The following is a 41,043-nucleotide window of genomic DNA, read 5'->3' as shown; positions in this document are numbered from 1 at the left end:
AGCAAAAAAATCAAGACGCTCCAAACTCGCTGAACGCTCGAACAGTGGAGCGTCGAAAAGAGCACCTGGCCAGCGTGATCTGTTTCATTGCTGGTGGGGCAAGTTAGTCTTGCTATACCTGCAAGTGGTCTGCGACAGAAACGACAAAACTTATACCTGTAAAATGGCAGTTCCAGATTCCCCGCCTTAGATAAGGAGGGGTAAGGGGTGGTTGGACCCGGTATTGTTAAGAATGTTGCCACGAAGTATCTACATGTAAATCAAAAGCGGCAGAAAAGGCCACCTTCGAAGGAGGCAGGGGGTTGTAAATCGTGCACGAGAATCCTGTCAATCCTTTAATCCTGAAAATCAAGATTCAGACACAAAAAAGCCCGGTACCAATCAGTACCGGGCTTTCTGTCTTAATTAGCTTTCTTATCCAGCGTTTCATCCAACCACTTGAAGAACTCACGCTGCCAAACAATGGCGTTCTGCGGCTGCAGTACCCAATGGTTTTCGTCTGGCAGGTATAGGAGGCGGCTCTTGATGCCTTTGAGCTGGGCCAGTTGGAAGGCCTGCAGTCCTTGCTCTATACCTACCCGGAAATCCTGTCCGCCCTGCACGATCAAAATAGGGGTGTCCCATTTGTTGGCGTGCTCGATCGGGTTAAACTCCTTGTAGCTTTGCGGTGACTTGGTTTCCCAGTAAGGGCCTTTCAGCTCGTTGTTGGCAAAGAACATTTCTTCGGTGGTGCCATACCAGCTGCGCATGTCAAACAGGCCGTCGTGGGCAATGAAGGTTTTGAAACGTCCTTCGTGCAGACCAGCCAGCATGAACACCGAGTAGCCGCCGTAGCTGGCGCCAATCGCACCCAACCGGTCTTTATCCACATAAGACTCTTTGGCCACGTCATCGATGGCAGACAGGTAGTCGCGGATAGGCTGACCACCCCAGTCGCCGCTGATCTGGCGGTTCCACTCTTCGCCATGGCCCGGCATGCCGCGGCGGTTAGGTGCCACCACAATGTAGCCCTGTGCCGCGATCAGCTGCATATTCCAGCGCATCGAATAAAACTGCGTGAGCGCCGACTGCGGACCGCCCTGGCAGTACAGGAGCGTTGGGTATTTCTTATTCGGATCGAAGTCTGGCGGATATATTACCCAAGAGAACAGATCCTTGCCATCGCTAGCTTTGGTGATGCGCGGCTCTACTTTGCTCTTGGCCAGCTTGCCGTATACCTCGTCGTTCACTTTGGTGAGCTGCGTCAGCTGGCCAGACTTAGTGTCCAGGCGGTATAGCTCCGGCGCATGGTTCATGTCGTTGCGCGACACGATCAGGTTGTTGCCAGCCTGGCCTACGATGCCATTCACGTCGAACTGCCCTTTGGTTACCTGGCGTATACCTTTGGCAGTGAACTTGTCGAGGTTTTTCGGAAGCGTGACCTCGTATACCTGTATCGTGCCTTTGGTTGGGGCTACAAACCAGATTTTGCTGCCGTCGTTGCTCCACTCAAACCCGTTAATGGTCTCGTCCCAGTCTTTGGTCAGGTTGTGTTTTTTGCCCGATTTTGTGTCCAGTACGATCAGCTCGTTCTGGTCGGCCTCGTTGCCGTCTTCGTCCATGGCCAGCCAGGCCAGTTTAGAGCCATCGGCGCTGTATGTCGGATGAGTGTCGTAGCCAGGGTTGCCCTCGGTGAGGTTGGTGGTTTTGCCGCTGGCAATGTCGTAGCGGTAGATGTCGGTGTTGGTGCTCACAGCGTAGTCCTTGCCGAACTTCTTCTTGCTCACATAGAGGATGGCTTTGCTGTCCGGGCTCCAGATGGCGTCTTCCTTGCCACCGAAGGGCATTTGCGGCGCATCGAATGGTTCGCCCTTCATCAGGTCCACCGGTGTGCCCAGCTGCCCGTTGTTGTAGCTGGCAAAGAAGATATGCTGAAATTTACCATCTTCCCAGGTATCCCAGTGGCGGTAGTTCAGATCGTCATACACATAGGCGTTGGATTTTTTCAACTCCGGGTAGAGGTCGGTGCTGTGCATCTTTTTCACTTCCACTTCGCGGGAGAACAGCAAATGTTTTCCGTCCGGAGAGAAGCGTACATTGCTTAGGTCGCCCTCCACATTAGTCAGTTGCTTCGGCTCGCCTTTGCCACCCGCCAACTGCCACAGCTGACCCTTGTGCAGGTATACGATGTCGCCAGTAGCCTTGTCGATATGCACCACGCTCTCGCCGCCCTTGGTGGAGGTCAGCTGCGTTGCTTGTCCGCCCGCAACAGGTATAGCGTATAGGTTGCGCTCGCTGTTGTTTTCCTCCACATTGGGGTAGCTCACGCCATAGATCACGGATTTACCGTCGGGTGTTATAGTCTCGGCAGAAACCCGGCCCAGCTTCCAGAGCAGTTCCGGGGTCATGCGCTGTTGTGCCTGCGCCATTGTCACGGCAAACACACCAGCCAGTATCATTATCTTTTTCATGGTCCAAAAATAACGGAATTGAACGGAATCAAAAACCTGAGGGGCAGGAATGAAGACGCTTCTGCTGTTTAGCATAGAAAGTGGTATGCTTTACACGCCGTAGCCGTACACAGGAAGGAAAAGAAGAAAAAAATTAGAACTGTGAGACCAAACCTGGCAGATGCTGACATAAACGACCTGAGCCACCAGCACCCCAGCGACATCGCTGAGCACATCGGTGGCCTGAACGAGCAGGAGCGTACCTTGGCCTTTCTGCTGTTGCCGGGTGAACAGAAGTCGGCCGTGTTCACCTACTTTCCTTATGCCTTGCAGGAAGATCTGCTCAAGCAGTTGGCCTCGGCCGATACAGCCGAAATGCTCGAGAACATGGCGCCCGACGACAGGACCGAGATCTTTGAGAATTTTCCTGATCTGCTCATCAAAGAGTCCATCAACCTGCTTTCGCCGGAAGAGAAGCGCATTGCCCTGAACCTGCTGGGCTACCCCGAAAAAAGCATTGCCCGCATCATGACGCCCTATTACCTGCAGGTAAAAAAGGGATGGACGGTGCGGCAGGCGCTGGACCATATTAAGAAATATGGAAAGAAAGCCGAGACCATGAATCATGTGTATGTGGTCGACAAAAACAACAAGCTGGTAGATGATATCCGGATCGGCAGACTGCTGATGGCGGAGGATGACCAAACCATCGAATCGCTGAGGGACTACCAGTTTGTCAGCCTGGTTACCACCATGAGCCGGGAGGAGGCCATTGAGAAGTTCGATAAATACGACCGTTCTGTGATGCCGGTCGTTTCGGAAAGCGGTGTGCTGGTGGGTATCGTCACGCACGACGATATCTTTGATGAGGTCGAGCGTCGGGATACGGAGGATATTCAGAAGTTAGGTGGTCTGGAGGCCTTGGCACTTTCTTATACCGATACGCCACTGTTCACGCTTGTTCGCAAGCGGGCCAGTGTTCTGACCATTCTTTTTCTGGGCGAGATGCTGACGGCCTCTGCCATGGCATTGTTTGAGGAGGAACTGGCGCAGGCCGTCGTGCTGGCGCTCTTTATCCCGCTCATTATCTCTAGCGGCGGTAATTCGGGTTCGCAGGCCGCTACCCTGGTCGTGCGTGCCATGGCCATCAAGGAGCTTGACCTGAAGGATTGGTGGTACGTGATGCGGAAGGAAGTGCTGTCGGGCCTGATGCTCGGCTGCCTGCTGGGGGCAATTGGTTTTCTGCGGATCATGGTCTGGCAACAGGCCGGCTTCTACAACTACGGCGACCATACCGTCCTGATCGGTCTGACGGTAGGGCTCTCGCTGGTCGGGATTGTTTTGTGGGGAACTTTGTCGGGTTCCATGACCCCTTTCCTGCTGCAACGCTTCAGACTGGACCCTGCCACTTCCTCGGCTCCCTTTGTGGCTACGTTGGTGGATGTGACGGGTTTGGTGATCTATTTCACGATTGCGGCCAGTATTCTGAAGGGCACGCTGCTGTAAGGTATAGGAGCCAGCGAAATTTTTAAGGCCAGTCTGTAATATTTTTAACCGGATGTGCTATCTTTGCATCAATGAAAGGCACAATGGCACATCTGCACCATCATCATGCACGAAACAATAGTTTCGGAGCCGTTAGCCTATGGATTTGATTTAGTTTAACTAAGCTATATTTTCCAAAAGCCTGACTCCGTCCAGAGTCAGGCTTTTTTTGTTTTTCTGAATCTTGATATAGGGCCCCTGCCCCAAGAATATACAGGATTTAAGGATTGACAGGATTAGAGTTGCTTAAAACTATTAAGAGGTCTCTCTGTTTCGCTTTGCGGACCTTTCTGAAACGTAAACTGAATCAACCCTAAGGTTGCAGGCACTTTAATTACGTTGTCCTTTAACCATTATTCATTAGTCACTACTCATTAGTCATTTATAAAATGAACCTCGTTATAGTTGATTACAAAGCCGGTAATGTGCAGTCGGTGCTCTTTGCGCTGGAGCGGTTGGGGGTGCAGGCCACGCTAAGCTGCGATTTTGAGACGATCAAAGCGGCAGATAAGGTGATTTTCCCGGGCGTAGGAGAGGCCTCGTCGGCCATGGCGCAGTTGCGGTCCCGTAATTTAGACAAGCTGCTGCCAACGCTTGAACAGCCTTTTTTCGGTGTTTGCCTGGGCATGCAGTTGCTCTGCGAACACTCTGAGGAGGGCGATACGGAGATGCTGGGGATCATCCCTCTGCCTGTGAAACGTTTCGAGACTGACCTGAAAGTGCCGCACATGGGCTGGAACCAGCTCGAGAAGCTAACTTCGCCTTTGTTTGAAGGTATAGCCGAGGGGGAATATGCCTATTACGTGCACAGCTATTATGTGCCGCTGAGTGCGTACACCATTGCGCAGACTTCCTATCCGGAGCCCTTCTCAGCCGCTCTGCAATATAAAAACTTCTACGCCGCGCAGTTTCACCCCGAGAAAAGCAGTGCTGCCGGCTCACAGATCCTTAAAAATTTTCTGACCCTATGATGGAAATAATCCCAGCCATTGACCTGATCGGCGGGCAATGCGTCCGCCTGACCGAGGGCGACTTCTCCCAGCAAACCACCTACGACAGCAACCCTTTGGAAGTGGCCAAACGCTTCGAAGCTAACGGTATTAAGCGGCTGCACCTGGTGGACCTTGACGGTGCCCGCGCCCGCAAACCGGTGAACCTGAACGTGCTCGAAAGCATTGCCGCCAACACCAGCCTCACCATCGACTTTGGCGGTGGACTGCAGTCCGACGAAGCCGTGCAGCAGGCTTTTGATGCGGGTGCAGCCCAGATCACGGCCGGTAGCGTTGCGGTGCGCGAACCCGAGAAAGTGAAGAACTGGCTATTGCAGTATGGCGCCGACAGGATCATCATCGGGGCAGATTTTAAGGGCACCAACATTGCCATCAGCGCCTGGACCGAGGAGAGCAAATATCCATTGCAGGATTTTATGTCAGGCTACCTTAAAACCGGGGCCAAACTTTTCATCTGCACCGATGTGAGCAAGGACGGCAAGCTGCAGGGACCATCCACCAACACCTACCGTCACCTGAAACTCACCTTGCCAGAAGCCCAGGTAATTGCCAGTGGTGGCGTCACGACGGTGCAGGATCTGGAGGAACTGCAGGAGATCGGCGTGAAAGGGGCAATTATCGGTAAAGCGATCTATGAAGGAACGATTTCATTAAAGGATTTAGCGCGATTTTTATGTTAACTAAACGCATTATACCTTGTCTGGATATCAAGAACGGCCGCACCGTAAAGGGGGTTCGTTTTGAGAATATCCGGGATGCCGGCGATCCGGTGGAATTGGCCAAATGGTATGCCGGGCAGGGCGCCGACGAGCTGGTTTTCCTGGACATCACGGCCACCAACGAGGAGCGCAAGACCTTTGCCGAACTCGTGCGTGACATCGCCCGACACATCGACATACCCTTCACGGTGGGCGGCGGCATCAGCGCTGTTGCCGATGTGGAGGTGCTTCTGCAAGCCGGGGCTGATAAAGTGTCGATCAACTCCGCTGCGATACGTAACCCACAGTTGGTAGAGGATTTGGCAAAACGCTTCGGCAGTCAGTGCGTGACCGTAGCCATCGATACCAAGTATACCGACGCCACCGGCTGGAAGGTATACGCCCGCGCTGGAACCGTGGAGACTGAACATGCCACTGTGGATTGGGCCAGACAAGTGATAGACTTAGGAGCGGGCGAGATCCTGCTCACCAGCATGAACAATGACGGTACCAAAGCGGGATTCGCGCTCGACATTACGAAAGCAGTGTCGGAGGCTGTTTCCGTTCCGGTGGTCGCCTCGGGCGGTGCCGGTACCATGCAGCACTTTGCAGACGCTTTCCAGGTGGCTCATGCGGACGCCGCCCTCGCCGCCAGTCTCTTTCACTTCCGCGAACTATCCATACCTGACCTGAAGCAGTTCCTGAAGGCAGAAGGTATAGCGGTGAGGGTGTGATTTTTGAATGAGTGGTGGAGTGATTGAGTGAATGGTTAAATGGCTGAATTGTTAAATGGTTAAATTGTTGATTTTTTTTTATGCACGATTCGGGCAGGTCACGAACCGTCCTTCGTGCACTGATAATCAAGCAGTGGAACCTATCCTAATCGTGCACCAGGCAACAATTTAACCATCAACAATTTAACAATTTTTAAACTGATCCTATGTTAGATTTTGATAAAATGGGCGGGCTTATACCTGCTGTCATACAGGATGCTGATACGAGTCAGGTGCTGATGCTGGGCTACATGAACCAGGAAGCATTGGACAAAACGCAAAAAGAGGGGCTGGTGACTTTTTTCTCCCGCTCTAAAAAGCGACTCTGGACCAAGGGCGAAACTTCGGGCCATACCTTGCAGGTTGTCAATATTGCCGAAGACTGTGATAATGATTCGCTCCTGATCAAGGTAAAGCCCAACGGACCTACCTGCCATACCGGCGATACCAGTTGCTTTGGGGAAGATGCGGCCGCAAAGCGTATGGCCGCTATTCAGTTTATTGCCAGATTGGAAGAGGTCATTCAGCAGCGCAAGGCAAACCCGACGGAAGCTTCCTATACCAATTTCCTGTTCGACAAGGGCGTAAACAAGATCGCCCAGAAAGTAGGCGAAGAGGCTGTGGAAACCGTGATCGATGCGGTAGCCGGCAAACTGGACACCATGAAAGGAGAGGCGGCCGATCTGCTCTACCACTTACTGGTGCTGCTGGCAGCTACCGGACTGGAACTGGCCGATGTAGTGGCTGTGCTGCAGGAACGTCATAAAAAATAAAGACCAGTCGCGGTTGCGGCTGGTCTTTACCTTATACTTAACCAGATGGGCTAGTGAGCGCTTATCAGTTTCAGGTTATTGAAGCTACCTTTTAAGGTAATGTTACACTTGCGGGGTTTAGTCGGGTTACTCTCGTAAGAAGTTGGATCCGTCACATTGCTGATCATCACTTCAAAACTGCCGCTGGCCAGGCCGGTCGTGGCATTATAAGCCTTGATCTCAATCATACCTTCCATCCGGTTGCCGCTGCTAAACAAAGCGCTCTTGCTTGTCTTGTTGTAGTAGTGGTAGTAGGTAATATCGGCGCGTCCCTTTTTGTTGTTGGAAAGCGAACGGATCGGATAGGTACCGATATAGCCATTCAAAAGATCCGCTTGCCTGATGCTAAACACCACGGCATCATTTCCAGTTGGACGGGAAGGCGCAAAATCTATCTGCAGTTTTTCTTCATCCGACAGGAGTTGCATTTCCTTCAGGCTAAGGCTGTAGACCGCCTTTTCCTCCTCCTCAGATTCCAGATAGTTAAAAGACCTCTCCATGGTAGCCTCCACTTTCGGTACGATCGTGGTGCTCTCATCGTCCTGTTTATCGCAAGAAAATGCAAAAAAAGAAATGACTAAAAGCCATGTAGAAGGTATGATCTTTTTCATAGTTTTAATTTGACTATAAAGGTATGAAAAAGATTACTTTAACTGCAATAAATATTACATATTCTTTATATAAATTGTTTAATACTATCAGCGATTCCTCCTCCTTTTTCCTCCTGTACAAAATGACCGGCCTCAAAACGCTTTACCTCCGCTTCCGGAAAGGTTTGCTGCCATTTGTCAAGCAGGTGCAATGGTAGCAGCTTGTCTTTTTCTCCCCAAAGTATGAGTTTAGGCATAGCCCGAAGTTTTGCACGTTGCTCCCAGAGACTGGCAAACCAAGGGCCTGCTTCCTTTAGCGCCACTGCAAAGTGCCAGGTGCCTACCCGGTTGCGGCTGTTGTTGAGCGGCTTCAGATAATGCTGATGCACGTCTTTGCTGAGGTGCCGTTTATGGTGGTAGCCTTTAGGCAGCAGCATGCGGGCTGAAAAACCCAGGTTCAGGTATAGGAACCGCCCAACACCGCCATTGAGAAACCCACTGATCTTCATCATCTGCGCTTCCTCATCGAGCGACCACATCCAGGTATTCAAAATAACCAGCCGCTTCACATTCTCCGGGTGCTTCAGGGCATAGCTCAAGCCAATAGGGCCGCCAAAATCGTGCACCACCAGCGTGATGTCTTTCAGCTGAAGGCGCTCGATGAGTTGCTCCAGGTTATGTGCGTGCGCTTCAGGCGTATAGGAAAAGTCAACCGGCTTGTCGGAAAGGCCAAAGCCCAGGTGGTCGGGTGCAATGCAGCGGTGGGTGCGGCTGAGGGCCTTGATCTGCTGCCGCCAGACGAAAGACCAGGTAGGCGTACCGTGCACAAACACGATGGGCTCGCCCTGCCCCTCATCCACATAATGCATCTGACCGGTTTGCAGCTGCACCGTATGGTGTGCAAAGGGGTACAGAATACGGTCAAGCCAGTTAGGTGATTTCATCTTATTTTTTTAAACAATCAACAATCAACAATCAACAATCAACAATCAACAATCACTTCTTATACTTCATGATGAGGAGAGAGGCCACGTCATCGATGGGGTAATTGTCGTAGAGCAGAAAATGGCTTGCCATACCGTCGATGGAGGCGAAGAGGAGTTTAGCTTCGAGGTCGGGGAAGGGGATGCCTGCCTCTATCAGGTTTTGCCGGATACGGTCTTCGATGTAGGCTGTCTGCTCTTGCATGCCGTTCATCAACTGCCTGACCACTTCTGATTGTATCCGGATGCCGTGTAGCAATTTCCAGAAATCCTGTTTCTCTTTCAGCAGCTTAACCGTTTGTCTTATGTGCTGCTCTATACCTGAGCCACCTTGTTCGGGCGATTGCACAAAGGAGGCATGTATGTCTTCCACGCTGCGGCGAAAGATCTCTTCCAGTAACTCGTCTTTGCTTTTGAAATAATTGTACAGCAGCCCGAGCGATATACCCGCTTCGCGGGCAATGTTGCGGATCGAGGTGGCTTCGTAGCCCTTTGATGCGAATAGCCGCAGGGCTACTTCAACCAACTTATTGATACTGAGCTCTCTCTTTTCCTGAAACCGGGGCATAGCATGATGAACGTTTGTTCAAATATACTATGATTGAACGTTCGTTCATAACTTAAGTTGGTCTTCCGCTCATTTTTTTAAATGTGAGAACTGGTACGGTATGGTGATTCTGTGCCTGAGGTATGCGTTGCGCTGACTCAATTTTTCTAACGACTGCTCCTGCTATCAGCGTATACCTGGGTCACCATTTAACATCCCGGCTATCTAAAATCGGAGCAGATTAAAACAAGAGTTGCCAGGAGCCTATAAACACATCGTGTTGGTGTTCGTATTCAACTGAAACAAATCCGAAACGTGGAAATAAAAACGCTCTTCCAGAAGTGGTGGGTATGGCTACTCCTCATTCTTGCACTACTCGTCATCCTCATAGGCTTTCTCACATCCCTGTATTTTAACCCCTGGCTAAAAGAAAAACTGGAGTCGCGGGTAAAAACAGATTCAAACTCGCTCTATACCTTAAACCTGCACGGCTTTGACGCATCGTTACTAAGCGGGCGCATTACAGCAGACTCCATCCACCTGGTGCCTGACTTTGAGGTATGGGATCAGAACCACAAAGCACATCAGCGCGACACAACGGCAGTGAAAGCGCCCCGCACCCTGATCGATCTCAAAACAAACAAATTGGTGCTGGCAGGTATAAATTTCCTCGGTATTTTGCGTAGTAAACCGCTTAATCTGAGCAAACTTCAGGTAAAACAGCCCACTATCCTGATCACGGAAATGCGCCAGGACTCGACCGAGAGTCATGAGCCACTGCACGAATCTGTAGATGGAATTCTGAAAGGCCTGCAGATCGGGAGCATCGAGGTAGAGGAGGCCACCCTGCGAATCAGGGAAGGGCAGAAGGCGAAGGCAGACCGGATTGCGCTGAAGGATTTCACGATCTCGGTGAAAGATTTTCAGCTCGACAGCACCGCCTTTCAGGATGAAGAACGCGCCTATTACGCCCGCCGCATGGCCTTGGAATCGGGTATTGCCGAATTCAGGTTGCCGGACGGCACTTACAAGCTGCACGCGACTGCCCTTAAAGCCAACACCGAAGACGGCACCCTCAACATCGGCAATCTGAAACTGATCCCGCTTCTGGACAACGCAGCGCTTGCCCGGTTACAGGGTAAAGCTGTGACGACCATGCGGCTGGAGGTGCCGGAAATAAATCTGAGTGGAGTCGATTACAAAGTGCATTCCCGATATAATAACCTGGCAGCCCGCCATGTGATGATCAAAAATCCCTCTTTGAGTGCTTTTATGGATCGGAAAAACTTCGGTGCGAAAGGAAACAAACCATTGCCGCACGATTTCATCCAGGAGCTAAAAACAGGCCTGACCATACAGAAAATAGAGGTGCAGGGCATGCACATCCGCTACGAGGAATTGGCAGAAGAGGCCACCGAAAAAGGCATGATCACCTTCGGAAACCTGAATGCAACGATCAGCAACGTGACCAACGACAAAAACCGCATGTCCACTAAAAAACCGGCTGTGATCGATGCCAGGGCAGCCTTATATGGAAAGGCGCCGCTCGCTGTCACCATCAGGCTGAACCTGCTGGACCCCGATGGCCACCACACCCTACAGGGTAAAGTTGGACCCACAGATCCGGCCATCCTCAACCCAATCCTGGAGCCGACCGCCTTTATCAGCGTGAAAGATGGCAGTCTGCAGGAAAGTGATTTTAACATAGAGCTGTATCGTAACCAGGCCAGTGGCAACCTGAACGTGCGGTATCAGAATTTTAAAGTGGATTTGCTGACCAAGGACGAAGGCAAACGCCAGTCCACTGGCAAGAAGATCCTCTCTAAGGTGGCGAACCAATGGGTGATCGAATCTGACAATCCAAAAGAAGGAGAAGCGCTCCGGGCTGGTGCTATTGAGGTGGTGCGCGCCAAAAGACGCTCTTTCTTCAACTACTGGAAAGATTGCTTGGTGAGCGGGTTCCGTACCGCTGCCAGTGTAGAAGGCATCGGCGCTGATCTGCAGGACCCCAATAGGTAAAAGAAGGGTCGATAGGGTTTACAATAATATTGTTTTAATACTGCAGGCCAGAAAACCCTGTCCGGAAAAGTATAATCGCTGGTCGCTTCAAAAAAAAATAACACTGGAAATCTAACCTGTAGGGCCGTTTTCTAGTTATTATATTGGTTAAGACCGAACCAGAATCAATACAATAAAGACCTATGCACCACGAGCCTGACAAAAGTGGAAACCTGATACTGAGAGACCTGCGCGGCCATTTCCATGTCATTGGAGATGTGCACGGCTGTTTTGATGAATTACGGGCACTGCTCCAAAAGCTTGGATATGAGGTAAATGATGACAAAGCAGCAGGCAGGTACCGCGTGACGCCGCCCGAAGGTTGCATGGCCGTATTTGTAGGCGATCTGGTGGACCGCGGACCGAACTCACCGGAAGTGCTGCGCCTGGTCATGGACATGGTAGAGCAGGATGTGGCCCTCTGCGTAAGCGGCAACCACGATGACAAGCTTTACCGCAAGCTGATGGGGCGTAACGTGCAGGTTCGCCATGGGCTGGAGCTGACCATGGCCCAGCTCGAACATTACGATCAGGCTTTTCTCTTAAGAGTGCGGGATTTTTTGGGCCATCTGCCGCATCACATTATCCTGGATGAAGGTCGCCTGGTCGTGGCGCATGCCGGTCTGGAAGAGCGCCTGCACGGACGACACAGCAAATCGGTGCGCGACCTCTGCCTGTATGGGCCAACCACCGGGGAAGTGGATGCCCACGGTCTGCCGGTTCGCCTAGACTGGGCCGCAGAATACTCCGGCGTGGCGGTGGTGGTATACGGGCACACGCCTGTCCGGGAGCCGCGCTGGAAAAACAATACCATCAACATCGACACAGGCTGCGTTTTCGGAGGCAAACTCACCGCCCTGACGTATCCTGACCACATTCTGACCACCGTTGAGGCCTTCGACACCTACGCCGACTCCATCCGGCCCTTTTTACATCATCCCACGCATTAACTAATCCTGTTATACCTGCTGCTAAAGATGCTTGTTGTCCCGCTCGTGGTCGCGGTGTGTGCTGTGCTCTTTTCGCAGGTAGTCCTTAAACTCCTCCAGGTCGGTTCGCTCCCAAAACGGAATCTTGTTGCGCACAGCCGTACGCCCGATCACGTGTGCGGCCACCGGGGCGGTCAGGAACGTAAATCCGATGATCAGCAACACTTTCAACAGTATATCGGGCTCGTTAAAGTAGGTTCCCATACCTGTCAAAATGAGACCGAGCCCCAGTGTCGACCCCTTCGTGATGGCTGACATTCGGATGTAGAAGTCCGGGAAGCGCAAAAGCCCGATAGCGGCGATCAGCATGAAGACGACCCCCATGATGATGAGCACCGAACTGATGATTTCGCGGATGAGCAGAAAGTTGATGTTTTCGAACATAGGCTATCGGGTTGATTTCATGAGATAATAGGCAAAAGAGATCGAGCCAAGGAAACCGAACAGGGACAGAATAATGGCCACATCAATAAAGTCGTGGTTGCCGGTGAGCTCAGTGTAGATGGCCACAATACCGATGATGTTGGACACGAACATGTCAAAACAAGTGATGCGGTCCGGCAGCGTAGGGCCCATCGCAAACCGTATACCAATCAACACCACGCAAATGCTGAGGGCAGCCATGGCGAATATGAGAGTGAAGGAGAAGAGGCTCATCGTGTCAGGTTCATTATGCGTCGTTCAAATCCGTCTTTGACGTCCTGCTTTGCGGACTCCACATCATTGTCCTTTACATAAAGCGTGTGCATGTAGATAAACTTGCGGTCAGCGCTTACGTCGATCATCAGCGAGCCCGGAGTCATGGTGATCATGGTGGCGAGCATCGTAATTTCCAGGTCGGTCGTGACAGACAGCGGAACGGCCAGCACAGCAGGCTTCATGCGGTAATTGGGCGTCAGGATGTCGTAGGCCACCCGGAAGTTGGCCACCACGAGTTCTCTCAGAAAGTAAATAAACAGGCTGATGGCCCTGGGCAGTTTGTGAAAGTAGGCGCGGTGGTAGAAAGGGGTGGTCAGCCAGAGCATAAACATGATGAAGGATGCCACGAACACTGCCCAGACCGCATTGTAAGGCAAAAACGGATCACCATACTTGAAGTAAACGTAGCTGCCAATAAAGGCGATCAGAAAATGGACGATGAATGTTTTCATGCTATCTTTTCAATACGGCGTTGATGTATAATTCGCTGTTCAGAAGCTGCTCGGCCGCCAATTGTGCCATCGCCACCACCGGCTCGGCATAAAGCCCGATAAAGAGAATGAACACCGTCATGATAACGACTGGCAGGTGCAGCAGTCGGTTATGGCGCTGCTCCTGTTCCGTCATCACTTCCAGCAAAGGGTCCACCACCGGTTTCTTTTTCCAGAATACCTCATTCCAGATCTTGGTCATCGAGAAAATCGTCATCAGGCTGACGGCCAGCGAAACAAGGACGATGACAAAACTGTCGATTTCAAAACCGGCCTTGGCCAGCATAAACTTGCCCCAGAATCCGGAGAAAGGCGGTATACCTGCCAGCGAAAAAGCCGAGATGAAGAACAACACAGACAGCAAGGGCTGCTGCAGGTATAGGCCGCCAAGTTTTTTAAGCGCGAAGGTGCCATGGCGGTGCGCCACTACACCACTGATCAGGAAGAGATTGGTCTTGACCATGATGTTGTGGATGATGAAGTAAATGCTCCCTGCAATGGCCAGGGGGGTGAACAGCGCCAGCCCCATGAGCATGTACCCGATCTGGCTGACAATGTGGAAAGACAGGATCTTGCGGAAATCGTTCTGTGAAGCGGCCCCGAGCACCCCGATTACCATGGTAAAGCCCGCCAGCACCGTGAAAAGCGGAATGGTCAGATCCTGGTCGGTCACAAAGACCAGCGTGAAAAGGCGGATGAGCGCGTACATGCCCACCTTGGTGATGATGCCAGCTATAAAAGCCGAGATGGCAATTGGCGGGGTATGGTAAGAGGCCGGAAGCCAGAAAAACAGTGGGAAAATGGCGGCCTTTATACCGAATGCGATCAGGAAAAACATGCCCGCCATGTTGATGAGGGCCGGGTGCGCTGCCGGTGTGCGTACAAGCACCGCCAGCTCAGCCAGATTGAGCGAACCCAGCGTGCCGTACACCACCCCTATACCCACAAGCAGAAAATTGGTAGCCAGAAAATTGATGGTGACATACTTTATCGCTCCCTCCAGCTGCGGTTTGGTGCCGCCCAGCGCAATCAGCACAAAGCAGCAGATCAGGAGCACTTCGAACCAAACAAATAGGTTGAACAAGTCGCCCGTCAGGCAGGCACCCGACACGCCCAGCTGCAGGACAAGGAGCACCGGGTAGTAGCCGAACGTCTGCCGTGCCTTGTCCAGCCCCTTGATGGAAAAAAGGTAGACGGCCATGCCGGTAATGGAACCAGTGATCACGATCATGGCACTGAATAAGTCTGCCACCAGCGTGATGCCAAAGGGAGCGGGCCAGCTTCCGACCTGGGTGGTGCGGATGCCGTTTTCATTTATATCGAAGAGCAGCATAAAGGAAGCTATCAGCAGACAGACCTGTGCCAGGATGCCGATAACCTGTTGCGCGCGCACAGACCGCCAGAAGAAGAGGCTCAGGATAGCCCCATACAGCGGAATGAGTATTGGCAACATGATGAGCAGGTGGTTCATAGAGGGCGCTTAGTGGTTTTCTTCTATCTGGTCGGTGGTGTTCATGTCGTCGAGGTCGGTGGTGCCGAACGACTGGTATACCCGCTTGATGAGCACAATGGTAAAGGACTGAATGCCGAAACCGATTACAATGGCAGTGAGCAGCAGCGCCTGCGGCACCGGGTCGGCGAAAGGCTCCACGGCTACATTTTCATCCGGCTCGATAATGGCCGATCCTCCGCGTGTCAGACGGCCGATGACGAACAGAAAGAGGTTGGTTGCCAGACCGAAGAGGATCAGACCCAGTATAAGCTTGAAGAAGTGCCGGTGCAGGATCAGATAGAGGCTCGCAGAAAAAAGAATTCCGATAATAAAAGGCAGTATGAGTTCCATGGGTTTATTCTTCTGACATCACAAAGGTTATTTTGAGCACCACCCCGATGACCAGCAGGTATACGCCTAGATCAAACAGGATCGGCGTACCCGGTTTACCCAGCACAGGTATGTAAAAATCAGTCCAGTAGGCGTGCATGAAAGGCTGACCGGAGAGCAAGCCTAACACACCGCTGGTGACGGCCAGAAACAGACCCGTGGCGATAATGTAGACAGACTCGATGCGGACCATATGGTGCTTCATGTCCGGATGACGGGCCATTTTCCTGCGGCGCCACACATTCACGCGCATCATCCGCATCAGGTAGAGCGAGCGGCTCTGGTTAGGCTGTCGCGGGTAGCCATAGAGGTTGAGTTTCAGGAAGGTGTCCACGGTGTGCTGCGGGCCGTGCGTCATGGTATGGAACACGAAAGCGATGGACCCGATCAGTCCCCCGATAAAGCCCCCGCCCGGGTGGTTGTGGCCCCGAAACAAGGTATAGACCGAGAAGATGATGAAGAGTGGGATGAGGATGCGAATGGCGGTCGCGAGTACAATGGTTTTCATGGTTTGTCTCCTTTCTGCATACGTAGTTTCAGCATGGCCATGATCCCGATGGCTGCCACGGCCAGCACCACAATCTCGCCGAGCGTGTCGAAGGCCCTGAAATCTACCAGGATTACGTTGACGATGTTTCGCCCATGCGCGAGCAGGTAGCTGTTTAGGCCGTAATAGGCTTTCAGCTCAGAGTCGAGCGGGTATTGCTTGACGATTAGGATTACGTACGTCATCACGGCTCCGAAAGTGAGCGAGAGCAACACGTACTTGTAGCGCTCCGAGGCGTGCGACAGGTATTTGAAAGCAGGGAGCTTGTGCAGGATCAGCACAAAGATCACGACCGTAAGCGTTTCGATGAGCAGCTGTGTGGCGGCTACGTCGGGGGCTCCAAACAAGATGTAAAGGAGCGCTGCCGAGTAACCGACTATACCCATAATGGCAATAGAAGTGAGGCGGGACTGCGACTTAAACAGGAAGATCAGCGCCGACACGACCATGAGCAGCAGCACCACCTCGTACAGGCGAAGCTGTGAGAGTTCATGCAGACGGTTGCCTAATTCCAGGCGGGGTCCGCCGTCCCAAAGCGCGAGGATAACCAGAGAGATCTGTGCCGTGACGATGGCCACGATGTAGCTGCGCAGATAGCCGTTCTGTATTGTAGCGGTAATCTTGGTAGCGCCGATCAGAAAGCCCTTGAGTGTGAGTTGGTACAGGTTGGCCGGCCCAAAAAGGTACAGCCTGTTGAAGCGGCTGGCGTAGCTCAGCAGTCGGTTCGCGTAACGGTACACCACATACCCCAGCAGAACGGTCAGCACGCTGAGGCCAAGTGCCAGCGTAAAGCCGTGCCACAAGGCCAGTTCAAACACCTGCTCCACACCCAGCATGGATTCTGCTGCGCGGCGCAGTAGCGGCGTCACAAAAAAACCCGGCAACAAGCCAAACACCAGTCCTGCGCTGGCCAGCACAACAGGTGGCAGGTATAGCAGGGGCTTGTCGGGGTGTTGCAGGGGAGTGGGGCTCGTACTGCGACGCCAGAAGACACCATAGCTTAAAGCGATCGCCACGGCCACAAACACCATCCCGGAAAAGAAACTTACCGCAAAGAGCATCCACCGGAAGGGGCTTTCCTGGAGCGAAGCTTCGTAGAGCAGCTCTTTGCCGATGAAGCCGAAAAAAGGCAGGATGCCGGCCATGGACATGCCAGCCAGCAGCGCCGCAACAGCGGTGTAGCGCATGGAGCCTGATAAGCCTGTCAGCTGTGTCAGGTCTCGGGTGCCGGTGGCGTGGTCCACGTTGCCGGCCACCAGAAACAGGGTGCCTTTGTAGAGGGCGTGCGCCAGCAGGAAAACCACCATCGCCTCCATGGCCGGCGCGGTTCCGATGCCCGTCATGGTCACCAGCAGACCCAGCGCGCTGATGGTGGTATAGGCCAGTATGGCTTTCAGATCAACGTGCTGCGTGGCCAGCAGTGCACCCAGTACGGTTGTGATGCCGCCCACCATCATCAGGGTATACTGCCATTCGTCGGTGCCGCCCATCACGGGGGTGAGCCGGGCCAGCAGGTATACGCCTGCCTTCACCATGGTAGCCGAGTGCAGGTAGGCGCTGACAGGCGTCGGCGCCTCCATGGCGTTGGGCAGCCAGAAGTGAAAGGGAAACTGCGCCGACTTGGTAAAAGCACCCAGCAGGAGGAGCACCAGCGCAGGCAGGTAGAGCCCATGGTTTCTCACGACATCGCCCCGTTCCAGCAGCTCGCTCAGGGTATAACTACCGCCTGCCATGCCCAGCAGAATCAGGCCGCCCATCAGGGCCATGCCGCCGAGCCCGGTCACGAGCAGTGCCTGCAGGGCTGAGTTGCGTGATTTTTCCTTATCCTGGTTAAAGCCGATGAGCAGGTATGAGCTGATGCTGGTAAGCTCCCAGAATACAAATATGGAGATGATGTTGCCTGCCAGCACGAGTCCCAGCATGGCTGTCATAAACAGCGTCAGGTATAGGTAGAATCGCCCCAGCAACGGGTGGCCTTTGAGGTAGCCGCCCGCGTACAGCATAATGAGGGTGCCAAAACCCGTGATGAGCAAAGCAAAGAGCAGGCTGAGTCCGTCCAGGAAAAAGTGCAGGTTAATGTTGAGAGAGGGAGCCCAGGCATGCAGTTCGCCTAACTTGTCGCCGCCAAGCACAGCGGGGCTAAGGGTGAGCAGGTATACAAAGATGGAAAGAGGCAGCAATGCCATAGGCACTAACACCCATTTGCCGAGCCAGCGGTGGAGCAGAGGCGCAGCAAATGCCAACAGGAAACCTGCGAGTATAGCTAAAAACATCAAAAATGCTTAGTTTGTAAATGTATCCTTGTTAAATTCGTAGCTGATTTACATTTAGTACCAATCTGCGCTTTTAATGTTACGTCAGGAACGAAATAGAGGGGGTGAGCAGGAAAAAGACCAGCGCAGCATACGTTAACCCATAAACCAAAACACTGTCATGAACACGCTGAAACGTATTATGGTGGGGCTCGACCTGACGGAGATGGATGACACACTGATCCGCTATACGGCTTTTCTATGCTCCATTTCTGAAATAGAGCATGTGTACTTCATCCATGCCGAAAAAAGCCTGGATGTACCTGACGAGGTGCTCGAAAGCATGCCAAACGGGATGCCGGCCGACGAAAAACTGCGCACGGCGCTTGTCGAGAAAGTAGAAAGCCATTTCGGGTCCGATAGTCGGGTGCAGATTGATGTGCAGGTAGTAGAAGGCACGCCTCTCAAAGAACTGCTGCACTGGTCTAAGGTGAAGCATATCGACCTTGTTGTCGTAGGACGTAAATTCCGTATGCGCGGAAGTGGCGTGCTGGCCCAGAAAATTCTGCGAAACGGCCGTGTGAGTGTCTTGTTTGTGCCTGAGAATGAGGGTACTATCTTAAACCACATCATGGTCAGCGTTGATTTCTCTGATTATTCCCTGATGGCGCTTGAGCGTATGCTGAATTCATCGCTCCTGAGACCTGATGTGCGCATCACCTGCCTGCACGTTTACCAGGTGCCTACCGGTTACATCACACTGGGCATACACTACGAGGACTTTGATAAACGCATGCAAGGCTTCGCCCGCAACAAGTTTGAGCAAGTGCTCGCTCGATTCCCTGCGTTGAAAGACCGTGCCACGCTCCGGCTTGTGAAACAGGAAAACGAGGATGATGTGGGCGAACTAATCATGGTGGAGTGCAAGCGCGCCAAAGCAGACATGCTCGTGATCGGAGCCAAGGGCAAATCGGCTGCCGCGCTGTTTGTGCTGGGAAGCGTGACCGAGAAGATCCTGCGCTTCAACGACGACATCCCGATGATCGTGTACAAGAAAAAGGATGAAGAGATCGGTTTCCTGGACGCCCTCTTGGGCAACGACTAATGAATAATAAGTAATGAGTACTCTCTAGTCATTATTAAAAAGACCTGCTATACCTGCGTGTGTGGCAGGTCTTTTGTTTTGCCCGCCACTGCCAGCACCAGCAGACCAAGCAAGCCGGCCACGGCAGAGGCTGCGTAAATGCTGATCTTCACGAGAGTTAGTTGCTCCGTGGCAGAAAACACCTGCTGCCCCTGAAACAGCGACAGCATAAAACCGGCACCCATGAGCAGTGTGCCGCCCGTCAGCTGTCCCCAATGCACAGAAGCAGGTATACGCACTATGCCTGTCAGCGAGGCCAGCCAGGCGAACAGCAGCATACCCAGTGGCTTGCCGAGTACTAGCGATACAAATATGCCCATTGGCACAGGGCCGAGCAGGTCACGCCAGGCGAAGCTGTTGTAGGCAAAGGGCACATAAGCCAATGCGAAAAGGGGCAGGGACAGATAGGCCGCCCAGGGCAAAAGCTTTCGCTGCAAGCGCCTCAGCGGGGACAGTGACTCAGTGCAATTGACCCGCAGCGTATGGGCAGCAGCCTGAAAATCCTCTTCTATTTCTTCGCCGGGTTCCGGGCGTTTCATCATGCGCAGGGCGTGGAGCTGTCCCATTATGGTATCAGTGGTCGTCACAAAGTCTTCCTCCAGCACCCGCGAGTGGATCGGGATGACGAGCGCCAGCAGTACACCTGCCACCGCACCCTGCACGCCGGCCAGTAGAAAGCTCACCAACATCACCAGCCCCAGTAGCAGGTATAGCCACATGGAGCGGTTGCGCAGCGCCCGCAACACCACCAGCAAACCAAACACACCGGTGGCAACAGAGAGTGCCAGCAGGTTTTGGATAGAGGTATAGAGAATCACGCTGAGCAACAGGCTAGCTATACCTTGCATAATGGCGGTGGAGGACAAAAACACCCGTAGCGAGAGGGACAGGGAATTGCTGGCCAGGGCCAGCAGCGCGAGCACTGCCGCCGCTTCAGCGGTAGCTACCACACTCCAGCCCGCCTGTGCAGCAGCCGGTGCCAGGTATAAGTAGAGCGCCGCAGGTATAAGCATACCGCCCAGAGCAGCGGCTATGGCAAACAGCATGTCGGGTCTTTCCTTCAGCTCACCCACGCGCAGCACCCGTTTCAGTTCGAGTCCCAATGCCAGGTAGAAGAGCGCCAGCAAAACCTGCTGCACCCAGAAGCCGATCGGCTTGGCGATGCTGAATTTTCCGAACGTAATAGTCAGGGGATTTTCCCAGAGGTATAGCCACGACGCTGCCCAAGGCGAATTGAGCCACGACAGGGCCAGCAAAGCGACGACAATGGTAAGCGTGCCTCCACGCGCCAACACCTGCTCAAACAGCTCGAAGGAGTAGACAATGCGGTTGGTCAAAGTCGGTTTAGCAGCCAAGGTATAAAGAGATAGCCATATTCAGATACACCATAGAGACGTAGCAAGCTCCGAAAAGTTGTGACCTGGCTATACCTTATGGCCAAAAAAACTGTGAAGCAGCAGCGCCTTTAGAAATGCGTTCAAGACAAGATGACCGTCTATAGGGATAGGTCTCAACCTGTCCGGATCGTGCAGGTATAATCATGATCAAAACCAATTGCTCTTCCGGACATCCATGTTCAAAAGAACGCTAATGCAGATCGCTACCTATCTGAATCGTGCATCTCTAGACCTTTCTAAATCATACACCGTCGTAAATACCCTAATCGTGCAGGAAAATCCCCTCCTTGGAGGGGCGGGGGTGGGTTAATCGTGCTCCCAACAATTTAACCATTAACAATTCAACCATCAACAATTTAACCATTCAGCTCACCACCTCTTTAGCGATATACCTGGAGTTCATGATGCTGAGCGCACCCATGTACCGTAGATTGAAACTGAGCACATCGCCCACTTTGTAGTTTTGCGCGTTCTCACCCAGCTCCACCACCAGCATGTCGGAACTGGCACCCACTACGCTCAGGTCTTTGTCTTTGGGGATCAGGTATTTGGGGTTGATGTCGAGCAGACCGACGTCCAGAATGGCGCGGTGCGATGTTTTGCCGTAGAGGCTCTCGTCGATTTCGAAGCTCTCGCCACTGGGATTCTCGGCCAGCGTTCCGATCGGGATCATGGGCTTTTGGTTCAGCTCAATGATCTCGGCACAGAATTCGAACACATCGTCGTGCATGCCCTCAAATGTCTCGCCGGTGAACAGGTTAAGCCCGAAAAATAGCGCCTCGCCAATCCGGAAATGGTTGACGCCCCGCGGCATCTGGTGGTTGAAGAGCAGCGGTATCGTGACAGACGTGCCACCTGACACCCAGGGGATCTCGATGTTGAACTTGGCGTCGATGATCTGTTTGTACAGGCTGAGCTGTATCAGTTTGTCCTGTGTGGGCATCACGCCATGCAGGCAGTTGAAGTTGGCGCCGAGGCCGATCACGGAGATGCCGGGCAGCTTGAAGATCTGAGCATAGAAGTCCACCAAGTCGTCGCCCATCACGCCTTCCCGCAGGTCGCCCATTTCGATCATGATGATGATCTTATGGATTCTGTTTTGCCTGACGGCCTCATCTGACAAAAGCCTAATGATGTCGAGCTCGGTTTCGAAGCTGACATCGGCGTAGCGGATGATGTCCGGTATACTTTGTTTCGGGGCGGGTTTGATGTAGACGGTTTGCACATCGGGCGCCATTTTCTTGATGGCGATCAGGTTCGAGACGCGGGAGTCGTGCACCTCCTTGACACCGAGGTCGAGCACTTCCTTGAGGAAGGTTTCTTCGCCGCAAAGCAGTTTGGTGACAATGCCCCAGTCGATGCCCTTTTCGCGGAAAATCCGATCGAGGTGGTTATAGTTGTTTCTGAGTTTCGTGCGGCACAGTTTTAAGACGGCCATGCTGTTATCGGATAAGTCTGTATTCTAAATATTTGTTCGTGAAGCCCATTTTCTCGTACAGGTGGCGGGCCGGGTTGTCGGGTTCTACGTGCAGGGCGATGCTGCCTTCGCTTGTCTCAGTGGCCAGTTGCACAAGCTTTTTGCCAACGCCCTTGCCGCGCTGGCTGTTGTGAACGGCTACGTATACGAGTATGTTCTCCGGTATGTACCCGCTCATGCCGGTATTGTTGAGGATCAGTGCGCCCACTACTTTGCTCTCTTCACGGGCCACGATCACCGATCCGCCCTTACCCTCTGCATCTGACAGCGCATAGTCCAGGCATTTGCCAATGTCCTCGCGGGCGTCGCCATACTGGTCCAGGTGTAGGAACAGGAAGTCAACCACTTCGTCGCGGTTGAGTTGCCGGTGGTTGGTAGGGGTATGTATCTCGTAGTGGACCGGTTTGTTTTCTGTCATTTCTCTTTGTCAGTTTTGTTAGGGTCAGTTATAGTTTCAGTTATAGTTAACGTAATCACAGTGCTTCAGGTCGGCAAAGTTTTACTTAGGCTTAGTCAACCATGAGTGTCCTTGATGTGACGCAGTGCTCATTTGTATTTGTTAGAAAAGTATAAAAATCATTTTCCGATATCAGTATCACCAATTTTGAATATACTTAAAATCTGGCTGTAAACCCGGTTTTGCTAGAGAAAATAGGCTGTCGGGTTCCTAATTAGCAGATATGAAGTGTGCTTTTATACAAATTCGGCAAAGATTTTCTAAGGCAGGCAACAGGTTTGAAAACAGGGCAGGAGGGAGCGTTTTGTTAGGATAATAGTATTTCGACCAGGCTACCCAATTATGAAGTAGAGCAGGACATACTGGCATTAAATGAAAGTTGTATTGGATTTATTTAGTAGGATCATGGGATTGGAATTTAGAGAATTGCTTATATTGGGTGAGTGCTATATAGCGGCATAGTAGTTGGTGAGAAAAGCTAAAGGAAAAGCAGCTGACTACTGTGCAGCAAGTAGGTATAAATATTCTATCAGCAGGCATTGTTTCGAACCATCTGGACAAAACAGCAATCAACATGAAGACAGAAACCCATTCTATTAACGATACTTTAATAGCCGAAGTGATTTCGGGAGAAACGATCATCAATAGCACGGAAGACGGCTTAGACTTATTAGGGAGCCTTTACTTTCAGGGATTTGATAGAATCGTAATGCACGAAAAGCACATCACGCCTGCTTTCTTTGATCTGAAAAACGGCATGGCAGGCGAAATACTTCAGAAGTTTTCCAATTACCGTGTCCGTTTGGCGATCGTTGGCGATTTCTCGAAATATACCCGCAAGAGCGTGCAAGACTTCCTATATGAAAGCAACAACGGGAACCAGGTCAATTTTGTGGGCTCTCTGGAAGAAGGGCTAAAAAGGCTCTCCCGATAGTTGAAAATAAAGAAAGTATAACGATAGTCGAAATGAAAGGAAATTTAACCCCACTGCTTTCTCTTATACCTGTTGGCATACTTTCTTATTTCTATAGCCTGACAAGTTTCCTGTTGCTGGCGATCATTGCCTTTTGTCTGGCGGCTTTGCTCTTGGTAGGTATAGTAAAAGCCTTTCGCCCAAACCTTCCTCAAAAGTGGGTGAGGGCGCCTTTTCTGGTAGCAGTTGTTTGCGTTTTAGGCGTGCTGATTGGCATGTTGCGTCCCTTAGATCCCGCTGTGGTAAACTCAGGTGGTGTGAGTGATAAGTTAGCCTACGCTTATAAAACGGACCAGGCAGACCGGATGACTGTCGGCGCGTATCTCGGCCTGTTCCAAAACAACATGGCGAAGCGTGACAGCATCAGGCTCGCGCAGGTCAAACAACTCTACCTGGATGAACAGATCCGTTTGCCGATCGATAAGTTTCATGCCGCATTCGTGTTCCATCACAGCAAAAAAAGTGAATTTTTTGAAATAGCACAGAAGCTGGCGGGTGAAGCTGCCGCTGTCCGCGAATTGAAAGGCGACTACGTGGTGCAGTGGCTGGCCCGGGCAACATACGACAGATGGATGGTCTCTTTAGGGAAACCAGAGAAGTATGGCACGCAAGACAAGTTTAGCATTAGTGTTGAGTAACTAATTTAAATCCAAAGAGATTATTATGATAAATACGAACAAACTTAATTCAGCACAAACTGAAGAACTCCTCCAGACCCTGAAAACCCGCTTTGAGAAAAACACGCACCGTCACATAGGTATAGCGTGGGCGGATGTACAAACCAGACTGGAGGCGAGCCCTGCCAAACTGTGGTCGCTGCTTGAGATGGAGCGCACAGAAGGGGAGCCAGACGTGGTGGGGCTGGATCCGGAAACGGGTGAATACATTTTTATGGATTGCGCAGCCGAAAGTCCCAAGGGGCGCCGGAGCGTTTGTTACGACCGTGAAGGACTCGAGTCCAGGAAAGAGCACCGGCCAGAAAACAATGCGCTGGATTTGGCTGCTGCTATGGGTATTGAGCTTTTATCGGAGGAAGAGTACCGGGGGCTGCAAAAACTCGACAAATTCGACCAGAAAACCTCGAGCTGGATCAAAACGCCAGCCGACATCCGAAAGCTGGGTGGAGCGCTGTTTGCCGATTTTCGCTACGGCCATGTGTTCGTGTACCACAACGGTGCGCAATCCTACTACAGCAACCGGGCATTCCGGGGCTCGCTGAGGGTCTGAGTAACTTTAGGCAATTCGCTATACCTGGCATTCAGTCCTGTCCATTTCAATTTGATCTCCCAAAACAATCTTATACCTACATGAAAAAACTTTTTACCCTTTTGCTTTTAGCTGTTTCCGGATACACGGCGCAGGCGCAGGTCGTGGATGTGTCGGCAGCAGAACGTTACTTTGAGTTGGTGGACACCCTGAAATCGGGGAAGCGACTGCACGATGCTACCTGGAAGCAATTTTTGGCGATGGAAGGCAACCAGCAGTACATCGAAAACCAGAATTACAAGGAAGCTTACCTGAACACATTCCGCAAGACCATGGAAGTGGTCTACCTGCCCCAGCATGACAGTATCCTGCAAGTCCGCTTACAGGACAACCAGGCAAATTACCTGACCTACAGTATCCACGTGTACAAAGCGCATGAAGTAGAACTGCGCCAATACCTGGCGCAGTTAAAAGCCGATAAAGAGGAATATGTGAACACGATGTACAAAACCTGCTACAGCATGCTGCCGAAGCGCATGCATGGCATAAGTCCTGATGCAAGTATATATTTGATCGCATTGAGCAACGATGCGGTAGCTCATAATGGAAACATGGTGCTGAACCTGTGGTCCGAGTATAAGTTCAACCAGGTGAAGCCCGGTGCGGTGGGTGGTCATGAGCTGCACCATTTGCTTAACAAACAGAAACAATACGAAGTGGCTGAAAAAGACAAAAGTCTTTTGCTGATGCTGCAAATGTTGATGAACGAGGGCGTTCCTGATCTGATTGACAAGAAATATGCGGTTGCACCCAACATGCCGGGCGACATGCAGTGGGGAACCTATTTGCTGGATCTGGGTAAACAGAACCTTCCCAGAGTAGAGGCCGCCATCAAGGACATAGCCTCCGGCGAAAAGCAGTATACCAGCAAAGAGATCAGAAACCAGGTGATCGGGATGAGTGGGCACGTGCCCGGCTTTTACATGGCCGATGTGATTGAGCGAAATGGTTTGAAAAAGAAGCTGGTGTCGAACCTGGACAACCCGTTCCAGATCATTTACCTCTACAACAAAGCCGCCAGGAAGGACAAGTTGAAGCCCTTTGTTTTCTCTGACGAAGCCATCGCTTACCTCAAGAAAGTAGAGTCTGAGACCAAAATTTTAAACTAAAGCTATACCTGTTTGCTTCTTCATTAGGGGTAGCTTTTACGATATCAAAACATGAAAAACTTTTCACTCGCCTCCATCAGCCTTTTATCGGCTGTCTTCCTGGGCAGTTGCACGACAGATGTCACTCAAAACACCGCGACCGCTTCCAGTGAAGTACAGGTGGTGGGCGCGATGCGCAACGTCATGTGGAAGGGCGAGCTGGGCGGAACGATCGATCTGGACACCCTCTCCAACAAACAGCACCTCTACGGATTGGGGCCGTTGGAGTACCTGTCGGGCGAGCTCATGATCCTGGATGGCAAGTCCTATAAATCGGTGGTGACCAGCGACACAACCATGCGGATAGAGGAGACCTTTGCGGCCAAAGCCCCGTTTTTTGTGTTTGCCCATGTACCCAGCTGGCGTGAGCGTGCCTTACCGGATTCCATCCGAACCATGACACAACTCGAGCTATACCTGGACAGCGTGACACAGAATAGCAAGCGACCATTCCCCTTTAAGGTAAGCGGCGAAGTAGAGCAGGCCACGATCCACATCGTCAACCTGCCCGCCGGCACCAAGGTCAGCAACCCTGACCAAGCCCACCAGGGACTGGTTAGTTACGGATTGCGCCAGGCGGCCGTTGACATCGTCGGTTTTTTCTCGACTGAGCACAAAGCCGTGTTCACCCACCACGACACCTACATGCACCTGCACCTGATCACAAAAGACCGCTCCAAAATGGGGCACCTGGATGAAGTGGCCTTTAAACCAGGAAGTCTGACGCTATACCTGCCGGAGGAATAGAAACGTATTTTCAAGCTCTTCATAACAGCTGCTATACCTGAAGTTTACTTTCAGGTATAGCAGCTGTTCTTTTAAGGCAATCCGTAAATTTTTTTGAAATAAGATGCAACTGATGAAGGTTAAATTGCATCTTAACTATATATTGCGCTAAGCATACTACTGCTTGCTGCTTCTACCTTAAACCCTTTTTATGAAAACGAACTTAGTGTCCTCTCCGTGCTTTGCACACCCCTTTGCCTGTATTCGAAGCCATCCAGGTATACCATCCAAATGCTAGTTTCCTGTCTGTTTTTCCAAGCTCAAACCTGTTAATTTGCCCGTTATACCTATGCGTTTAGTTTCCTGTTTGTTTACTCTGCTGCTCGTTTTGTTTCAGCTCTCCCTTTCTGCCCAGGGAATACGCGGCAGCATTAAAAACCAGAAAGGCGAAGCCCTGCCTTTTGCCTCGGTCTACATCACCAACCTCAACAACGGTTCGTCGAGCAACGCGAACGGCGATTTTGAGATCAAGCTGCCGGAAGGAAAGCACACGGTGGTGGTCAAGTACATCGGCTATGAAGCGCAGCAGGTGCAGTTCGAGATTACGGACAGTTGGGTGCAGCGTGATTTTAGACTGGGAGAGCAGTCCTTTGCCCTCAAGGAGGTGCAGGTGAAGGGAAAAGGGGAGGACCCGGCCTATACCATCATGCGGAAGGCCATCGCCAAAAAGAAGTACCACCTGCTGCAGTACGATAGCTACCAGATGAAGGTATACGTGAAAGGCACCGGCGAACTGACCAACGCCCCTTTCTTTCTGAAGAACAAGCTCAAGGAAGAAGGGGTGAAGCTGAACGAGGCCTATACCGTGGAATCGGTGAGCGAGATCAAGTTTGCGCAGCCCAACAAGTTTGAGGAAAAAGTGATTTCTATCCGCACTTCGGGTGACAACAAAGGCACTATTTCGCCGATGAGTTTTGTGAGTGCGAGTTTCTACAACGACAAGGTGGTGGAGATGGTCTCGCCGCTGTCGCGGTCTGCTTTTGCCTATTACAAGTTCCAGTACGAGGGCAGTTTTCAGGAAGGCAACGTGGACGTGAACAAGATAAAAGTAACGCCGCGCTCCCGTGGCGACAATGTGTTTGAAGGCTACATTTACATCATCGAGGGCTACTGGGCCATCCACAGCCTCGACCTTAAAACAAGCATGATGGGTTTCCCGATCCGGGTGAAGCAGAACTATGCCGAAGTGGCCCCGGCCGTCTGGATGCCGACTACACACCAGTTTCATTTCTCGGGCAAAGTGATGGGCTTCGGAGGCGAGTTCCGCTACCTGGCCTCCAGCTCTGATTACAAGGTGGTGCTCAACAAGAAACTGGTAGCGCCGAAGGAGATTATCGATGAGAAAGTTGAAGAAGTGCCTGAGGCGATTGCCGCTATTAAATCAAATAACAGGAACCCGAACCTGGAGGCGCTGGCCAACCAGGACAAGCTGACGCGCAAGCAGTTCCGGCAGCTGATCGTGGAGCAGGAAAAGGAAGCGCTGAAGGAGCGCAAAGACCCGGAAGTGGTGTCGGAGCGCAGCTATACCGTAGACAAACTCGCCACCAAGCGCGACTCTGCCTACTGGGATTCGGTGCGCCCCGTGCCATTGAGCGATAAAGAAATCAAAGGCTACCAGCGCGACGACTCCCTGGCGCAGATCAAGTCGGCCGAACTGACAGGCAAAGACTCGACCAAGGTCATCAAAAAAAGAAAATTCAAGCCGCAGGACCTGGTGATGGGTGGCGGTTACAGACTATCGCCCAGAACGCGCGTGACCATCGACCCGACCTTTGCCAATGTATACTACAACACCGTGGAGGGCTGGAACGTGAACCTGAGCGGCAAGCTGCGCCACCAGTACGACAGCCTGCGCCGCAGTTTTGAAGTGGCGCCCACTGTACGGTATGGCTTCGACAGCGAAACGTTCTACGGCAAGGCCCGCGTTTCGCATGCAGTGAGGAGCAAAGGCAAATCACACCTGCTCTACCTGGACGGTGGCAAGTTTGTAGACCAGTTCAACAGCGACAACCCGATCCACCCGCACATCAACACGCTCAGCACGCTCCTTTTCCGCCGCAACTACATGAAGATCTATGAAAAGAGCTTTGTGGAGACAGGCTTTGAGTACAAGCCTTCGGTATGGCTGAAGGTGAGCGGTAACCTGGAGTGGTCGCAGCGTAATCAGCTCTATAACAACACCGACCGCAGCTTTTTCTATACCGATGAAGACAGAACCTTTACCCCCAGCACGCCGGACAACGTGGAGCTGGAGAGCACTGAGTTTCCGAAACACGAAGCGTTGGTGCTGCAGGCCAACCTGAGTTATCGACCCGTGCAGCGCTACCGGATGTACAATGGTCGTAAAATCCCGATCATGGAGCGCTCGCCGGAGCTGTTACTGATGTACCGAAAAGGCGTATCAGGTGTGCTGGGCAGCGACGTGAATTTTGATCAGGTGCAGTTGGGTATCAACCATGCACTGGCGTTTGGGGTGCGTGGTAAACTGGAGTTTGAGTTGCGCGGCGGCACGTTCCTCAACAGCAAAAGCATGTACTTCATGGACTACAACCATTTCGACGGTAACCGCACCATCTTGAGCAGCATGAAGCCGGCCGGCTCGTTCCGCCTGCTCGATTACTACCAGTACAGCACGAATGGCAGCTACTTTTCAGCGCACACGCACTACCAGTTCCGTAAGTTCCTGCTCACCCAGATCCCGGAGGTGCGTTTCACAGGTATAAAAGAGAACGTTTTCCTCAACTACCTTAAAACGCAGCACTCACCGCATTACTACGAAGTGGGCTACTCCCTGGACAACGTGTTCCGGGTGTTCCGCATCGAAACGGCCGCTTCTTTCCACGACCGCAGCTTCCAGGAGGTGGGCTTCCGGGTAGGTATAGCGACGCTGCTTAACTTTAGGCAGAGGTAGGAGAGGTTCAGGACACAAGGGCAGTTAAAGACGGATATGGGGCATTGTCTTGAGCTGCTGATGAGTTGTTTGGGAAGGTATAAGTGCAGCAGGTATAGCGCTGCACTTATACCTTCCGGGCGGCAGCTGCCTGTCTGAAGATAGCGAGCCACAGTGCTGCAGTTGTTTTTTTGCACTAAAACAACAATATTCAGTATCGATACCATCTTGTCTTAAAATCTACGTATATAGATAAGACTGATTATCTGAGTCTTATGTAGGTCTTCCCATGACAAGGTTTTCTTCCTTTCTCTTACTTTGTCTTTGCTTCTGTCTGTCAATTTCTGAAGCGATGGGGCAGGCGTTTGCCAGCGATACCGTCTACTTCACCTCCAAGCGCAAAAGCATCACGCTGCCTTTCAAGCTGGTCCATAACCTGATCATTATTCCGGTGCAGATCAACGACTCGCAACCCCTCCATTTCATACTGGACTCTGGTGTGAAAAACACCCTGATCACCCGCCTGAATTACTCCGACTCGCTCAGTCTGAACGAGGCCGGTCGCATTACTTTGCAGGGGCTGGGCACGGGGCACGAACTGGAGGCAATCTACTCGAAAGGCAACATAATGCGCATGCCGGGTATAGTAGGCGTCAACCACCAGGTATATGTGCTTATGGAGGATATCTTCAACTTGTCGACCCGCATGGGCATGCCCATACACGGCATTATCGGTTACGACATCTTCCGGAACTTCATTGTCAAGATCAACTACAGCAGCAAGACGCTCACGCTCTACCGACCAGACATTAAGCTAAAAGTCCCCAAAAAGGGCGAGGTATACCCGCTCCACATCGAGAACACCAAAGCCTATGTGGAGGCGGATGTACGACAGCATAACGGGGATTCCATTAAAGTGAAGATGGTGATTGATACCGGCGCAAGTCACTCCATATCGCTATACCTACCCACAGACGCGCGCCTGCAGTTGCCTCCTAAAGTGATGGAAGCCTACTTGGGTAGGGGACTGAGCGGGGATATCAATGGCAAGATCGGTCGCATCAACAGTTTTTCGCTGGGCAGGTACGAGCTGCGTGATCTGCCGGCTTCTTATCCGGACGAGGAGTCGATCAAGGCGGCGCTCAACCTGGCGAACCGCAACGGTAACATAGGCTCTGATATTCTGAAGCGTTTCACCGTGATCTTTGACTACCCGCACGAGCGCATGGTACTGATGCCCAACAGCAAATACAGCGAGCCGTTTTACTACAACATGACGGGTTTTGAGATCAGCACGCCATTGCCCGGAGCCAACTTCTACATCGTGTCGCATGTCATAGATGACTCACCCGCCAAAGCGAGTGGACTGCTGCCCGGCGACCAACTCATCAACATCAACGGCCGTGACTGCACCGAACTGGCCCTGGACGAACTGTTGGAACTTTTCGAAAGCAAGCCGGGCCGCAAGGTAAGGCTGAAGCTGAAGCGGGACTCTAAACTGGTAAACGTAGAGATGGTTTTGCAGAGCAGGATCTAGCCTAGGCCAGCTGCATATCCATGTATACCTGTACGCCCAATAGCACCACCGCCATCACGATCAGACCTATGCCGACATAGAACCTTACTTTAGGTATAGGCGCAGCCACCATATGGCCGGCCGCATCGGGTTTGCTGAAGCGCAGGTTGGACAAGATAAGGCCGTTGCCGAAGCTCAGCCAGATGGCAGCCATGAGTGGGTCGCGTGTCAGGAACAGGGAGGCCGTGCCGATGGCGGAAAAGATGAGGCCGATGATAACGCTAAGGGATAAATTCTTCATTGCACTGCAAGATACGCAATGCCGCTAAAATTTTGATGAGTGCCCTTGGCCGAGCCCTTAGCTTTTGCAGGCATCTATCAAAGAATCGGAAGCATTTTAAACTAAATGTTGTAACTTTTTGTAGTAAGGTGTAAATTTTATCATAATCTACAACCATTTGTTGTAGTTACCGATAATAATTGCAAACCTTTGCTTTCTGGAACAGGCGAAGACCTGTTTTTATAAAATTTGAACCAACAAATTGAAATGAAAAAAAAGCCGACTTTATCATCTGCGATGGTAAATCACCTTTCTCTGAAGGGTGCGTCTTTTTCTATCCTGTCTGCCAGGATAGTTTTGAGGGCCATTAATGCCGTGGTCCGTTACAGGCCCTAGGCCGACGTGCTTCCCGACTACCCACGTAGTAGTCATTCTTCCCAAATTTTTATGTGAGTGATTGTAGCCTGATGAAGGTATGCGTAGCCGTATATCCGTTTTAAGGCATTGTTTCAATTATTTCTAATTCTGTATCAGCTGGTTATGCATATGCATAGCCCCGGTATATAATTTCTATAATGAATCCATCTCCTTTTATCATTACCGTTGCCACTGCGCAACACACCAGTTATGCGCAGCAGATCTGCGATGAAATGGAGTCCTCAGCCAAGGCCAGAGGGACAGGTATAGCCAAGCGTACCCCCGAGTACATTGCCCAGAAAATGCTGGAAGGCAAGGCCGTGATCGCTCTCGACCTCAACGGCGTGTGGGCAGGCTTCTGCTACATCGAAACCTGGAGCCATGGGAAGTACGTGGCTAACTCAGGTCTCATCGTGTCACCGGATCTCCGTAAGAGTGGCCTGGCCAAGCTGATCAAAAACAAAATTTTTGAGCTGTCGCGCACCAAATACCCGGATTCAAAGATCTTTGGCCTGACCACCGGTCTGGCCGTGATGAAGATCAACTCTGACCTGGGCTACCGCCCGGTTACTTACTCCGAGCTGACAGACGACGACGCTTTCTGGGATGGCTGCAAAAGCTGCATCAATTACGAGATCCTGATGATGAAGAATCGCAGCAACTGCCTGTGCACCGCCATGCTCTACGATCCGGCCCGCGAGCAGAAACCGATTGCGCGCGAGCAGCTGCAGATCCTGACACCTGTGGAAGAGCCGTCTATACCTGTTGGCTATGGCACCTTTGCACAAAGCCACGGAAACCAAAACACTAATCCTACAAGCATCTAAAAAAGACATGAAGAAGAAAGTTGTTTTAGCCTTCAGCGGCGGCCTTGACACCTCTTACTGTGTAAAGTACCTGAAAGAAGAAAAGGGACTGGAAGTACATTCGGTACTGGTAAACACCGGCGGATTTTCTGAGGAAGAACTGCAGCAGACTGAAAAACGCGCCTATGACCTGGGCGTGGCGCAGCACACCAACCTCGACGAGACCGAGTACTACTACCAGAGCTGCATCAAGTACCTGATCTTCGGAAACGTGCTCAAGAACAACACCTATCCGCTGTCGGTTAGCGCCGAGCGCGTGACGCAGGCCATGGCCATTGCCCGCCACGCCAAAGCCCTGGGTGCCGACTACGTGGCCCACGGCAGCACCGGTGCCGGCAACGACCAGGTGCGCTTCGACATGATCTTTCACATCATGATCCCCAATATTGAGATCATCACCCCGATCCGCGACATGAAGCTTTCGCGCGAAGAGGAGATCGAGTACCTGAAAAAGCACGGCGTGGAGTATGACTTCGTGAAAGCGCAGTACTCCATCAACAAAGGCATCTGGGGTACCTCCGTAGGCGGCAAAGAAACCCTGACTTCGCACCAGCCACTGCCAGAATCCGCCTATCCGACGCAGCTCACCAAAGAGCAGCCGGAGCGCGTGACGCTGCACTTCGTAAAAGGCGAGCTGACAGGTATAAACGACAAGGTATACGACAGCCCGGTGCAGGCAATTCAGGCCCTGCAAGGTATAGCGGGACCGTTTGCCATTGGCCGCGACATCCACGTGGGCGACACGATCATCGGCATCAAAGGCCGCGTTGGTTTCGAGGCGGCAGCCCCGATGGTCATCATCAAGGCGCACCATACCCTGGAAAAGCATGTGCTCACCAAATGGCAGCTTTACTGGAAAGACCAACTGGCAACCTGGTACGGCAACTGGCTGCACGAAGGGCAGTTCATCGACCCGACTATGCGCAACATTGAGACCTTCCTGCAGGACACACAGGAGAATGTGACCGGCAAAGTACACATTTTGCTGGCGCCTTACCGTTTCCAGGTAGAGGGTATTGAGTCGGAGCATGACCTGATGTCATCCAAGTTTGGCAGCTACGGCGAAATGAACAATGCCTGGTCCGGGGAGGATGTGAAGGGCTTCTCGAAGATTTTCGGCAACCAGGCCATGATGTACCACAAGATCAACAACACCGAACTATAATGGCAGTGACGATAAAAGCAGGTATAGTAGGCGGGGCGGGCTACGCCGGCGGCGAGCTGTTGCGTCTGCTTTTGCTGCACCCCAACGTAGAACTGCTATTTGTGCAAAGCCGCAGCCAGGCAGGCAAGCCAGTCTACGCCGTCCATCCTGATCTGCTGGGCGAAACCGAAATGCTGTTTTCAGCGGATGTTGCTATACCTGTCGACGTGCTCTTTCTATGCGCCGGCCACGGAGAAGCGGCTAAGTTTCTGGCAGAGAACGAAATATCGGCTGAAACAAAGATCATTGACCTGAGCCAGGATTTCCGCTGGAATGAACACACTACAAGTGATGTAGTAGAAGCTGGTGACAGAAGCTTTGTATATGGTTTGCCGGAACTGCAGCGCGAGCAGATACAGCAGGCGCAGCACATTGCCAATCCGGGTTGCTTTGCTACAGGTATACAGCTGGCTTTGCTGCCACTGGCTAAGCAAAACCTGCTGAACGCCGAGGTGCATGTAAGTGGCATCACGGGCTCAACCGGAGCCGGTCAAAGCCTGAGCGCGACGTCGCATTTCAGCTGGCGCACGGAGAACGTATCGACCTACAAAGTAATGGAGCACCAGCACCTGCGTGAGATCAAGCGTAGTCTGCTATACCTGCAGGCAGAAGGCCAGCCGGACATTCACTTTATACCTTACCGCGGACCTTTTGCGCGGGGCATTTTCATAACGGCCTACCTGCAGTCAGACCTGTCGCTGGAAGAGGCGCAGGCTTTGTACAAGGATTACTACAAAGGACATCCATTTACCCTGGTGACCGATCAGAATCCGGACCTGAAGCAGGTGGTTAACACCAACAAATGCGTGCTATACCTGCAGAAACATGGCAACATGCTCGTGATCACCAGCCTGATCGACAACCTGCTGAAAGGAGCAGCCGGACAGGCCGTACAGAACATGAACCTAGTGTTCGGTCTGGACGAAACGACAGGCTTAAAGCTAAAAGCGGCAGCGTTTTAAAGGCTTTATAGCGCGAGCGTCCTCGCTCGTGTTTAGTATGGAGGGGCCTCTGGCCCGATTGTATGTTTCCTTAGTTTAGCACAAAGGGCCAGAGGCCCCACGATAGCAAGTCACGAGCGAGGACGCTCGCGCCATGAATTCGTTAAACAATTAACAATCAACAACTAGCGATTCAACAATGCTCACATATCCAAGAACACTGTTCTATACCTATTTTCTAACCTCTTACATCTAATTCCATAGCCATGAACCTCTTTGATGTATACCCGCTCTTCGATATCGAACCTGTAAGAGCAGCCGGTTTGTCTGTTTGGGACAAGGAAGGCAGAAAATACCTCGACCTCTACGGCGGCCACGCTGTTATCTCGATCGGTCACTCTCACCCACACTATGTCAAGCGCATCGCGCGTCAGCTATACGACATCGGTTTCTACTCCAACGCGGTGCAAATGCCGATGCAGCAGGAGCTGGCTGAAAAGCTGGGCAAGCTCAGCGGTTACGAGACCTATAACTTTTTCCTTTGCAACTCCGGTGCCGAGGCTAATGAGAACGCCCTCAAGCTGGCTTCTTTCCAGACCGGTTGCAAAAAGGTTATTTCCTTTAAGGCCTCTTTCCATGGCCGCACCTCTGCTGCCGTGGCCGCTACCGACGACCCAAGCATTGTGGCGCCGATCAACCAGACAGACAACATCATCTTCCTGCCATTTAACGACGTAGCTGCTTTTGAGCAGGCGCTGCAGGAGCATGGACAGGAACTGGCTGCTGTCATCGTGGAAGGTATACAGGGTGTAGGAGGGGTAAACATCCCGACAGTTGACTTCCTGAAAGCACTGGAAGCGGGCTGTAAAAAAGTAGGTGCTTTGCTTATATTGGATGAGGTGCAGTCAGGCTATGGACGCTCAGGTAAATTCTTTGCGCACCAGCATGCGAGCATCCAGCCCGACCTGATCACCGTGGCCAAGGGGATGGGCAATGGCTTCCCGGTGGGCGGCGTGCTGATCAGTCCGGACATTGAGGCGCGCCACGGCATGCTGGGCACTACGTTTGGAGGCAACTACCTGGCCTGTGCCGCGTCGCTGGCTGTTTTGGAGGTGATAGAAAAAGAGAATCTGCTGGAGAATGCCACCATCATGGGGCACTATCTGAAAGAGCAGCTCGAAGGGATGCCGGGTATAAAAGAGGTGCGCGGACAAGGTCTGATGATCGGGATTGAACTCAACGAACCCTGCGCTGCCATCCGCAAAGAACTGCTGAACCAGTATGGCATCTTCACGGGTAGTTCTTCCAACAAAAACACATTACGTCTGTTGCCTGCCCTGACGATCAGCAAAGCAGAGGTTGATCAGTTTTTGAAAGCATTTTCATCCATCCTTACCAAAAAAGTAACTGCCTGATGAAGCAATTCACTTCCGTACACGATGTGCAGGACGTCAACGCCCTGGTAAACGAAGCACTTGAACTAAAAAACAAACCATACGCGCATAAATCGCTCGGTCAGGACAAAACCCTTGGCCTGATCTTCATGAACCCGAGTCTGCGTACCCGCCTGAGCACGCAAAAGGCTGGTATGAACCTGGGCATGAACGTGATGGTGATGAACCTCGACAAAGAGGGCTGGGCACTGGAAACCCGCGATGGCGTGATCATGGACGGCGCCACCGTAGAGCACATCCGCGAAGCCGCGGCCGTGATGGGACAATACTGCGACATCATCGGCATCCGCTCTTTCCCGAAGCTGCAGGATAGAGAGGAAGACTACAGCGAAGACTTGCTGAACAAATTCATCGAGCTGACAGGAGCTCCGATCGTGAGCCTGGAGTCCGCGACGCGCCATCCGCTGCAGAGTCTGGCCGACCTGGTAACGATCAAAGAGCAGGCTGCGGCAGGCAAGAAACCAAAAGTCGTGTTGAGCTGGGCCCCGCACATCAAGCCAATTCCGCATTGCGTGGCGAATTCTTTTGCTGAGTGGATGCAGCAGGCGGATGTGGAACTGGTGATCACGAACCCGGAAGGCTATGATCTGGCAGAAGAGTTTACAAAAGGTGCGAAGGTGCTGCACAACCAGGATGAGGCTTTGCAAGATGCGGACTTCGTTTACGTGAAGAATTGGTCGAGCTACGAGCAATACGGCAAGGTGCTTACGGATGGAGAAGGGTGGATGATCACGAATGAAAAGCTGGCCCTGACTAATGACGCCAAAGTGATGCACTGCCTCCCGGTGCGCCGTGGTCTGGAACTCAGCCACGAAGTGCTGGACGGACCCAACTCGCTGGTCATCGAACAGGCCAATAACCGTTTGTATGCAGCGCAGGCTGTATTGAAGCGGATGTTGGAGAGTATTTAATTGTTGATTGGCGATTGTTAATTGTTGATTGATCTTCAATTTAGAACTGCCACGCTCGCCTCTGGCGAGTGTGAGCCATCAGGCGGACTCTAACCGCTAGTATGTGTCAGATGCACAAGTGGCGGGAAGCGAGCGGGGGCAAAGGAATGAGTGAATCATTCCCAAATCACTCAATCACTAACTCACTCATTCACTCAATACAAAAAATGTACATCATTAAAATAGGCGGAAATGTATTAGATAACCCGGAGCGGTTGCAGCGTTTTTTGATTGATTTCGCGCAACTGCCCGGGCCAAAACTACTGGTGCATGGTGGCGGCAAAATCGCTTCTACCATCGGGCTGCAACTAGGTATACAGCCACAATATGTAGAAGGCCGCCGCCTGACCGACGCTGAAACACTCAAGCTGGTGACCATGGTGTACGCCGGGCTCATCAACAAAAACGTGGTGGCACAACTGCAGGCACTGGGCTGCAACGCCATCGGGATGACGGGTGCCGACGCTAATGCCATACCTGCCTCCAAGCGCCCCGTGAAAACGGTGGACTACGGTTTTGCCGGGGATATAGCTGGTCCTGAAACTTTAAATGCTGATGCCATACGAGCGCTGCTGAATGCCGGACTTACTCCTGTTTTTGCACCCCTTACGCATGATGGGCAGGGAAGCCTGCTCAATACCAACGCCGACACCATCGCTTCGGTACTGGCTACGGCACTGGCACCACATTACCAGGTACAGTTGGTGTACTGTTTCGAAAAGAAAGGTGTGTTAGCCAATGCAGAAGATGATGACGCTGTGATCGCCCAAATAGACCAATACAAGTACAGGGAACTGAAAGAGAAAGGCATTGTAACGGATGGCATGATCCCGAAACTGGACAATGCCTTCGCAGCGCTCCGCCAGGGCGTGAGCGCTGTGCTGATCGGGGAAGCAGAGGGACTTCCTTCTTCAGCCAGTGCAGGCGCCTTTTCAGGAACCACCATCACACTCAGTCATGCATAAGGATCTATACCTGGAGTCGCTGGCGCTGCTGCGGCAGCTGATCGCTATACCTTCTTTCAGCAGAGAAGAGGACAAGACGGCCGACCTGATGGCAGGTTTTCTGGAAAGCAAAGGAGTGAAGATTCACCGCAAGCTCAACAACGTATGGGCCTTTAATAAGCAGTACAATGCAGCGCTGCCAACACTGCTGCTCAACTCGCACCACGACACGGTCAAGCCCAACACCGGCTATACCCGCGATCCGTTTGCTGCTACCATTGAAGACGGCAAACTCTATGGATTAGGAAGCAACGATGCAGGCGGTTGCCTGGTGTCGCTGCTGGCAACATTTCTGTACTTCTATGAGCGCTCTGATCTCCGCTACAACCTGGTTTTTGCGGCAACCGCCGAGGAAGAAATTTCAGGGAAGAACGGACTTGAACTGATCCTTCCCGAACTGGGAGAATTGGAAGCGGCCATTGTGGGCGAGCCAACGCTCATGCAGCTGGCCGTGGCCGAAAAAGGTTTGCTGGTGCTCGACTGTGTCGCCCAAGGCCGCTCCGGTCACGCTGCCCGTGAGGAAGGACTGAATGCAATCTATGAAGCGCTCCCGGATATTACCTGGTTTCAAACTTACCGTTTCCCGACAGTATCGGAGCACCTGGGACCGGTGAAGATGTCGGTGACCATGGTGCAGGCAGGTACGCAGCACAACGTGGTGCCCGACCAATGCAGGTTCACCGTAGATGTGCGGTTGACCGATGCCTACTCCATGGACGAGGTGCTGGAAGTGATACGGCAGCACGTAAAGGCAGAAGTGACGCCCCGCTCCATGCGACTCAAGCCTTCTTCTATACCGATGGAACACCCGTTGGTACAGGCAGGCATAGCATTGGGCCGCACGACGTACGGCTCCCCAACCACATCCGACCAGGCGTTGCTCTCCATACCTTCGCTCAAACTCGGGCCGGGGGACTCCGCCCGCTCGCACATGGCCGATGAATTCATCTACCTGAAGGAGCTGGAAGAAGGTATAGCGCTTTATATTGATATCCTGGAAAGGGTAGTAAAGTAGTGCCACAAGCGGAAATCGAAATAAAATGTCATTTCGAGCAGCGCGAGAAATCAGGATGTAAAAACCCAGATTCAGATATATCACTAGCGTTCGAAATAACAGAAAGAAAAATCACTCAATCACGCAATCACTAAATCACTCAATCATAATATGAAACTCTGGCAAAAGAACACCGACGTCAAAAAGGAGATCGAGCAATTCACCGTTGGCCGCGACCCTGAGTTTGACATGCAGCTGGCTGCTTTCGATGTACTCGGCTCCCTGGCGCACACGCGCATGCTGGAGCAGGTAGGTTTGCTGGAGAAAGAAGATCTGGATGCGCTGCAGCAGGAGATGAAAGACATCTATCGCCGTATTGTGGCAGGTGATTTTGAGATTGAACCGGGCGTGGAAGACATCCATTCGCAGGTGGAGTTGGAGCTGACCCGCAAGCTAGGAGAGGCTGGCAAAAAAATCCACAGTGGCCGCTCACGCAACGACCAGGTGCTCGTGGATCTGAAGCTATACCTGCGCCACGAACTGCAGCAACTGGTGTGGGAGGTAAAAGCCCTGTTTGATGTGCTGCAGGAGCAAAGTGAGCGCCACAAAGACAAATTGCTGCCCGGTTATACGCACCTGCAGGTGGCCATGCCTTCGTCCTTCGGTCTTTGGTTTGGTGCCTATGCTGAGAGTCTGGTTGATGATGTGCTCCTACTACAAGCGGCTTACAAAATCACGGACAAAAACCCGCTCGGCTCGGCTGCGGGCTACGGCTCTTCGTTCCCGCTCAACCGCCAGCTGACAACGGATCTGCTCGGCTTTGGCACCCTGAATTACAATGTGGTGTACGCCCAGATGGGTCGCGGTAAGACGGAACGGGTGGTGAGTACGGCCATGGCTTCAGTGGCAGCCACGCTGGCGCGGATGTCGATGGACCTGTGCCTGTACATGAGCCAGAACTTTGCCTTTGTGGGCCTGCCCGATAACCTGACGACCGGCTCGAGCATCATGCCGCACAAGAAGAACCCGGATGTGTTTGAGATCATGCGCGGTAAATGCAATCGCATGCAGGCATTACCAACTGAAATATCCATGCTCCTCGTCAACCTGCCGTCCGGCTACCACCGCGAATTGCAGTTGCTCAAGGAATCACTCTTCCCGGCTATCACCGAACTGAAGGACTGCCTGCAGATGATGGCCTTTATGCTACCACAGTTGCAGGTGCGTGATCAGATCATGGACGAAGAGAAATACAAGTATGCCTTCAGCGTAGACGCCGTGAATGCAGAGGTGCTGGCTGGAATGCCTTTCCGGGATGCGTATAAAGTGGTGGGCGAACGAATTGAAGCGGGCACCTTCGCCGTTCCGGAGTCTGTCACCCATACCCACGAGGGCAGTATCGGCAATCTTTGCACCCAGGCAATCGCTGCCTTGATGGAACAGGCGATTGCCGGCTTCCAATTCGAAAGGGCAGAGCAGGCATTGAGCGAGCTGGTGAAATAAGTTAAAAAGTTAAATAGTTAGAAAAGTAGAAAGTTAGGAAGATAAAGAGCCGTTACAGTTTCGGTTTTAAC

Annotated in this window: 38 protein-coding genes; 23 read left to right on the top strand and 15 right to left on the bottom strand. The window is 52.2% G+C overall.

Annotated elements, in window-relative coordinates; all coding sequences use genetic code 11:
* Nucleotides 1-401: 401 nt before the first annotated feature.
* Nucleotides 402-2,450, bottom strand: coding sequence for a S9 family peptidase (locus tag IEV97_RS00675; RefSeq protein WP_188499592.1), 2,049 nt, complete (start codon nt 2,448-2,450; stop codon nt 402-404).
* 141 nt (nt 2,451-2,591) lie between these two features.
* Between IEV97_RS00675 and mgtE the strand changes: the two genes are divergently transcribed.
* The 5 genes from mgtE (at nt 2,592) to hisIE (ending at nt 7,228) form a co-directional block, all read left to right on the top strand.
* Entirely contained in the window at nt 2,592-3,935 is a 1,344-nt protein-coding gene (mgtE, locus tag IEV97_RS00670) for a magnesium transporter (protein WP_229733726.1), read from the top strand.
* A 428-nt stretch (nt 3,936-4,363) separates the two neighbouring features.
* A complete protein-coding gene (hisH, locus tag IEV97_RS00665; RefSeq protein WP_188499591.1) occupies nt 4,364-4,945 on the top strand; it encodes an imidazole glycerol phosphate synthase subunit HisH in 582 nt (193 codons plus the stop codon).
* Nucleotides 4,942-5,664, top strand: a complete 723-nt coding sequence (hisA, locus tag IEV97_RS00660; protein WP_188499590.1) for a 1-(5-phosphoribosyl)-5-[(5-phosphoribosylamino)methylideneamino]imidazole-4-carboxamide isomerase — start codon at nt 4,942-4,944, stop codon at nt 5,662-5,664. Before hisH ends, hisA begins: the two co-directional genes overlap by 4 nt.
* Nucleotides 5,658-6,416 carry an imidazole glycerol phosphate synthase subunit HisF gene (gene hisF, locus IEV97_RS00655; RefSeq protein WP_188499589.1) on the top strand — a complete coding sequence of 253 codons (759 nt, stop codon included), beginning with the start codon at nt 5,658-5,660 and terminating at the stop codon, nt 6,414-6,416. The genes hisA and hisF overlap by 7 nt, the downstream gene beginning before the upstream one ends.
* A 206-nt stretch (nt 6,417-6,622) precedes the next feature.
* On the top strand, nt 6,623-7,228 hold the full coding sequence (gene hisIE / locus IEV97_RS00650) for a bifunctional phosphoribosyl-AMP cyclohydrolase/phosphoribosyl-ATP diphosphatase HisIE (protein ID WP_188499588.1): 606 nt from the start codon (nt 6,623-6,625) through the stop codon (nt 7,226-7,228).
* Between the two features lie 50 nt (nt 7,229-7,278).
* On the opposite strand, the gene IEV97_RS00645 is transcribed toward hisIE, so the two are convergent.
* The 3 genes from IEV97_RS00645 to IEV97_RS00635 form a co-directional block, all read right to left on the bottom strand.
* Nucleotides 7,279-7,878 carry a hypothetical protein gene (locus IEV97_RS00645; protein WP_188499587.1) on the bottom strand — a complete coding sequence of 200 codons (600 nt, stop codon included), beginning with the start codon at nt 7,876-7,878 and terminating at the stop codon, nt 7,279-7,281.
* Nucleotides 7,879-7,943: 65 nt separating this feature from the next.
* Nucleotides 7,944-8,801: an alpha/beta fold hydrolase gene (locus tag IEV97_RS00640; RefSeq protein ID WP_188499586.1), complete on the bottom strand. Its 858-nt coding sequence runs from the start codon at nt 8,799-8,801 to the stop codon at nt 7,944-7,946.
* Between the two features lie 52 nt (nt 8,802-8,853).
* The gene (locus IEV97_RS00635) at nt 8,854-9,408 is read right to left on the bottom strand and encodes a TetR/AcrR family transcriptional regulator (RefSeq protein ID WP_188499585.1); all 555 of its coding nucleotides are present in this window, start codon (nt 9,406-9,408) and stop codon (nt 8,854-8,856) included.
* A 294-nt stretch (nt 9,409-9,702) separates the two neighbouring features.
* On the opposite strand from IEV97_RS00635, the gene IEV97_RS00630 reads away from it, so the two are divergent.
* Complete coding sequence (locus IEV97_RS00630) at nt 9,703-11,406, top strand: DUF748 domain-containing protein (RefSeq protein WP_188499584.1); 1,704 nt, start codon at nt 9,703-9,705, stop codon at nt 11,404-11,406.
* A 182-nt stretch (nt 11,407-11,588) separates the two neighbouring features.
* Nucleotides 11,589-12,395 carry a bis(5'-nucleosyl)-tetraphosphatase PrpE gene (gene prpE, locus IEV97_RS00625; protein ID WP_188499583.1) on the top strand — a complete coding sequence of 269 codons (807 nt, stop codon included), beginning with the start codon at nt 11,589-11,591 and terminating at the stop codon, nt 12,393-12,395.
* A gap of 21 nt (nt 12,396-12,416) precedes the next feature.
* On the opposite strand, the gene mnhG is transcribed toward prpE, so the two are convergent.
* From mnhG to IEV97_RS00590, 7 genes are read right to left on the bottom strand one after another with little or no spacing between them, the layout of a single operon-like run.
* Entirely contained in the window at nt 12,417-12,818 is a 402-nt protein-coding gene (gene mnhG / locus IEV97_RS00620; RefSeq protein ID WP_188499582.1) for a monovalent cation/H(+) antiporter subunit G, read from the bottom strand.
* Nucleotides 12,819-12,821: 3 nt separating this feature from the next.
* The gene (locus IEV97_RS00615) at nt 12,822-13,091 is read right to left on the bottom strand and encodes an MrpF/PhaF family protein (protein WP_188499581.1); all 270 of its coding nucleotides are present in this window, start codon (nt 13,089-13,091) and stop codon (nt 12,822-12,824) included.
* The gene (locus tag IEV97_RS00610; RefSeq protein ID WP_188499580.1) at nt 13,088-13,585 is read right to left on the bottom strand and encodes a Na+/H+ antiporter subunit E; all 498 of its coding nucleotides are present in this window, start codon (nt 13,583-13,585) and stop codon (nt 13,088-13,090) included. The genes IEV97_RS00615 and IEV97_RS00610 overlap by 4 nt, the downstream gene beginning before the upstream one ends.
* Nucleotide 13,586: 1 nt before the next feature.
* Nucleotides 13,587-15,095 carry a proton-conducting transporter transmembrane domain-containing protein gene (locus tag IEV97_RS00605; RefSeq protein ID WP_188499579.1) on the bottom strand — a complete coding sequence of 503 codons (1,509 nt, stop codon included), beginning with the start codon at nt 15,093-15,095 and terminating at the stop codon, nt 13,587-13,589.
* 9 nt (nt 15,096-15,104) lie between these two features.
* On the bottom strand, nt 15,105-15,467 hold the full coding sequence (locus IEV97_RS00600; protein WP_188499578.1) for a Na+/H+ antiporter subunit C: 363 nt from the start codon (nt 15,465-15,467) through the stop codon (nt 15,105-15,107).
* A gap of 4 nt (nt 15,468-15,471) precedes the next feature.
* A complete protein-coding gene (locus IEV97_RS00595) occupies nt 15,472-16,014 on the bottom strand; it encodes an MnhB domain-containing protein (RefSeq protein ID WP_188499577.1) in 543 nt (180 codons plus the stop codon).
* The gene (locus IEV97_RS00590; RefSeq protein WP_188499576.1) at nt 16,011-18,326 is read right to left on the bottom strand and encodes a putative monovalent cation/H+ antiporter subunit A; all 2,316 of its coding nucleotides are present in this window, start codon (nt 18,324-18,326) and stop codon (nt 16,011-16,013) included. The genes IEV97_RS00595 and IEV97_RS00590 overlap by 4 nt, the downstream gene beginning before the upstream one ends.
* A gap of 160 nt (nt 18,327-18,486) precedes the next feature.
* Here IEV97_RS00590 and IEV97_RS00585 point away from each other — a divergent pair, with 160 nt between their 5' ends.
* Nucleotides 18,487-19,410, top strand: coding sequence for a universal stress protein (locus tag IEV97_RS00585; protein WP_188499575.1), 924 nt, complete (start codon nt 18,487-18,489; stop codon nt 19,408-19,410).
* 47 nt (nt 19,411-19,457) lie between these two features.
* Here IEV97_RS00585 and IEV97_RS00580 read toward each other — a convergent pair whose 3' ends face one another.
* From IEV97_RS00580 to IEV97_RS00570, 3 genes are all read right to left on the bottom strand, one after another.
* Nucleotides 19,458-20,804: a Na+/H+ antiporter NhaA gene (locus IEV97_RS00580; protein ID WP_229733725.1), complete on the bottom strand. Its 1,347-nt coding sequence runs from the start codon at nt 20,802-20,804 to the stop codon at nt 19,458-19,460.
* A 406-nt stretch (nt 20,805-21,210) separates the two neighbouring features.
* The gene (locus IEV97_RS00575; RefSeq protein ID WP_188499574.1) at nt 21,211-22,284 is read right to left on the bottom strand and encodes an alanine racemase; all 1,074 of its coding nucleotides are present in this window, start codon (nt 22,282-22,284) and stop codon (nt 21,211-21,213) included.
* A 4-nt stretch (nt 22,285-22,288) separates the two neighbouring features.
* A complete protein-coding gene (locus IEV97_RS00570; RefSeq protein WP_188499573.1) occupies nt 22,289-22,741 on the bottom strand; it encodes a GNAT family N-acetyltransferase in 453 nt (150 codons plus the stop codon).
* Between the two features lie 613 nt (nt 22,742-23,354).
* Between IEV97_RS00570 and IEV97_RS00565 the strand changes: the two genes are divergently transcribed.
* From IEV97_RS00565 to IEV97_RS00535, 7 genes are all read left to right on the top strand, one after another.
* A complete protein-coding gene (locus tag IEV97_RS00565; protein WP_188499572.1) occupies nt 23,355-23,714 on the top strand; it encodes a DUF4180 domain-containing protein in 360 nt (119 codons plus the stop codon).
* 32 nt (nt 23,715-23,746) lie between these two features.
* Nucleotides 23,747-24,391 carry a hypothetical protein gene (locus tag IEV97_RS00560; protein WP_188499571.1) on the top strand — a complete coding sequence of 215 codons (645 nt, stop codon included), beginning with the start codon at nt 23,747-23,749 and terminating at the stop codon, nt 24,389-24,391.
* Between the two features lie 25 nt (nt 24,392-24,416).
* The gene (locus IEV97_RS00555) at nt 24,417-24,980 is read left to right on the top strand and encodes a DUF4256 domain-containing protein (protein WP_188499570.1); all 564 of its coding nucleotides are present in this window, start codon (nt 24,417-24,419) and stop codon (nt 24,978-24,980) included.
* A gap of 80 nt (nt 24,981-25,060) precedes the next feature.
* Nucleotides 25,061-26,128 (top strand): DUF5700 domain-containing putative Zn-dependent protease, encoded by a 1,068-nt coding sequence (locus IEV97_RS00550; protein WP_188499569.1) that lies wholly within the window; start codon nt 25,061-25,063, stop codon nt 26,126-26,128.
* A gap of 51 nt (nt 26,129-26,179) precedes the next feature.
* On the top strand, nt 26,180-26,914 hold the full coding sequence (locus tag IEV97_RS00545; RefSeq protein WP_229733724.1) for an acetolactate decarboxylase: 735 nt from the start codon (nt 26,180-26,182) through the stop codon (nt 26,912-26,914).
* A 328-nt stretch (nt 26,915-27,242) separates the two neighbouring features.
* Nucleotides 27,243-29,864 carry a DUF5686 and carboxypeptidase regulatory-like domain-containing protein gene (locus IEV97_RS00540; RefSeq protein WP_188499568.1) on the top strand — a complete coding sequence of 874 codons (2,622 nt, stop codon included), beginning with the start codon at nt 27,243-27,245 and terminating at the stop codon, nt 29,862-29,864.
* Nucleotides 29,865-30,195: 331 nt separating this feature from the next.
* Nucleotides 30,196-31,380 (top strand): aspartyl protease family protein, encoded by a 1,185-nt coding sequence (locus IEV97_RS00535; RefSeq protein WP_229733723.1) that lies wholly within the window; start codon nt 30,196-30,198, stop codon nt 31,378-31,380.
* Nucleotide 31,381: 1 nt separating this feature from the next.
* Here the strand turns inward: IEV97_RS00535 and IEV97_RS00530 are convergent, their stop codons facing one another.
* Nucleotides 31,382-31,660, bottom strand: coding sequence for a hypothetical protein (locus IEV97_RS00530; protein WP_188499566.1), 279 nt, complete (start codon nt 31,658-31,660; stop codon nt 31,382-31,384).
* A gap of 554 nt (nt 31,661-32,214) precedes the next feature.
* Between IEV97_RS00530 and IEV97_RS00525 the strand changes: the two genes are divergently transcribed.
* From IEV97_RS00525 to argH, 8 genes are all read left to right on the top strand, one after another.
* Nucleotides 32,215-32,883 carry a GNAT family N-acetyltransferase gene (locus IEV97_RS00525; protein ID WP_188499565.1) on the top strand — a complete coding sequence of 223 codons (669 nt, stop codon included), beginning with the start codon at nt 32,215-32,217 and terminating at the stop codon, nt 32,881-32,883.
* A 7-nt stretch (nt 32,884-32,890) separates the two neighbouring features.
* The gene (locus IEV97_RS00520) at nt 32,891-34,087 is read left to right on the top strand and encodes an argininosuccinate synthase (RefSeq protein WP_188499564.1); all 1,197 of its coding nucleotides are present in this window, start codon (nt 32,891-32,893) and stop codon (nt 34,085-34,087) included.
* Nucleotides 34,087-35,088: an N-acetyl-gamma-glutamyl-phosphate reductase gene (gene argC, locus IEV97_RS00515; protein WP_188499563.1), complete on the top strand. Its 1,002-nt coding sequence runs from the start codon at nt 34,087-34,089 to the stop codon at nt 35,086-35,088. Before IEV97_RS00520 ends, argC begins: the two co-directional genes overlap by 1 nt.
* A gap of 245 nt (nt 35,089-35,333) precedes the next feature.
* Nucleotides 35,334-36,482 (top strand): aspartate aminotransferase family protein, encoded by a 1,149-nt coding sequence (locus IEV97_RS00510; protein WP_188499562.1) that lies wholly within the window; start codon nt 35,334-35,336, stop codon nt 36,480-36,482.
* Complete coding sequence (locus tag IEV97_RS00505) at nt 36,482-37,432, top strand: Rossmann-fold NAD(P)-binding domain-containing protein (protein ID WP_188499561.1); 951 nt, start codon at nt 36,482-36,484, stop codon at nt 37,430-37,432. The genes IEV97_RS00510 and IEV97_RS00505 overlap by 1 nt, the downstream gene beginning before the upstream one ends.
* A 206-nt stretch (nt 37,433-37,638) precedes the next feature.
* On the top strand, nt 37,639-38,436 hold the full coding sequence (gene argB / locus IEV97_RS00500) for an acetylglutamate kinase (protein ID WP_188499560.1): 798 nt from the start codon (nt 37,639-37,641) through the stop codon (nt 38,434-38,436).
* Nucleotides 38,429-39,490 carry a M20 family metallo-hydrolase gene (locus tag IEV97_RS00495; RefSeq protein WP_188499559.1) on the top strand — a complete coding sequence of 354 codons (1,062 nt, stop codon included), beginning with the start codon at nt 38,429-38,431 and terminating at the stop codon, nt 39,488-39,490. The genes argB and IEV97_RS00495 overlap by 8 nt, the downstream gene beginning before the upstream one ends.
* Nucleotides 39,491-39,640: 150 nt before the next feature.
* Nucleotides 39,641-40,972 carry an argininosuccinate lyase gene (argH, locus tag IEV97_RS00490; protein ID WP_188499558.1) on the top strand — a complete coding sequence of 444 codons (1,332 nt, stop codon included), beginning with the start codon at nt 39,641-39,643 and terminating at the stop codon, nt 40,970-40,972.
* Nucleotides 40,973-41,043: the final 71 nt, after the last annotated feature.

The sequence above is a fragment of the Pontibacter amylolyticus genome, assembly GCF_014638845.1.
Lineage (GTDB): Bacteria > Bacteroidota > Bacteroidia > Cytophagales > Hymenobacteraceae > Pontibacter > Pontibacter amylolyticus.
Note: the sequence above shows the minus strand (reverse complement) of the source record. Positions and strands in the feature narration are given on the sequence as shown.

Excerpts from the sequence above, each read along its gene's own strand:
- IEV97_RS00675 (WP_188499592.1), bottom strand. The coding sequence starts at position 2,450 with ATGAAAAAGATAATGATACTGGCTGGTGTGTTTGCCGTGACAATGGCG.
- hisH (WP_188499591.1), top strand. The coding sequence starts at position 4,364 with ATGAACCTCGTTATAGTTGATTACAAAGCCGGTAATGTGCAGTCGGTG.
- hisA (WP_188499590.1), top strand. The coding sequence starts at position 4,942 with ATGATGGAAATAATCCCAGCCATTGACCTGATCGGCGGGCAATGCGTC.
- hisF (WP_188499589.1), top strand. The coding sequence starts at position 5,658 with ATGTTAACTAAACGCATTATACCTTGTCTGGATATCAAGAACGGCCGC.
- hisIE (WP_188499588.1), top strand. The coding sequence starts at position 6,623 with ATGTTAGATTTTGATAAAATGGGCGGGCTTATACCTGCTGTCATACAG.
- IEV97_RS00645 (WP_188499587.1), bottom strand. The coding sequence starts at position 7,878 with ATGAAAAAGATCATACCTTCTACATGGCTTTTAGTCATTTCTTTTTTT.
- IEV97_RS00640 (WP_188499586.1), bottom strand. The coding sequence starts at position 8,801 with ATGAAATCACCTAACTGGCTTGACCGTATTCTGTACCCCTTTGCACAC.
- IEV97_RS00635 (WP_188499585.1), bottom strand. The coding sequence starts at position 9,408 with ATGCCCCGGTTTCAGGAAAAGAGAGAGCTCAGTATCAATAAGTTGGTT.
- prpE (WP_188499583.1), top strand. The coding sequence starts at position 11,589 with ATGCACCACGAGCCTGACAAAAGTGGAAACCTGATACTGAGAGACCTG.
- mnhG (WP_188499582.1), bottom strand. The coding sequence starts at position 12,818 with ATGTTCGAAAACATCAACTTTCTGCTCATCCGCGAAATCATCAGTTCG.
- IEV97_RS00615 (WP_188499581.1), bottom strand. The coding sequence starts at position 13,091 with ATGAGCCTCTTCTCCTTCACTCTCATATTCGCCATGGCTGCCCTCAGC.
- IEV97_RS00610 (WP_188499580.1), bottom strand. The coding sequence starts at position 13,585 with ATGAAAACATTCATCGTCCATTTTCTGATCGCCTTTATTGGCAGCTAC.
- IEV97_RS00605 (WP_188499579.1), bottom strand. The coding sequence starts at position 15,095 with ATGAACCACCTGCTCATCATGTTGCCAATACTCATTCCGCTGTATGGG.
- IEV97_RS00600 (WP_188499578.1), bottom strand. The coding sequence starts at position 15,467 with ATGGAACTCATACTGCCTTTTATTATCGGAATTCTTTTTTCTGCGAGC.
- IEV97_RS00595 (WP_188499577.1), bottom strand. The coding sequence starts at position 16,014 with ATGAAAACCATTGTACTCGCGACCGCCATTCGCATCCTCATCCCACTC.
- IEV97_RS00590 (WP_188499576.1), bottom strand. The coding sequence starts at position 18,326 with ATGTTTTTAGCTATACTCGCAGGTTTCCTGTTGGCATTTGCTGCGCCT.
- IEV97_RS00585 (WP_188499575.1), top strand. The coding sequence starts at position 18,487 with ATGAACACGCTGAAACGTATTATGGTGGGGCTCGACCTGACGGAGATG.
- IEV97_RS00575 (WP_188499574.1), bottom strand. The coding sequence starts at position 22,284 with ATGGCCGTCTTAAAACTGTGCCGCACGAAACTCAGAAACAACTATAAC.
- IEV97_RS00570 (WP_188499573.1), bottom strand. The coding sequence starts at position 22,741 with ATGACAGAAAACAAACCGGTCCACTACGAGATACATACCCCTACCAAC.
- IEV97_RS00565 (WP_188499572.1), top strand. The coding sequence starts at position 23,355 with ATGAAGACAGAAACCCATTCTATTAACGATACTTTAATAGCCGAAGTG.
- IEV97_RS00560 (WP_188499571.1), top strand. The coding sequence starts at position 23,747 with ATGAAAGGAAATTTAACCCCACTGCTTTCTCTTATACCTGTTGGCATA.
- IEV97_RS00555 (WP_188499570.1), top strand. The coding sequence starts at position 24,417 with ATGATAAATACGAACAAACTTAATTCAGCACAAACTGAAGAACTCCTC.
- IEV97_RS00550 (WP_188499569.1), top strand. The coding sequence starts at position 25,061 with ATGAAAAAACTTTTTACCCTTTTGCTTTTAGCTGTTTCCGGATACACG.
- IEV97_RS00545 (WP_229733724.1), top strand. The coding sequence starts at position 26,180 with ATGAAAAACTTTTCACTCGCCTCCATCAGCCTTTTATCGGCTGTCTTC.
- IEV97_RS00540 (WP_188499568.1), top strand. The coding sequence starts at position 27,243 with ATGCGTTTAGTTTCCTGTTTGTTTACTCTGCTGCTCGTTTTGTTTCAG.
- IEV97_RS00535 (WP_229733723.1), top strand. The coding sequence starts at position 30,196 with ATGGGGCAGGCGTTTGCCAGCGATACCGTCTACTTCACCTCCAAGCGC.
- IEV97_RS00530 (WP_188499566.1), bottom strand. The coding sequence starts at position 31,660 with ATGAAGAATTTATCCCTTAGCGTTATCATCGGCCTCATCTTTTCCGCC.
- IEV97_RS00525 (WP_188499565.1), top strand. The coding sequence starts at position 32,215 with ATGAATCCATCTCCTTTTATCATTACCGTTGCCACTGCGCAACACACC.
- IEV97_RS00520 (WP_188499564.1), top strand. The coding sequence starts at position 32,891 with ATGAAGAAGAAAGTTGTTTTAGCCTTCAGCGGCGGCCTTGACACCTCT.
- argC (WP_188499563.1), top strand. The coding sequence starts at position 34,087 with ATGGCAGTGACGATAAAAGCAGGTATAGTAGGCGGGGCGGGCTACGCC.
- IEV97_RS00510 (WP_188499562.1), top strand. The coding sequence starts at position 35,334 with ATGAACCTCTTTGATGTATACCCGCTCTTCGATATCGAACCTGTAAGA.
- IEV97_RS00505 (WP_188499561.1), top strand. The coding sequence starts at position 36,482 with ATGAAGCAATTCACTTCCGTACACGATGTGCAGGACGTCAACGCCCTG.
- argB (WP_188499560.1), top strand. The coding sequence starts at position 37,639 with ATGTACATCATTAAAATAGGCGGAAATGTATTAGATAACCCGGAGCGG.
- IEV97_RS00495 (WP_188499559.1), top strand. The coding sequence starts at position 38,429 with ATGCATAAGGATCTATACCTGGAGTCGCTGGCGCTGCTGCGGCAGCTG.
- argH (WP_188499558.1), top strand. The coding sequence starts at position 39,641 with ATGAAACTCTGGCAAAAGAACACCGACGTCAAAAAGGAGATCGAGCAA.